Source organism: Streptomyces sp. NRRL WC-3742, from assembly GCF_000720635.1.
GTDB lineage: Bacteria > Actinomycetota > Actinomycetes > Streptomycetales > Streptomycetaceae > Kitasatospora.
Window position 1 is genome coordinate 1 of sequence record NZ_JOCF01000003.1, and the last position, 57,671, is coordinate 57,671.

40 protein-coding genes and 2 pseudogenes are annotated in these 57,671 nt (G+C 72.8%); 15 read left to right on the plus strand and 27 right to left on the minus strand.

The window, feature by feature from the left end; translation table 11 throughout:
- The 7 genes from IH61_RS0102510 to fabF form a co-directional block, all read right to left on the minus strand.
- The coding region (locus IH61_RS0102510) for a class I adenylate-forming enzyme family protein (RefSeq protein ID WP_031064189.1) at nt 1-1,407 on the minus strand (1,407 nt) is incomplete at its 3' end.
- Between the two features lie 52 nt (nt 1,408-1,459).
- Nucleotides 1,460-2,230 carry an enoyl-ACP reductase FabI gene (fabI, locus tag IH61_RS0102515; RefSeq protein ID WP_031064192.1) on the minus strand — a complete coding sequence of 257 codons (771 nt, stop codon included), beginning with the start codon at nt 2,228-2,230 and terminating at the stop codon, nt 1,460-1,462.
- A gap of 192 nt (nt 2,231-2,422) precedes the next feature.
- Nucleotides 2,423-2,512 carry a class III lanthipeptide gene (locus IH61_RS47595; RefSeq protein ID WP_199823255.1) on the minus strand — a complete coding sequence of 30 codons (90 nt, stop codon included), beginning with the start codon at nt 2,510-2,512 and terminating at the stop codon, nt 2,423-2,425.
- Between the two features lie 56 nt (nt 2,513-2,568).
- Nucleotides 2,569-2,661 (minus strand): class III lanthipeptide, encoded by a 93-nt coding sequence (locus tag IH61_RS45520; RefSeq protein WP_107057019.1) that lies wholly within the window; start codon nt 2,659-2,661, stop codon nt 2,569-2,571.
- Between the two features lie 59 nt (nt 2,662-2,720).
- Complete coding sequence (locus tag IH61_RS50130) at nt 2,721-2,807, minus strand: class III lanthipeptide (protein ID WP_199823261.1); 87 nt, start codon at nt 2,805-2,807, stop codon at nt 2,721-2,723.
- An 87-nt stretch (nt 2,808-2,894) separates the two neighbouring features.
- The gene (gene lanKC / locus IH61_RS0102535) at nt 2,895-5,450 is read right to left on the minus strand and encodes a class III lanthionine synthetase LanKC (RefSeq protein ID WP_031064194.1); all 2,556 of its coding nucleotides are present in this window, start codon (nt 5,448-5,450) and stop codon (nt 2,895-2,897) included.
- Nucleotides 5,447-6,715, minus strand: coding sequence for a beta-ketoacyl-ACP synthase II (gene fabF / locus IH61_RS0102540; protein ID WP_031064196.1), 1,269 nt, complete (start codon nt 6,713-6,715; stop codon nt 5,447-5,449). Before fabF ends, lanKC begins: the two co-directional genes overlap by 4 nt.
- Before the next feature lie 217 nt (nt 6,716-6,932).
- On the opposite strand from fabF, the gene IH61_RS0102545 reads away from it, so the two are divergent.
- From IH61_RS0102545 to IH61_RS0102555, 3 genes are all read left to right on the plus strand, one after another.
- Nucleotides 6,933-7,886, plus strand: a complete 954-nt coding sequence (locus IH61_RS0102545; protein ID WP_031064198.1) for a ribonucleotide-diphosphate reductase subunit beta — start codon at nt 6,933-6,935, stop codon at nt 7,884-7,886.
- A 29-nt stretch (nt 7,887-7,915) separates the two neighbouring features.
- Complete coding sequence (locus tag IH61_RS0102550; protein ID WP_031064200.1) at nt 7,916-8,164, plus strand: acyl carrier protein; 249 nt, start codon at nt 7,916-7,918, stop codon at nt 8,162-8,164.
- A gap of 65 nt (nt 8,165-8,229) precedes the next feature.
- A complete protein-coding gene (locus IH61_RS0102555) occupies nt 8,230-9,465 on the plus strand; it encodes a cytochrome P450 (protein WP_031064201.1) in 1,236 nt (411 codons plus the stop codon).
- A gap of 82 nt (nt 9,466-9,547) precedes the next feature.
- Here IH61_RS0102555 and IH61_RS47605 read toward each other — a convergent pair whose 3' ends face one another.
- From IH61_RS47605 to IH61_RS0102580, 6 genes are read right to left on the minus strand one after another with little or no spacing between them, the layout of a single operon-like run.
- Entirely contained in the window at nt 9,548-9,853 is a 306-nt protein-coding gene (locus IH61_RS47605) for a hypothetical protein (RefSeq protein ID WP_051836139.1), read from the minus strand.
- The gene (locus IH61_RS40245; protein ID WP_051836140.1) at nt 9,828-11,075 is read right to left on the minus strand and encodes an MFS transporter; all 1,248 of its coding nucleotides are present in this window, start codon (nt 11,073-11,075) and stop codon (nt 9,828-9,830) included. Before IH61_RS40245 ends, IH61_RS47605 begins: the two co-directional genes overlap by 26 nt.
- Nucleotides 11,072-12,001, minus strand: a complete 930-nt coding sequence (locus tag IH61_RS0102565; RefSeq protein ID WP_051836141.1) for an ACP S-malonyltransferase — start codon at nt 11,999-12,001, stop codon at nt 11,072-11,074. Before IH61_RS0102565 ends, IH61_RS40245 begins: the two co-directional genes overlap by 4 nt.
- Before the next feature lie 3 nt (nt 12,002-12,004).
- Complete coding sequence (locus IH61_RS0102570) at nt 12,005-13,747, minus strand: thiamine pyrophosphate-binding protein (protein ID WP_031064204.1); 1,743 nt, start codon at nt 13,745-13,747, stop codon at nt 12,005-12,007.
- Nucleotides 13,744-14,940, minus strand: coding sequence for an aldehyde dehydrogenase family protein (locus IH61_RS0102575; protein ID WP_031064206.1), 1,197 nt, complete (start codon nt 14,938-14,940; stop codon nt 13,744-13,746). The genes IH61_RS0102570 and IH61_RS0102575 overlap by 4 nt, the downstream gene beginning before the upstream one ends.
- Nucleotides 14,941-14,999: 59 nt before the next feature.
- On the minus strand, nt 15,000-16,259 hold the full coding sequence (locus IH61_RS0102580) for an MFS transporter (protein ID WP_158844552.1): 1,260 nt from the start codon (nt 16,257-16,259) through the stop codon (nt 15,000-15,002).
- Nucleotides 16,260-16,416: 157 nt separating this feature from the next.
- On the opposite strand from IH61_RS0102580, the gene IH61_RS0102585 reads away from it, so the two are divergent.
- Nucleotides 16,417-17,709, plus strand: coding sequence for a helix-turn-helix domain-containing protein (locus IH61_RS0102585; protein ID WP_051836142.1), 1,293 nt, complete (start codon nt 16,417-16,419; stop codon nt 17,707-17,709).
- Between the two features lie 257 nt (nt 17,710-17,966).
- Here the strand turns inward: IH61_RS0102585 and IH61_RS0102590 are convergent, their stop codons facing one another.
- Complete coding sequence (locus IH61_RS0102590; protein WP_158844555.1) at nt 17,967-18,656, minus strand: hypothetical protein; 690 nt, start codon at nt 18,654-18,656, stop codon at nt 17,967-17,969.
- Nucleotides 18,657-19,462: 806 nt separating this feature from the next.
- On the opposite strand from IH61_RS0102590, the gene IH61_RS0102595 reads away from it, so the two are divergent.
- The 5 genes from IH61_RS0102595 (at nt 19,463) to IH61_RS0102615 (ending at nt 25,967) form a co-directional block, all read left to right on the plus strand.
- Nucleotides 19,463-20,455 carry a LacI family DNA-binding transcriptional regulator gene (locus IH61_RS0102595; RefSeq protein WP_051836185.1) on the plus strand — a complete coding sequence of 331 codons (993 nt, stop codon included), beginning with the start codon at nt 19,463-19,465 and terminating at the stop codon, nt 20,453-20,455.
- A gap of 310 nt (nt 20,456-20,765) precedes the next feature.
- Nucleotides 20,766-22,499: a ribulokinase gene (locus IH61_RS0102600; RefSeq protein ID WP_051836143.1), complete on the plus strand. Its 1,734-nt coding sequence runs from the start codon at nt 20,766-20,768 to the stop codon at nt 22,497-22,499.
- Nucleotides 22,496-23,164 (plus strand): L-ribulose-5-phosphate 4-epimerase, encoded by a 669-nt coding sequence (locus IH61_RS0102605; protein WP_031064217.1) that lies wholly within the window; start codon nt 22,496-22,498, stop codon nt 23,162-23,164. Before IH61_RS0102600 ends, IH61_RS0102605 begins: the two co-directional genes overlap by 4 nt.
- Nucleotides 23,165-23,175: 11 nt before the next feature.
- Nucleotides 23,176-24,684 (plus strand): L-arabinose isomerase, encoded by a 1,509-nt coding sequence (araA, locus tag IH61_RS0102610; protein ID WP_031064220.1) that lies wholly within the window; start codon nt 23,176-23,178, stop codon nt 24,682-24,684.
- A gap of 227 nt (nt 24,685-24,911) precedes the next feature.
- Nucleotides 24,912-25,967, plus strand: a complete 1,056-nt coding sequence (locus tag IH61_RS0102615) for an aldose epimerase family protein (protein ID WP_051836186.1) — start codon at nt 24,912-24,914, stop codon at nt 25,965-25,967.
- A gap of 89 nt (nt 25,968-26,056) precedes the next feature.
- Here IH61_RS0102615 and IH61_RS0102620 read toward each other — a convergent pair whose 3' ends face one another.
- Together IH61_RS0102620 and IH61_RS0102625 are read right to left on the minus strand one after the other, a co-directional pair.
- Complete coding sequence (locus IH61_RS0102620; protein ID WP_031064227.1) at nt 26,057-28,174, minus strand: beta-galactosidase; 2,118 nt, start codon at nt 28,172-28,174, stop codon at nt 26,057-26,059.
- Between the two features lie 122 nt (nt 28,175-28,296).
- Nucleotides 28,297-28,479 (minus strand): annotated as a pseudogene (locus IH61_RS0102625) (xylose isomerase); the annotation flags it as partial.
- Nucleotides 28,480-28,748: 269 nt separating this feature from the next.
- Between IH61_RS0102625 and IH61_RS0102630 the strand changes: the two are divergent.
- Together IH61_RS0102630 and IH61_RS40250 are read left to right on the plus strand one after the other, a co-directional pair.
- Nucleotides 28,749-30,242: a sigma-70 family RNA polymerase sigma factor gene (locus IH61_RS0102630; protein WP_031064234.1), complete on the plus strand. Its 1,494-nt coding sequence runs from the start codon at nt 28,749-28,751 to the stop codon at nt 30,240-30,242.
- A 167-nt stretch (nt 30,243-30,409) separates the two neighbouring features.
- Nucleotides 30,410-32,807: pseudogene (locus IH61_RS40250) on the plus strand (non-reducing end alpha-L-arabinofuranosidase family hydrolase).
- Between the two features lie 89 nt (nt 32,808-32,896).
- On the opposite strand, the gene IH61_RS0102640 reads toward IH61_RS40250, so the two are convergent.
- The 9 genes from IH61_RS0102640 to IH61_RS0102680 all read right to left on the minus strand — a co-directional run bounded on the left by IH61_RS0102640 (nt 32,897) and on the right by IH61_RS0102680 (nt 47,186).
- Nucleotides 32,897-34,648, minus strand: coding sequence for a cellulase family glycosylhydrolase (locus IH61_RS0102640; protein WP_031064237.1), 1,752 nt, complete (start codon nt 34,646-34,648; stop codon nt 32,897-32,899).
- Between the two features lie 47 nt (nt 34,649-34,695).
- Nucleotides 34,696-36,207 carry a glycoside hydrolase family 43 protein gene (locus IH61_RS0102645; protein ID WP_031064240.1) on the minus strand — a complete coding sequence of 504 codons (1,512 nt, stop codon included), beginning with the start codon at nt 36,205-36,207 and terminating at the stop codon, nt 34,696-34,698.
- Between the two features lie 83 nt (nt 36,208-36,290).
- Nucleotides 36,291-38,030, minus strand: coding sequence for a cellulose binding domain-containing protein (locus IH61_RS0102650; RefSeq protein ID WP_199823256.1), 1,740 nt, complete (start codon nt 38,028-38,030; stop codon nt 36,291-36,293).
- A 217-nt stretch (nt 38,031-38,247) separates the two neighbouring features.
- Entirely contained in the window at nt 38,248-40,401 is a 2,154-nt protein-coding gene (locus tag IH61_RS0102655; protein ID WP_031064247.1) for a glycoside hydrolase family 36 protein, read from the minus strand.
- Between the two features lie 33 nt (nt 40,402-40,434).
- Nucleotides 40,435-42,420, minus strand: a complete 1,986-nt coding sequence (locus IH61_RS0102660; RefSeq protein WP_031064250.1) for a beta-galactosidase — start codon at nt 42,418-42,420, stop codon at nt 40,435-40,437.
- Nucleotides 42,421-42,447: 27 nt separating this feature from the next.
- Nucleotides 42,448-43,476: a LacI family DNA-binding transcriptional regulator gene (locus IH61_RS0102665; RefSeq protein WP_031064252.1), complete on the minus strand. Its 1,029-nt coding sequence runs from the start codon at nt 43,474-43,476 to the stop codon at nt 42,448-42,450.
- Nucleotides 43,477-43,588: 112 nt separating this feature from the next.
- Entirely contained in the window at nt 43,589-44,563 is a 975-nt protein-coding gene (locus IH61_RS0102670) for a carbohydrate ABC transporter permease (protein ID WP_037971449.1), read from the minus strand.
- Nucleotides 44,560-45,582, minus strand: coding sequence for an ABC transporter permease subunit (locus IH61_RS0102675; RefSeq protein ID WP_078910773.1), 1,023 nt, complete (start codon nt 45,580-45,582; stop codon nt 44,560-44,562). Before IH61_RS0102675 ends, IH61_RS0102670 begins: the two co-directional genes overlap by 4 nt.
- Nucleotides 45,504-47,186, minus strand: coding sequence for an ABC transporter substrate-binding protein (locus IH61_RS0102680; protein ID WP_031064258.1), 1,683 nt, complete (start codon nt 47,184-47,186; stop codon nt 45,504-45,506). The genes IH61_RS0102675 and IH61_RS0102680 overlap by 79 nt, the downstream gene beginning before the upstream one ends.
- Before the next feature lie 223 nt (nt 47,187-47,409).
- Here IH61_RS0102680 and IH61_RS0102685 point away from each other — a divergent pair, with 223 nt between their 5' ends.
- The 4 genes from IH61_RS0102685 to yicI all read left to right on the plus strand — a co-directional run bounded on the left by IH61_RS0102685 (nt 47,410) and on the right by yicI (nt 55,080).
- Nucleotides 47,410-50,265 (plus strand): glycoside hydrolase family 3 protein, encoded by a 2,856-nt coding sequence (locus IH61_RS0102685; protein ID WP_037971496.1) that lies wholly within the window; start codon nt 47,410-47,412, stop codon nt 50,263-50,265.
- A 78-nt stretch (nt 50,266-50,343) separates the two neighbouring features.
- The gene (locus tag IH61_RS0102690; RefSeq protein ID WP_031064265.1) at nt 50,344-51,327 is read left to right on the plus strand and encodes an acetylxylan esterase; all 984 of its coding nucleotides are present in this window, start codon (nt 50,344-50,346) and stop codon (nt 51,325-51,327) included.
- Between the two features lie 73 nt (nt 51,328-51,400).
- The gene (locus tag IH61_RS0102695; protein ID WP_031064269.1) at nt 51,401-52,801 is read left to right on the plus strand and encodes a GH1 family beta-glucosidase; all 1,401 of its coding nucleotides are present in this window, start codon (nt 51,401-51,403) and stop codon (nt 52,799-52,801) included.
- The gene (gene yicI, locus IH61_RS0102700) at nt 52,798-55,080 is read left to right on the plus strand and encodes an alpha-xylosidase (RefSeq protein WP_031064271.1); all 2,283 of its coding nucleotides are present in this window, start codon (nt 52,798-52,800) and stop codon (nt 55,078-55,080) included. Before IH61_RS0102695 ends, yicI begins: the two co-directional genes overlap by 4 nt.
- 99 nt (nt 55,081-55,179) lie before the next feature.
- On the opposite strand, the gene IH61_RS0102705 is transcribed toward yicI, so the two are convergent.
- Nucleotides 55,180-56,589, minus strand: coding sequence for a non-reducing end alpha-L-arabinofuranosidase family hydrolase (locus tag IH61_RS0102705; protein ID WP_031064274.1), 1,410 nt, complete (start codon nt 56,587-56,589; stop codon nt 55,180-55,182).
- A 191-nt stretch (nt 56,590-56,780) separates the two neighbouring features.
- Nucleotides 56,781-57,542: a helix-turn-helix domain-containing protein gene (locus IH61_RS0102710; RefSeq protein ID WP_051836147.1), complete on the minus strand. Its 762-nt coding sequence runs from the start codon at nt 57,540-57,542 to the stop codon at nt 56,781-56,783.
- Between the last annotated feature and the right edge of the window lie 129 nt (nt 57,543-57,671).

Consider the following 57,671-nt stretch of genomic DNA (forward strand, 5'->3'; position numbering starts at 1 on the left):
GGCGGGTGGGGCGCCGATGAGGGTGCGCAGGGCGTGGGGGTCGACCTTGCCGTTGGGGGTGAGGGGGAAGCGGTCGACGACGTGGACGGCGTTGGGCTGCTCGTAGTCGGCGAGGTGGGCGGTGAGGCGGCCGCGCCAGGCGGCGGGCGTGTCGCCGTCGGGGTCGGCGACGACGAAGTGGAGGCTGGCGCCGCGCCGGGGGTCGTCGACGGCCAGCACCTTGACGGGGCGTCCGCAGTTCTCGGCCTTGCGTTCCAGGTGCTCGGGATAGAGCGTGAACCCGAGCCGGTGCACGGCCCGGTTGCGCCCGGCGACGTGCAGGTTGCCCGACTCGTCGAGGCGGCCGAGGTCGCCGGTGGCGAACCAGGAGCCGGGGGCGACGGGGGTGAGGCTGCCGTCGGCGAGGAGGTAGCCCTCCATCAGGCCGGGGGAGCGGACCTCGATCTCGCCGAGCTCCCCGGGGACGGACCGCCGTCCGTCCGCGTGGGCGATGCGCAGGCCGAGGCCGGGCAGGGGGCGCCCGCAGCCGGCGGTGGAGTCCGGGGTGGCGAGGGCGACGTTGCCGAGTTCGGTGAGCCCGTAGCCGTCGAGCAGCGGGCCGCCCATGGTCTCGGCGAACGCCTGGGCCAGCAGCGGGGACAGCGGCGCGCCGCCGACGCCCCACAGCCGTACCGAGGCGAGGGCCGTGCGCAGCTCCGGGCGGTGGCGCACGATGCCCAGCAGCGCGTGGTAGGTCGAGGGGGAGGCGTCGACGGCGGTGGCCCGGGCCGCCGCGGTCTGGGTGACGGCCAGGTCGAGGCGCTGGTACGGGGTGACGAGCAGGGTGCAGCCGGCCAGCCACCACAGCAGGAGCACGGACAGCCCGTACTGGTGGGAGAACGGCAGCAGCGGGGAGAGGACGTCGTCCTCGCGGTAGCCCATGGCCTCGACGGTGCGGCGGGTGTTGTCCAGGACGGCGCGTCCGGACTTCACGATGCCCTTGGGACGGCCGGTGGTGCCGGAGGACCACAGCACGAGCGCGTCGTCGCGCCGGAGCCAGGTGTCCAGGTCGACCTCTCCCGCCACCGGCTCGCCGCCCAGGCCGTTGCGGTCGATCGCGCGCTCGGCGGGCAGGAACGGCACCGGGGTGCCGTCGCCCAACAGCCAGCGGACGCCGGCCTGTTCGGCGGCCGCGCGGCTGCCCTCGGCCGAGTCCCGGTGGTCGAGGGGGACGAGGGAGGCGTCCAGGTGCATCAGGGCGAGCAGCGCGATGACGTACTCGACGGAGTTGTCGCCCTGGACGAGGACGCGGTCCCCGGGGGCGACGCCGCGCTCGCGCAGGGCGAGGGCGGCGGCCAGGACGCGGCCGGTGAGCGCGTCTCCGGTGAGCCGGGTGGAGGCGTCGGCGAGGACGGGGGTGCGGGTCATGGACGGCTTCCTCCTGTGGGGGGACGGTTCGACGGGCCGCACTGCGGGCACGTCAGGCCCCGACCATGTGGTGGCCGCCGTCCACGTGCACGATCTCGCCGGTGGTGGCGGGGAACCAGTCGGACATCAGGGCCACGCAGGCACGGGCGACGGGCTCGGCGTCGGTCGCGTCCCAGCCGAGCGGCGCGGTCCTCGCCCAGTCGGCCTCGAACGCCTCGCCGCCCTCGCCGATGGCGCGGGCGGCGGTGGTGCGCAGCGGCCCGGCCGCGACGAGGTTGACCCGTACGGAGGCCGGGCCGAGGTCGCGGGCGAGGTAGCGGCCGGTGGCCTCCAGGGCGGCCTTGGCCACGCCCATCCAGTCGTAGCCGCTCCAGGTGCGCGAGGCGTCGAAGTCGAGGCCGACCATCGAGGCGCCGGGGCTCAGCAGGGGGCGGGTGGCGCGGGCGAGGGCCTGGAGGGAGTAGGCGGAGGTGTGGACGGCGGAGGCGACGTCGGCCCAGGGGGCGGTGAGGAAGCCACCGTCCAGGCAGCTGGCGGGGGCCCGGGCGACGGAGTGCAACAGTCCGTCGACGCGGTCGGTGTGGGCGGACAACTCCTCGGCGAGGGAGGCGAGTTGGCTCTCGTCGGTGACGTCGAGCGGGACCACCGGTGCGTCCTGCGGCAGCCGGCGGGCGATGCGGGCGACCAGCGTGGGGCGGCCGTAGGCGGTGAGGATCACCCGGGCGCCCTCGCGCTGGGCGAGGCGGGCGACCGCGAAGGCGATCGAGGCTTCGCTGAGGACACCGGTGACCACCACCGTCCGGCCGTCGAGCAGGCCGCTCATCGTTTCTCCCTCGGGTTCAGGTTCGGGGTGCGGGTTCGGCGCTGGGTCCCGTGCCGGGTCCTGTGCCGGGTTCTGCGGCTGGTTCCGTGCCGGGTTCCCTGCCGGGTTCCCTGCCGGGTTCTGTGCCAGGTCCGGGAACCGGGAGGCACCGGTGCACTTGCGTGCACCGGTGCCGGTTTCACAACTCACTACTCACTGGCAGTTGTTGCTGACGGTGCTGGTGGCCAGAGCGGTCTCCTCGGCCGGGGTCTCGAGACCCTGCAGGTCCAGGACGATGGACATGGTGTTTCCTCCCCTCCGGGGTGAAGTGGGGCGTGGACCAGTGCGGAGTTCAGCACTCACTGGCCACAGGCGTTGCTGACGGTGCTGGTGCCCAGAGCGGCCTCCTCGGCCGGGGTCTCCAGACCCTGAAGGTCGAGAACGATGGACATGCGAATCCCTCCTCTCCTGATCTCCGTAGGGGCGTGCAGCCGTACGAGCCGGGGCTCGTTCAGCAGCCGTTGCTGACGGTGCTGGCGACCAGGGCGGTCTCCTCGGCGGGGGTCTCGAGACCCTGCAGGTCCAGAACGATGGACATGGTGTTTCCTCCTTTCCGTGGTGTCGCAGGGGCGGGTGGTACCGGCCGCCGGGGCGGCCGGGGTTCAGGGGGCGGCGTGGCCTTCCGTCAGCTCGAGGCGAGGAAGGGCAGCACGTCGCGGCGGTGCCGGGTGGCGGCGGTGACGGCGAGCAGCATCCCGGCGTTGCCGGTGGCCAGGTCCATGGACAGGCGCCGCAACTGCTCGCCGGGGAAGGCGATCCGGCCCCGGTGGGCGAGGGCGTGCCAGTGGAGCCGGGCCAGGTGGCCGTCGATCGCGGTGCCGTGGCGTTCGCGGCCGAGGACGGCCAGCGTCAGGAGCAGGCCCGCCCGGCCGGCGAACAGGTGCGGTTCGACGGTGAAGTCGACCGTGGTGGCGCGGAGCAGGTCGGGCAGGGCCAGGGCGGTGCGCTCGTCGTCGCGGTGGGTGAGGAGCCGGTCGGCGGCCAGGGCGATGCCGGCGCTGCCGGTCTCCAGGTAGGGCAGGAGGCGGAAGCCGCCGTCCGCCTGGAGGGAGCCGTCGGGGGCGGTGCGGCACAGGTCGAGGTCGAGGTGCAGGGCGCGGGAGGCCAGGTCCAGGTGGTCGCGGCTGCCCGTGCGCTCGTACAGGTGGAGAAGGAACAGCGCGGGGCCGGACCAGCCGTGCAGGAGCCCGGCGCGGTGCCCGTGGCCGGGGCCGCCGGCGATGCCGGGCGCGGTGCCGGACCGGACGGCTGCGGCCACTTGGTCGGCCACCTCGTGCGCCCGCTCGAGCAGTCGGGGGCTGCCGGTGCGTTCGGCGAGGTCCAGCAGTCCGAGTCCGACGCCGGCCAGGCCGCCGTGGAGGGAGACGGTGCGCAGCCCGGCGACGGTGGGCCGGACGTCCTCGGCCAGGCGAAGGGCCTCCTCGGTGTGGCCGAAGGCGGCGAGGACGTGGGCGATGCCGTGTGCGCCGTCGTAGAAGCCGGGCCGGCGGGGCGGGGTGCGGCGCACCGCGTCCAGCAGCCACCGCTCGTGCTCGGCGTGGCGTCCGGCGCCGGCGCGTTCCAGGGCCCACAGGACGCCGGCCGCGCCGTGGGCGAAGTTGAGGCCGTCGGTGTGGAACTGGCGGACGTCGCCGGGGAAGAGACGGTCGGTCCGCTCGGGGGTGGCGGAGCCCAGGACGGCGTCGGCCATCGAGCGCAGGGCCGCGTCCCAGTCGACCCGGTCGCCGGTGAGGTCGGTGTCGGCCGCCTCGCGCAGTGCGGCGGGCCGGCGGTCGGGACCGGTGGGCGCGAGTCGGCGGCGCAGGGCGTCGAGGGCGCCGGGCCCGAGGTCGAACTGCTGCTCGGCGGCGTCGGCCAGGCGGGCGGCGCGGGGCGGGTCGAGCTCGAACAGCCCGGTGAGCGGGAGGAGCAGCCACAGGCGCAGGACGGCGAGGGCGTGGAGGTCGATGTCGGTGCCGCTGCGGTCCCCGGCGGTGAAGCCGGGGTGGCCGAGGCCGAGGCGGTGGGCCTGTTCCACGGGGGTGCTGAGCTCGAAGTCGATGAGGTGGACGCTGTTGTCCTCGTCGACCAGGATGTTGCCGGGGTGCAGGTCGCCGAAGACCAGGCCGCGGTCGTGGACGCCTGCCAGCAGCCGTTCGACCCGGTCGGCGAGCCGGCCGGCCCGCTCGGCGTAGGCGTGGCGGTCCTGGGGCGTCGAACCGGCCCTGACGAGTGGGTAGTTGGCGGCGAGCCAGGTCTGGAGCGGCTGGCCGGGCAGGTACTCGACGGCGAGGAACTCGTGCTCCCAGACCGTGACGTGCTCGTACAGCCGTGGGATGCCGGGCAGGCCGGCGAGGCGTTCCATGGCGTGGCGTTCGCGGGCGAGGCGGACGGTGGCGGTGTCGCCGCGGCCGTCGAGTCCGGCGTTGGGGCGGGCCTCCTTGAGGACGACCTGGCGCCCGTCGCCGTCCTTCGCCAGGTAGACGCCGCCCGCGTTGGAGAAGTGCAGGGCCCGTTCGACCCGGTAGGGGAAGGAGCCGCCGTCGTTGCGGGCGGCCATCGCCTCGGTGACGAAGCCGGGAGGGGTGACCCACTCGGGGACTTCGAAGACGGGGCGGCGCCGGTCGGGCACCAGGGTGCCGTCGGGGCGGGCGACGGCCAGGACGGGGGTGCCGTCCGGGCCGGGACAGTAGCGCGAGGCGAAGCCGCCGTAGCGCAGGTGCAGCGGGCCTTCGCCCCAGCGCAGGTCGGTGAGGATGTAGGGGCCGGGCTCCCCGTCGAGGAGTTTGCCGAGTTCCAGCAGGGTGGTGTGCAGCTGCTCCTCGTCGCCCGGGTAGATCGTGACGAGCTTGCCGCTGGCCGAGCGGGGGGCGTACTTGAGGCTGTGGGTGGCCAGCACCTTGTGACTGCGCAGGAACTTGTACGGCAGGCGGTACTCGGTGCAGTACTGCCGGGCGATGTCGACGACGTGCTCGGCGTTGGCGGGCAGCGCGGAGATGTGGATCTTCCAGCCCTGGTCGGGCATCCGGTGCCCGTCGGGGGTGTGGACGACCCAGACGTCCCGGTCGGTGCGCCGCCAGCCGGGCGCGGGCGGTTCGCCGGTGGCGGCGAAGTCGCTCTCGTCGGAGCCGTGTTGTCCGGCGAGGTCGTAGAAGACGGGGTCGGCCTGGCAGTACGCCTCGGCCGGCGGTCGGCTGATCATGCGTGGTCCTCCCAGCTGCGGACGACGAGGACCGCGTTGTGCCCGCCGAATCCGAAGGAGTTGCTCATGACCACCCGGGCGTCGATCTCGCGGGCGCGGTGCGGCACGTAGTCCAGCTCCCCGTCCTCGGGGTCGTCGCAGTTGAGGGTGGGCGGCACCAGGCCGGTGCGCAGGGTCTGCACGGCGGCGATCAGCTCGGCCGCCCCGGCGGCGCCGATCATGTGACCGGTCATCGACTTGAGGGAGCTGATCGGCACCCGGGGGGCGCGCTCGCCGAGCACCGTGCGGATCGCGGCGCTCTCGATCCGGTCGTTGAGCTCGGTGCCGGTGCCGTGGGCGGAGATGTGGTCCACCGCGTCCGGGCTCAGGCCGGCGTCGGCGAGGGCGGCGGTCATGGCGAGGGTGGCGGAGACGCCCTGCGGGTGCGGGTGGGTCGCGTGGTAGGTGTCGGTGCCGGCGCCGTAGCCGGCGAGTTCGGCGAGGACGGCGGCACCGCGGAGCCGGGCGTGCTCCTCGGCCTCCAGGACGACCACGCCGGCGCCGGCTCCCATGACGAATCCGTCGCGCGCCCGGTCGAAGGGGCGGCTGGCCAGTTCGGGGGAGTCGTCGCGGCGCGAGAGCGCACCGGAGTTGGCGGCGGCCGCCAGGTCGAGCGGGTTGATCGCGTCGTCGGCGCCGCCGGCGATGACCACGTCGGCGTAGCCGTGGCGGATCATCCGCATCGCCTCCCCGACGGAGGTGGCGCCGGTGGCGCAGGCGGTGACGGCGGTGGTGGAGGGCCCGTGGGCGCCGAAGCGCACCGCGATCTCCCCGGCCGCGCTGTCCAGCGAGCCGCCGGTGGCCAGGTAGGGGTTGATGCGCCGTCGGCCCTTGTGGTGCAGGGCCAGGATGGACGACTGCATCAGCCGGCCCGGCCCGTAGCCGGTCCCCATGGCCACCGCGGTGCGCTCGGGGCGCTCGCCGGCGTCCTTCAGGCCGGCCTGCGCCATCGCCTCCTGGGCGGCGGCGAGGGCGAACTGGGCGTAGGAGTCCAGGCGCCGGGCGACCCGGTTGGGCATGTGGGCCAGTGGGTCGAAGCCGGTCACCTGGCCGGCGAACCGGGTCGGCAGCAGGGCGGTGTCCAGCCCGGTGATGGCCTTCACCCCGTTGGTGCCGGCCGTCGCGGCGGCCCAGAACTCCTGGACGCTGTGCCCGATCGGCGAGATCACCCCGGTTCCGGTGATGACCACCCGGCGGGGCGCGGGATGTCTCCCGGTGTCCGCCATGCCGTACTCCTCCCCATGGAGAGCCTTCCGCAGCGGTGCTCCGCTGTCGTGACCAGAGCTTGCCCGATCTCGACAAGTGAGTCAAGAACCATGACTCAAGTCGAGGTTGCTTGACTCGAAGCCGGTCCGGTCGATCATTGACCGATGCTGATCGGGCCTGTTATTACTGGGAATCCGAGCAGTCATGAGTTTGACTCACATAGTCATGGGAGTAGAGATGAGTCGCTGGAGCACACTGCTGCTCGACGACGCGTCCCTCGGCGAGATGCCACAGCTGCCACTGGCCGACGTGGTGCGCCACGCCGACCTGGTCACCGCCCAGCAGCCGCAGCCGAGGGCCCTGTACGAGCGCTGGGAGAAGCAGCAGTGGTCGGCCCTGGCCATCGAACTCGAGCCCGACCGCGAGGACTTCGACCGGCGGCTGCCGAAGGCCCTGCGCACCGTCCTCGAGGAGTCCATCGCCACCTTCATCATCGGCGAGTACACCGGGCTCGACCTGCTCGCGCCCATCCTCACCGGCGCCCCCGAGGAGATCGACCACCTCTACCTGGGCACGCAGATCGCCGACGAGACCCGGCACACCCAGCTGATGCTGCGCCTGGGCGAGGAGGTCCTCGGATACGACCCGGACCCGGCCCGGATGCTCGTCCAGGCGTGGAACGCCGTCACGCCTCCGCACCGCGACCTCAGCCGGCTGGAGACCGAGGTCATCCGCGAGCTGCTCGAGCACCCCGGCGACTACCGCCGCTGGATCCGCGCGGTCGCCCTGTTCCACCTCGTCACCGAAGGCGTCCTCGCCCTCGTCGGCCAGCGCGCCATCGTCCGCTCGCTCCAGGGCACCCCGCTGCTCCAGGGCGTCAAGGCCGGCTTCACCGCGATGTGCCGCGACGAGTCACGCCACGTCAGCTACGGCCTGCACGCCCTGCGCGTCGGCGTCAAGGAGGGCTACGGCGACGACATCCGCGACATCATCGAACAGGCCGGCCCGATCGCGCTGCGCATCGGCGAGGGCGGCCAGGCCGAGGACTCCGTCGACAACGGCCCCAGCCTGCGCGACCTCGGCAGCGACAGCCTGCGCCGCCAACTGCGCCTGATCGGCATCGAGGACGCCTTCGCCGACCACGTCATCGGCCTCGCCCCCGTCACCGCCGCCCCCACTCCCACGTCCTGAGAAACCGTCCCAGAAGGAAGGCAGCACGCATGACCCGCGAAGAGATCGTCACCGCCCTGGCCGAGATCCTCAACGAGGTGGCCGACACCGACCCGGCCCTGGTCACCGAGGACAAGTCCTTCGTCGAGGACCTGGACGTCGACTCCCTCGCCATGGTCGAGGTGATCGTCGCCGCCGAGGAGCGCTTCGACATCCAGCTCCCCGAGGAGGAACTCAAGGAGCTCCGGCTGGTGTCCGACGTCGTCGTGCGCATCGAGAAGCAGCTCCAGCCCGCCTGATCCCCCCGTCGCGTCCGGCCGGCCAGTACACCCCCTGGCCGGCCGGACCCATTCCAGGAGCACCCATGACCGAAGCCACCGCGGTCCGCCGGGCCGTCCGCTCGCTGTTCGACCCCCGCGGCTGCCCCGACCCCTACCCGCACTACGCCGTGCTGCGCACGCACGCCCCGGCCCTGCGCCTCCCGGACGGCCGCATCCTGCTCAGCCGTCACGCCGAGTGCGACCGGGTGCTCCGCAACCCGGCCTTCCGGGTCGAGGACGAGCAGTGGATGGACGCCAACCTGCCCGGGGCCGGCGAACACCCGGCCGTCCACTCGCTGATGGCCGAGATGGTCAACTGCAACCCGCCGCACCACGAACGCCTGCGCCGGCTGGTCGGCACCGCGTTCAGCCCGCGCCGGATCGCCGAACTGCGCCCCGCCGTCACCGCCCTGGTCGACTCCCTCCTCGACCGGCTGGCGGCCGGAGCGGGCGCGGGCGCGGCGGTGGACTTCATGAGCGGCTTCGCGCTGCCGCTGCCGATCACCGTCATCGGCGAACTGCTCGGCCTGCCCGAGGCGGACCGGGCCTGGTTCGCGCCGCGCGTGGAGGCCGTCACCCGGGCCATCGAGCAGGACCTCACCGGGGAGGCCCTGAAAACCGCCGACCGCGCCGTCGAGGAACTCTGGGAACGCCTGGGCGACCTCGTCGAACAGCGCCGCCGGGACCCCCGCCCCGACCTCGTCTCCACCCTGATCGCCGCCCGCGAGGCCGACGGCGACCGCCTCAGCCGGCGCGAACTGCTCGCCAACCTCGTCCTGTTGTACTCGGCCGGCTACGAGACCACCAGCAACCTGCTCGGCAACGGCCTGGCCACCCTCCTCTCCCGGCCCGAGCTGCTGGCCCGGCTGCGCGCCGAGAGCGGGCGCATCGGCCCCTGGGTGGAGGAGATGCTCCGCCACACCCCGCCGATCACCCTCGCCTCCCGCTGGGCCGCCGAGGACACCGAACTCGCGGGCGTGCCCCTGCGGCGCGGCGCCGAGGTCCTGCTGCTGCTCGGCAGCGCCAACCGCGACGAGAGCCGCTACCCGGACCCGGACCGCTTCGACCCCGACCGCCCCGTCGCCGCCAACCTCGCCTTCGGCGCGGGCGCCCACTACTGCCTGGGCGCCGTGCTGGCCCGGATGGAGGCCGAGATCGCCTTCCCCGCGCTGCTGGCCCGCTTCCCCGACATCGCCCTCGCCCAACTGCCCGAGCGGCGCCAGGGGTTCGGCGCGCTGAACGGGTTCGCCGAACTGCCGCTGCTGCTGGGCACCCGGTGACCCGGCCCACCCGGAGCACGTCCGGCCCCACCGCTGCCCGCGCAGCGGTGGGGCCGGACGTGCACGTGAGGTAGCAGGTGCGTCAGACCTCGGACCCGGCCTTGGCCTTCTTCTTCCTGCGCGGGAAGAACGTGTAGGACCACGACCAGATGGTGTCGATGATCCAGATCGTCAGCCAGACCCGCCCGATCCACATCCACACGCCGCGCTGCTCGGGGTCGATCGGCCGGCCGGTCGCCCAGTGCACCAGCCACGAGCGCCCGACGGCCCACAACACCGCCTGGACGACGACGAAGGCGACCGTGTGGAACAGCCAGTCCCGCCGCTCCTTGCTCGCGTGCGCCTTCGCCTCGGCCTTCTCCTCAGCGCTCAGCTCGTCCCATGCCATGGCTCCACTCCCTCTCTTCCACGCGGCCGTCCCCTTCCGGCAGCCGCAACACTCGTACGGCGAACGGCGCCGCCGTGGCACAGGCGGCGGCCGCGCCGGCCGCCACCGCGCAGGCCCAGCCCCAGCCCCGCCACTCGTAGACCGCGCCCATGAGCACCGGCCCGGCCAGGACCCCGGCCAGCCGCGCGCTCTCGTACAGCCCCATCGCCCGGCCCACCCGCGCCCCGCCGGCGGCGGCCACCGTCGCCTGCTCCACCGGCAGCTGCGCCGAGAAGCAGGCCGCGGCCAGCGCCCACAGCACCGCGATCACCACCGGGCCGGAGGCCGCCCCCAGCGCGCCCGCGAACACGGCCGAGGCGACGAACGCGACGGTCATCGTGCGGGTGCGCCCCAGCCGGTCGGTCACCAGGTGCGCGTACTTCGGCACCAGGACGAACACCGCGAACCCGGGCGCGAACACCCAGGCGATCTGCACCGGCTGGAGGCCCAGGTCGCGCTGCAGGCGCAGCAGCAGGAGCATCCACAGGCCGGCCTCCGCCCCCGCCGTGACGGCGGTCGCCGACATCAGCGGCAGCAGCCGGCGCAGCGGCGCCGCCTCCCCGGAGGGGGAGACGGCCGCGACGTCACCGGCGTTCGCCGACCGGGGCCCGGATCGCGCACCGGCCACGAGCAGCACGCACGCGATGGCGCAGGCCGCGCTGCTCAGCCCGAACAGCAGCGGGTAGCCGCCGTCGTCCAGGGCCGAGAACGCGACCAGGTAGCCGATGAACGCCCCCTCGCCGGAGGCCGCCAGCAGGCTGCCGTACGCGGCGGAGCCGGCGTCGGAGAGGTGGCGGCCGGTCCAGGTGTCCAGCGAGACCCAGAACAGGGCCCCGCCCGCACCGCCCACCGCGGCCGCCGCGAACGCCAGGGGCAGTGACGGGGCCAGCGCGTACCCGGCGAAGGACACCGCGTACAGCCCGGCGCCCACCGCGGCGATGCGCCGCGGGTCCAGCCGGTCCGCGAGCTCGCCCGCCAGCGGACGCACCAGGAGCGACAGCGCCGCCTCCACGGCGATCAGCGCACCGATCGCCGTGGGCCCGGCCTTCAGCGCGGAGCCGGCCCACAGCGGCAGCAGGAAGTCCAGCACCTCGGCCGACGCCCCGGCCAGGGCGACGGCCGAGCGGACGGTGCGGCCGATCCGCTCGGCGATCTCGCCGGGGTCAGCGCTGTGAGCGCTCACGGAGCCACCACGGCGGTGTCGCGCGACCCTGCCAGGGCGAGCTTGGGGGAGACCACCCTGGTCCGGAACGTCGTGTTGGTGATCCGGGCGAACATGTTCCGCGGGCCGGGGATCCACACCTCCTCGGTGCCGGCGGCGCGCAGGCCGTCCACCACCGTGCGCCAGTGCACCGGGGTGGTCCAGCCGTCCAGGAGGTCGTGCTTGATCTCCTCCGGATCCGTCAGCAGCCGGCCGTCCACGTCCGACACCAGCGGTATCCGCGCCTCGTGCCACGGCACCGTGCCGTACACCTCCTCCAGCAGCCGCGCCCGCAGCGGCGCCACCGCCGAGCAGTGCTCGGCCCGGTTCATGGTGTAGAAGGGGAAGCCGCCCTCCTCCCGCACCCGCCGTTCGAAGCGCTCCAGCGCGGGCAGCGAGCCGGAGACGGCGTGCACCGCCTCGTCCAGCACCACCGAGAGCTCCAACCAGCCCTCCTCGTCCCGGGCCTGCGCGAGCAGCCGCTCGACCGTCTCGTACGGCAGCCGGTAGAAGAAGTGGCAGCCGAGGGGCTCGGCCAGGTTCTCGAAGTAGTCCCGCTCCACCACCACGCTGCGCCGGATCAGCTCCAGGCTCTCGGGGTAACTCAGCACCCCCGCCCGGACGGTGGCCATGAACGCCCCGAAGCTCTGCCCGCCGCACACGGAGGGCGCCACCCCGTACTCCCGCTCGGCCCACTCCGCCAGCGCGAGGGTGACGGCCATGAACCCGGCCTCGTACACCTCCCAGTCGTAGATCGCCGCGTCGCGGTACGCCTCGATGAGGCGGTAGCCCAGCACCTCGTCGGCCTGCGCGAAGTACCGCCGCGCCCGCTGGTCGCGGGCCACGAACTCGGCGACGGCGTCGTACCTGGTGGGGATGAGCCCTGGGAAGAACAGTGCCACGGACATGCGTCACCCCTGGTTCGTCTGCTGCTGGGCCGGTGCCGGGAAGTCTCCGTCCGGCTCGTCCACGCCCGGCGGGCGGTCGCTCAGGCTCACGGCCGCCTCGACGACGGCGCTGCGCCCGGCGGTGCACTCGGCCCAGGCGGAGGCGAGCGCCTCGCCGAGCTCCTCCGCGCGCTCGACGCGCCGGTACCACAGGCCGAGGTCGCGGGCCTGGCCCGCGGTGCCGGTGGCGCGGCCGGGGACGGCGAACTCGAAGCCGGGGTCGGGCCCGCAGACGCGGTCCAGGTTCGCCTGGAGCCAGCCGTACCCGCCGTTGTCGAGCACGACGTACAGCACCGGCGCCGGGACGCCGACCAGCGTGGGCAGTTCGCCGCGGAAGATGTTGAACGCGCCGTCGCCGGCCAGCGCCACCACCGGCCGCCCGGGCGCGGCCAGCGCCGCACCGAGCGCTGCGGCGGCGCCGAAGCCGAGCGGTGTCTGCTCGCTGGGGACGATCGAGCCGCCGGCCGAGCGGCAGGTCCAGTGCGGGTAGAAGTACGACCACATGTCCTGGAGGCCGTTCTCCTGCACCAGGATCCGGTCCTCCGGCACCGCCCGGTCGACCGCCTCCAGCACCTGCGCGACCGTCACCGCCCCTTCGGGGACGGCCAGTCGGGCCTCCTCGGCGCGCTTGGAGGCGGCCTCGAACAGCTCGGTGCGCGCCTCCCGCACCAGTTCCGCCCAGTCGCGGGCGCCGGGGCGGGCGGCCAGGGCCGCGGTCCAGCCGGCCACCGTACGGGCCACGTCGCCCAGGACGTTCAGACCGGGTGAGGCGGTGACCACCGAGTCCTCGCCCGCGACCACCTGGATCACCGGCAGGGCGCCGCGCTCGGGCCAGCCGAAGGTCGCGGTCTCCTCCAGCCGGCTGCCGAGCGCCACCACGAGGTCCGCCCGGTGCCACAGCCGGGCCACCGGCTCCTGCGCGTACAGGCCCGCGACCCCGCAGTACAGCGGGTGGTCCTCGGAGACGGTGCCGCGCCCGGAGGCGGTCACGAAGACCGGGGCGCCCAGCAGTTCGGCGAGGCGCTCGATCGCGCCGTCCCCGTTGCGGTGCCGCGCTCCGCCGCCCACCAGCAGCAGCGGCCGGCGAGCCGCCGCGATCCGCTCGGCGCTCGCGCGCAGCACGTCCTCGTCGGGGCCCAGCCGCTGCGGCCGGGAGTCGCGCCAGGCGGCGGGGCGGGGGACGGTCTGCGGGCCGACCTGCTCGGCGATCTCCAGGTAGACCGGGCCCGGGGTGCCGTTGACGGCCGCCGCCACCGCCCGCTCCAGGGCGGCGGGCAACTGCTCCGGGCGGTCGACCCGTTCGGCCCGCTTGACGAAGGGGCGGACCGCGCTCAGCTGGTCCAGCTCCTGGAAGGCCCCGGTGCCGAGGCTCTCCAGCGCGGTGCCGCCCGCCAGCAGGACGACCGGGGCGGCGGCGCTGCGGGCCTCCAGCAGCCCGGTCAGCGTGTTGGTCAGGGCCGGGCCCTTGCCGACCACGCACACGGCCGGCCCGCCCCGGGCCAGGGCGTGGCCGGTGGCCATGTACAGGGCGTTGCGCTGGTCCCGGCAGAGCACCACGGTGGTGTCGGTGTCCTTCAGCGCGGCGAGGAGGTCCATGTCGTCGCCGGGCAGGCCGAAGACGGTGTTCACCCCGAGGTGGGCGAGGTGGTCCGCGACGGCGAACCAGGCGCCGGGGTACGGGGGTCGGACGTCGGGGCGGTGGGTCACGGTCGGCCTTCCGGGAGGTGCTCGGCGACTGCCTTGGAGATCAGGATCGGTTCGACCCACTGATCGGAGCCGTCGGTGATGTAGTTCGCCTGCCGCCCGTAGCCGCCGAAGGGCGCGTTGCCGTCGTCGACGGCGAGCAGGGTGGTGTCGGTGGTCACGGTGGTCCGTCGGGCGAGGGCCCTGACGAGGTCGGGGGCGTGGCCGTAGACGGTGGAGCCCAGGGCCCGCTCGGTGAACATGCCGGTGGTCAGGACGGCGGCGAGGGACAGCTCGTCCCGGTAGGGCGTCAGGTTGAAGACGGGGGCGAAGAACTCCGGCACCTGGGTGCGCGGGGTGGCCGGCGGACCGAGGACCACGGCCGGGTCCACCCGGCGGTCGGCGAAGTCCACCGCGCCGCCGTGCACGATCCGCTCCCGGTGCCGGGCCAGGAACAGCGCCGCCTCCTCCAGCGCGCCCTCGTAGAACAGCGGGCCGTAGTCGGCGTCCGGCTCGGTGTACGGGCCGTGGCGCAGGCCCTTGAGCTCGGTGACCAGGGCGTCCAGGAACGGGGTCAGCAGGCTCTCGTGCACGCACAGCAGGTCCGGGCCCAGGCAGTCCTGGCCGGCGTTCAGCAGCCGGATCTCCACCACGTCGCGGGCGGCCCGGGCCAGGTCGGCGCCGGGGGCGACCACGAAGGGGTTGACGCCCGAGCCCAGGAACAGGAACAGCTGCCCGGGGGCGAGCTGGGAGCGGACCTGCTCGGCGTTGCGGTAGGCCCCGGTGAAGACGACCACGTCAGCGCGCAGGGCCTCCTCCTCCAGGAAGTCCCGCTGGCTGGTGGTGGCCAGTTCGACCGGCAGGCCGTGCACCGGCGCGAGCATCGCGTGCAGCCGCGCCATCTGGTCCTTGACCTGGCTGGACGGGCGGAACACCAGGCGGCGGGTGTAGAGCGAGGGGACGAGGAGGTAGAGCACGTAGGAGTAGAGGATCAGGTTGGACGGCATGAAGACCGCGGAGCGCGAGACCTCATGCGGGCGGTGGCGGGCCACCTCGGCGTCGGCGCCGTCCAGGGTGGCGAGGGCCGCTTCCACCTCGTAACCGGCGGCCCGATGAGTGGAAATCTCGCAGAGCAGTGCGCGTACTTGCTCGGCATGGTCGGCCAGGAAGTCGCGGACCTGGCGCAGCGCCGCCGACCGTGCGGAGACGGTGGTCATGCATCCCTCCTCAAACTGGGGTCCATGGTGAGTCAGAGTCAAGTAAGAGTCATCGATTGTCAAGGGGAGTCATGAAGCGGCGCCGGGCCTCCCAGCGTCCGGATCGACCGGGAGCGCCAGCAGGCCGCGACCACCAGCAGGTAGCAGCCGGCGATCGCCAGTACCGTCCCGCGCAGCCCCAGCCAGCCCAGGGCCAGGACCGCGGCCGACGCCCCCAGGGGCACGGCGGCCATCCCGACGGTGTCCACGGCCGAGGCCACCCGGCCGAACAGCGGTGCCGGAACGCCGTTCTGCAGGGCGCTCGCGCGGATCGGGCCCACCGGGGCGGCCACCGCGCCGAGCAGTCCGAGCAGGGCGCAGGAGGCGGCCAGTCCCGGCAGGGCGGCCAGGGAGGCGATCAGCAGTCCGACGGCCAGGCCGGAGCCCAGCAGTGCGGAGCGGTGGGCGATGCGGTGGCCGAGTGCGGCGTAGCCCACCGTGCCCGCGAGCATCCCGACGCCGAAGGAGGTGAGCAGCGCCCCGAAGGCGAGCGGGGTGCCCAGCTGCTGGAAGGCGTAGGTGACCAGGACGACTCCGGACAGGCCGCTGTCCAGGGCGTTGAACGCGGTGCCCGCGCCGGCCAGCGTGCGCAGCAGCCGGTGGCTCCACAAGGTCCGCAGGCCGGTGGTGAGTTCGGACAGGTAGGCGCGGGGGCCGGTGCTCCTTCCGGTGTCCGTACGGGTGGCTCCGGTGTCCGGGCGGGTGGTGTCCGGGCGGGGGATGCCGAACGCGATGGCGGCGCCCGCGAGCAGGCAGCCGGCCGCGTCCGCCGCCAGTACCCCGTCCGTGCCCACGAGGACGGCGAGCGCCCCGCCGAGCGGCACACCGAACAGCTGGGCGCCCTGGTGCACCCCGGCGAGCAGGGAGTTCGCCCGCTCCAGCGGCATGCCCGCCGTGCCGGCCAGGCCCGGGACCATCCCGCTGACCGCCGCCACTCCCGGCACCTCCAGGATCGTGGCCGCCGCCATCAGGCCGATCAGGAGGGGGAAGTCCAGCCGGTCGAGGTGGTGCAGGAGCGGCACCAGGGCCGCGGCCGCGCCACCGGACAGGTACGCGGTCACCGCCATCCGCCGGAATCCCCACCGGTCCACCAGGGGCCCCGCCAGTACTCCGGCCAGCCCGGAGGTGACCGCGCCCACCGCCAGCAGCACGCCGGTGCGTGCGGGGCTGCCGGTGGTCTGCAGGACGAACCAGGGCACGGCGGTGATCATCATCGCCTCGCCCAGGGAGCCGATCAGCACGGCCGCGAGCAAGGTGTGGATACCGCGACGTCGGATCAAGGGTGATGACATCTGAGTCATGGATAATTACATTACCTTGACTCAAGCTGGGAGAAGGCTGAAAAGCACGGATGACTGACTTGAGAATTCGGTAGACTCCGCAGTCACAGTTCTTTGCTGCCCATCCGATGGCGTCCCCTTCGAACACCAGCGAGCGATGACCTTGATCGTGAACCAGCCAGAATTCGGCAGGCGGGTGCGGGACATTCGCCGCGCGCGTGGTCTCTCCCAGGCGGACCTCTCCAGTGAGACCGTCTCCGCCAGCTACATCTCGCTGGTCGAGAGCGGACGCCGCAGCCCCAGCGCCCGCGCCGTCAAGGCCATCGCCGCCCAACTCGGCGTCCCCCTCGACGAGCTCACCGCCCCGGCCCCCCCGCCCGCCCCCACCCGGCTGCGCCTGGTGGGCCGTCTGGTGTCCGCCCGGGCGCACCAGCTCGCGGGCGACTGGGTGCGCGCCAGGGACGAACTCCAGCTCGCCCTGGCCCAGGCCGACGCGGACCCCGACGCCGTCGAGGCCCGCTGGGAGGTCCGTTGGGAGCTGGCGGCCTGCCACGCCCACCTCGAGGAGCGCGACGCCGCTCTGGCCGTTCTCGACCGGCTCCTGGACGACCCGCTCACGGACGCCGCCCCCCTGCTGCGTGCCAGGGTCCTCGACCAGTGCGCCCGCGCCCTGCGCCGCGCCGACCGCCCGGCCGAGGCCGCGCGCCGGGCCGAACAGGCCGTCGCCGCCCTCGCCGAGGCCGACGCGCCCGTCGCGGCGAGCACCGAGGTTCTCGCGAACCTCGTCATGGCCCACCTGGAGGCCGACGACGAGCAACGCGCCGAGGAACGCGCCGAGGAGCTCTCGTCCGCCCTGTCGGACCCCGGCGACGACCTGCCGGCGCACCCGCGCGTCAACGCCCTGTGGGCGCTCGCCGGTGTGCACTACCTGGCCGCCCGCCCGGACCGGGCCCTGGAACTCCTCGACCGCGCCGATGCCCTGCTCGGCTCGGACGACGAGATCCGGCTGCGCACCCGGCTCGTCCGTGCCCGCGCCCTGGCGGCGATCGCCGCCGGCCGGAGCGAGGACGCCTCCCTGCTGGTCGGTCAGCTGAGCGCGGTCGTGGCCCTGCTGGGCTCGCCGGCCGAACGCACCGTCCAGGCCGCGCTGGAGGCGCTCGCGGTACTGTCCCGCGGCGGCGAGGGCCCGACGGCCGAGGCGACCTCCGCCATCGCCCCCGACACCCCGGGCCTGGCGCCCGTGGAGCAGGCGTGGATCACGGTCGTGCGGGCCCGGGCCCACCGCGCCGCCGGGCGCGCCGCCGAGGCCGAGGCGGACTACCGGGCCGCCGCCGACCACTACGAGCGGACCGGCGCCTACCGGTCGGCGATGCGGGTCTGGCGGGAGCTCAGCGCGGACGGGAAGCCCGCCGGCCCCGAGGCGGTGCCGCTCGCGCTGTTCCTGCCCTGAGCCCGGTACGGCTGGGCGGGCGCGGTGGGCCGGGCGGACGCGATGGCCAGGGCGGACGCGGTGTATGGGCCCTGTCCGGGCGATCTTGCCGGGCGCGCGACGCCGGATCATCCCGCCTGGAACCACGGCCGAACCGCCCGAGTACGTCCAGTACGAGGACGGTCCGGCCGCACGCCCGGCCGCACGCCCGACGCCGCGCGCTGATCCGACAGGATCGCTCGGACGGGCCCTCGGGCGGCCGGGGGCGCGCCCGAGCCTCATGACCGGCCGTCCTCGATGTCGTCCCAGTGCCAGCTGCGCACGCCGTCGATCCGTTCCGAGGTCGCCGCGGCCGCCGCGATGCCCGGCCGCGCCGTGAGGTCCCGGACGTAGGCCACCGCGGGCGAGCCGGTGGGGGCCCAGTGCGACGCCGCCCGCGGCACCACCGGCAGCGCCACCTTGCCGTCGCGCCCGTCCGCCAGCACCTCCGTCTCGGACGCCGCCGCCAAGGGGCCGCCACCCAGGCGCAGGGCGGCCTCCTTGCGGGTCCAGAGCCGGGTCAGCCGTTCGCAGGCCAGCTTCCCGGGTGCCTCGGTCACCCAGGTGCTCTCCGTTGATGTGAGCGCTAACAAGTCAGCGCTGCTCCAGCAGTGCAGGATTTCCTGGAGACTCAGCGCCACGGTCATGTCCCTGGCCAGCGCCACGGTCAGCCGCCCGCTGTCGAAGCACACGGCCAGCCCCAGCGGCCAGCCGTCCAGCCGCGGCCGCCCCAGCGGATCCCGGCCGAGCGGCACGTCCTGCTGTGCGATTCCGAGCATCCGTCCGATCATCCGGCGCACCGCCCGCAGGGCCTCCGGCGACCCTCGGTCCACCGTCGTCCGCCCCGCCCACGCCACATGCAGCCACCGATGGGCCGGCGTACTGCCCGAGAGGACGTCGACGGCCACCACCCCGTTGTTCAGTCCCAAACCAATTCCCTGTTGATCGCTGCCCGATCGGGACCCAGGACCTCCGTACCCCCCATGGACACGTTGTCTGCTGCCGAAGCGGGGGTCCCGTTGTGTGGTTGGGATCCCTTCCGGTTCGGCCATAAGGGTACCTTACTGTTCATTGTCAACTGGCTCTGATCTTGAGTACACCCGCCGATCGGAGGGGGGTGGACCCCGCCAACCAGCGCCATACGAAGGTGAGATGGCGCCCCGTCAATCGGCGGGCGGACGGCGGGCGCGCTGAAGCCCCGTCGGGGCGGGGGCCGAGGGATCGAGGAGCCCGGAGAGTTCCGGTGTCGAGTCGAAGGGCGGGCTCAGGACCTCCTCGCCGCATGCCGGGCGAGCGGCCGGTCGGCCGTGACCGCCGGAACCGGGACGCAGCCGCGCGGGATCGGTCACGCGTGTGCCGGTGCGTTGAGTGAGCGATCACATGCCGGGCGTCAATCACCGTGCGTGGTGCCGCGTTCGCCGGGTCGTCGGCCGGGCGTCACTCGGGGGTGTGGCCCGGACGCGACGGGGGAAGGGCGTGGGGAGCAACGCGATCATGGTTACGGCTTCAACCTTTGACGGGGTCACGCATTGGCAGTCGGGGCACCTCCGGGAGCGTCAACATGCCGCAATGGCCAGGTGTCGAACGGCCGAAGGGCTGGTAGGAAGGGGAGCTGCCCGTTGCACCGAGGGTGACGAATTGGCCTGGACCTGGTCGCGTACTGTGGTCCACAATCTTGAGGAGGGGGACTGCAGTGGGAACCGACAGCACCGGGACGGAACAGCGCCAGCCCGTCATGGCGGACGTGGCGAAACTGGCGGGTGTGTCCCACCAAACGGTGTCCCGGGTGCTCAACGGCGCCCCGCACGTCAAGCCCGACACCCGGGACCGCGTCCTGGCGGCCATAAGGGAGCTCGACTACCGGCCCAACTCCGCGGCCCGCGCCCTGGTCACCCGCCGCTCGCAGGCGCTCGGTGTCGTCAGCTTCGACTCGACCCTCTACGGCCCGGCCTCGATGCTGGACGGCATCGAGCGGGCCGCGCGCAGCGCCGGGTACTTCGTGACCGTGACCAGCCTGCGCTCCCTGGACGGCCGTTCGGTCCAGGAGGCCGTCGACCGGCTGCGGGACCAGGGGGTGGAGGGCGTCGTGGTGATCGCGCCGCAGACCTCCGCCGTCAGCGCGGTGGCACGCCTCTCCAGTTCCGTGCCGCTGGTCGCGGTCGGGTCGGGCTCCCAGACGCGGGTGCCCATGGTGTCGGTGGGCAACCGCTACGGCGCCGGCGAGGCCACCGGGCACCTGATCGACCTCGGGCACCGGACCGTGCACCACGTGGCGGGCCCGGCCAACTGGCTGGAGAGCCAGGACCGGGAGTACGGCTGGCACGTCACGCTGCGGGCGGCCGGATGCCCGGTGCCGGAGGTGGAGCGCGGCGACTGGAGCGCCCGCTCGGGCTACCAGGCGGGGCTGCGGCTCGCCCGGCTGCGCGATGTCACCGCCGTCTTCTGCGCCAACGACCACATGGCCCTCGGCCTGCTGCGGGCCCTCCACGAGGCCGGCCGGGCAGTCCCGGAGGAGATCAGCGTGATCGGCTTCGACGACATTCCGGAGGCCGCGTACTTCACCCCGCCGCTGACCACGGTGCGGCAGGACTTCGGCGAACTCGGCAGACGGGCCCTGGAACTGCTCGTCGCCGAGCTGGAGGGCGGTGCGCACTCCTCCCCGGCCCAGGTGGAGATCAGCCCGGAGCTGGTGCTTCGGCGCAGCGTGGGCCCGGTCCTGGGCCGCTGAGCCGATTCGGCGCGCGGTCCCCGGGCGCCGGTTCCGCAGGCGGACCGATGATGCCTGCCCTCTCCCTTGACACGTCCTTTGTTAGCGCTAACAATCTCCGTGAGCGTTAACAGAAACGCTCCCCCCACCCCGCCGGCCGGGCCACCGCATCCCGCTTCCGTGAGCCCGGCCGACGGTTCCGCGTTCCGCCGCCTCATGAGGGAGAGGCGGCGGAATGAAGCCTGTCGCCGGTGCGGACCGCCCTGCCCCGGCTGAGGACCGTACCGGCGACAGACGTTCGACGCAGACCCCTCCCACGAAGGATGAGCACGTGACCGTGACCCCTCCCGCCCACGACACCGACCGGTACGTCGTCGGCGTCGACTTCGGCACCCTCTCCGGCCGCGCAGTGGTCGTCCGGGTCAGGGACGGCGAGGAAGTGGGCACCGCCGTCCACGAGTACCCGCACGCCGTGATCGAGAGCGAACTGCCCGGCACCGGCCGACAGCTCCCGCCCGACTGGGCGCTCCAGCACCCGGCGGACTGGCGCGAGGTGCTGCGCACCGCCGTCCCGGCCGCCCTCGTCGCCGCCGGTGTCGACCCCGCCCAGGTCATCGGCATCGCCACCGACTTCACCGCCTGCACCGTCCTGCCCGTGCTCGCGGACGGCACCCCGCTCTCCGAGACGGACACCTGGGCCGCCCGCCCGCACGCCTGGCCCAAGCTCTGGAAGCACCACTCCGCGCAGCCCCAGGCGGACCGGATCAACGCCCTGGCCCACGCCCGCGGCGAGAAGTGGATCTCCCGCTACGGCGGGAAGATCTCCGCCGAGTGGCAGTACGCCAAGGCGCTCCAGGTGCTGGAGGAGGACCCGGCCGTCTACGCCGCCTGCGAGCGCTGGATCGAGGCCGCCGACTGGATCGTCTGGCAGCTCACCGGCGCCGAGAGCCGCAACACCTGCACCGCCGGGTACAAGGGCATCCACCAGGACGGCAGTTACCCGAGCGAGGACTACCTCGCCGCGCTCCACCCGGAGTTCGCCGACTTCGCCCGCACCCGCCTGGAGCACCCGCTCTCCCCGCTCGGCAGCAAGGTCGGCACCCTCACCGCGCAGGCCGCGCAGTGGACGGGCCTGCCCGAGGGCATCGCGGTCGCCGCCGGAAACGTCGACGCGCACGTGGCCGCACCCGCCGCCCGGGCCGTCGAGGACGGCCAGCTCCTCGCCATCATGGGCACGTCCACCTGTCACGTCGTCAACGGCGCCACGCTCGCCGACGTCCCCGGCATCTGCGGCGTGGTCGAGAACGGCATCGTCACCGGTTCCTACGGCTACGAGGCCGGCCAGAGCGCCGTCGGCGACATCTTCGCCTGGTGGCTGCGCCAGGGCGTGCCGGCCGAGTACCTGGCCGAGGCCGAGGCGAACGGCGAGGACCTGCACCGGCTGCTCACCCGCAAGGTCGCCGACCAACCCGTGGGCGCCCACGGCCTGGTGGCCCTCGACTGGATGAACGGCAACCGTTCCACCCTGGTCGACCACCACCTGTCCGGCGTGATCGTCGGGCTCACCCTCTCCACCCGCCCCGAGGAGATCTACCGCGCCCTGCTGGAGGCCACCGCCTTCGGCACCCGCGTCATCGTCGAGGCCCTGGAGCAGGGCGGGGTCCCCGTCACCGAGTTCATCGTCACCGGCGGCCTCAAGAAGAACGCCCTGCTGATGCAGATCTACGCCGACGTGCTGCGCCGCCCGGTCTCGGTGGCCGAGTCCGAGCAGGGCCCGGCGCTCGGCTCGGCGATCCACGCCGCCGTCGCCGCCGGAGCCCACCCGGACGTACGGACCGCGGCCGCCGCCATGGGCCGGGTGCACCAGGGGGCCTACCAGCCCGACGGGGCGAACGCCGACACCTACGACCGGCTCTTCGCCGAGTACCGCGCCCTGCACGACCACTTCGGCCTCGGCGCCGACAAGCTCCTGCACCGTCTGCGCGACATCCGCAACACCGCGCTCACCACCCTTTCCACTCCTACCGCCCCGGCCACCCCCACGACGTCGAGCGAGGTTCTGTGAACGCGACCATCGACCTCATCCGCCGCCAGGTCAGCGACCTCCACGGGGAACTGGTCCGCTACAACCTGGTGGTCTGGACCGCAGGCAACGTCTCCGCCCGCGTCCCCGGCGAGGACCTCCTGGTCATCAAGCCCAGCGGCGTCTCCTACGACGAACTGTCGCCCGGGAACATGATCGTGTGCGATCTCGACGGCAACGTCGTCGAGGGCGAGCACGCGCCCTCCTCCGACACGGCCGCGCACGCCTACGTCTACCGCAACATGCCCGAGGTCGGCGGCGTGGTGCACACCCACTCCACCTACGCCTGCGCCTGGGCGGCCCGCGGCGAGGCCGTCCCCTGCGTGCTCACCGCGATGGCCGACGAGTTCGGCGCCGAGATCCCCGTCGGCCCGTTCGCCCTGATCGGCGACGACTCGATCGGCCGCGGCATCGTGGACACCCTCAAGGGCCACCGCTCGCCTGCCGTCCTGATGCAGAACCACGGTGTCTTCACCGTCGGCAAGGACGCCAAGGCGGCGGTCAAGGCGGCCGTGATGTGCGAGGACGTGGCCCGCACCGTCCACCTCTCCCGCCAGCTCGGCGAACCGCTGCCGATCGCGCAGGCGGACATCGACAGTCTCAACTTCCGTTACCAGAACGTCTACGGCCAGCCCCAGGGCCGGTGAGGAGCCACCCCATGACCAAGCCACTCGAAGGCCGCGAGGTCTGGTTCCTGACCGGCAGCCAGGGCCTGTACGGCGAGGAGACCCTGCGCCAGGTCGCCGAGCAGTCCCGACGGATCGCCGAGGCCCTGAACCGCGACGCCGCCGTCCCGGTGGAGGTCGTCTGGAAGCCCGTCCTCACGGACGCGAGCGCCATCCGCCGGATCTGCCTGGAGGCGAACTCCGCGGACGACTGCATCGGCCTGATCGCCTGGATGCACACCTTCTCCCCGGCCAAGATGTGGATCGCGGGCCTCGACGCCCTGCAGAAGCCGCTGCTGCACCTGCACACCCAGGCCAACGTCGAACTGCCCTGGGCCTCCATCGACATGGACTTCATGAACCTGAACCAGGCCGCCCACGGCGACCGCGAGTTCGGCTACATCCAGTCCCGCCTCGGCGTCGCCCGCAAGACCGTCGCCGGACACGTCAGCGACCCGGCCGTGTCCGCCCGGATCGCCACCTGGGCCCGCGCCGCCGCGGGCCGCGCCGAACTGCGCAGCCTCAAGCTCGCCCGCTTCGGCGACAACATGCGCGACGTCGCCGTCACCGAGGGCGACAAGGTCGAGGCCCAGCGCCGCTTCGGCGTCTCCGTCAACACCTACGGCGTCAACGACCTGGTCGCCGCGGTGGACGCGACCGAGGACGGCGAGGTCAGCGCACTGGTCAAGGAGTACGAGGAGGTCTACCGCCTCGCCCCCGAACTGCGGGCCGGCGGCGAGCGCCACGAGTCGCTGCGCTACGCGGCGCGCATCGAGCTCGGCCTGCGCGGCTTCCTCGAGCAGGGCGGCTTCAAGGCGTTCACCTCCAACTTCGAGGACCTCGGCGGGCTCCGCCAGCTGCCCGGCCTCGCCGTGCAGCGGCTGATGGCCGACGGCTACGGGTTCGGCGGCGAGGGCGACTGGAAGACCGCCACCCTGCTGCGCACCCTCAAGGTGGTCTCGGGCGGACTGGCCGGGGGCACCTCCTTCATGGAGGACTACACCTACCACCTGGAGTTCGGCCGCGAGCTGATCCTCGGCGCGCACATGCTGGAGGTCTGCCCGAGCATCGCCGCCGGCACCCCCTCCTGCGAGATCCACCCGCTGTCCATCGGCGGGCGGGAGGACCCGGTGCGTCTGGTCTTCGACGCCGCGCCCGGCCCGGCCGTCGTGGTCGGCCTCGCGGACCTCGGCGACCGCTTCCGGCTGGTCGCCAACGAGGTGGACCTGGTCACGGCGCCGGCGGACCTGCCCAACCTGCCCGTCGCCCGGGCCGTCTGGAAGCCGCGCCCGGACTTCCACACCTCCACCGAGGCGTGGCTGACGGCCGGAGGGCCGCATCACACCGTGCTCTCCGCCGCGGTCGGCACCGAGGAACTCGACGACCTCGCCGAGATGCTGGCGGTGGAGCTCCTGGTGATCGACGACGACACCAGGATCCGCCAGTTCACCAAGGAACTGCGCTGGAACCAGGCTTACCACCGGCTGGCCCAGGGGCTGTGAGTTCCGTGTCCGGAATCGACGACGCCCGCCGGCCCGGCGGGCGTCGCGCCGTTTCAGGGCCGGCCGCAGCGCCGACCGCGAAGCCGGCTGCGGAGCCGTCGTCCGCGCCGTCGTCCGCGCCCTTGTCAACGCCCCTCGAGGTGGCCCTTGCCGCACCCCTCTTCCTGGAACCGTCGATCGGAGAGCAGCCCGTGTCCGCAGAGGTCCTCGTTTCCCCCGGCGACCTGATGGCGGCCCAGGAGAACGCCGCAGCCCTGCCGGACGGCCGGCGCGTCACCCGCTGGACGTTCGGCTCCCGCAACGGGGTGACGGCCGAGGTGCTCAGCCTGGGCGCCCGCCTCCAGGCCGTGACCGTGCCGGACCGCGACGGGCAGCGGGCCAATGTCGTCCTCGCCGGGGCCAGCCTCGAGGACCTCCTCGGTGAGGCGTCGTACTTCGGGGCGACCGTCGGCCGCTACGCCAACCGGATCGCGGGCGGCGTGCTCCCCCTCGACGGCGAGACGCACCAGTTGGCCACCCAGCCCGGCGGACACCTCCTGCACGGTGGCCCGGACGGCTTCGCCACCCGGCTCTGGGACGGCGTCCCGGTCCGGGCGGACGGGCGGGTCGGCGTCAGGTTCCGTCTGCGCAGCCCCGCCGGGGACCAGGGGTTCCCGGGAACCGTCACCGCCGCGGTGACGTACCTGCTCGACGCCCACGGTGAGCTCTCGATCACCTACCAGGCGGCCACGGACGCCCCGACGGTCGTCAACCTCACCAACCACGCGTACTTCAACCTGGCCGGCGAGGGCAGCGGATCGGTGCTCGACCACCAGTTGCGCGTCGAGGCCGCCGGCTACCTCCCGGTGGACCGGGAGCTGATACCGCTCGGCCCGGTCGAGCCCGTCGACGGCACGCCCTTCGACCTCCGCCGGGCCCGCAGGATCGGGGCCTGCATCACCGGGGCGGCACACCCCCAGCTGCGGGCGGCCGGATTCGGCTTCGACCACAACTGGGTGCTCGACGGCTCCGGACTCCGGCGGGCCGCGGTGCTGAGCCACCCGGCGAGCGGCCGCCAGGTCGAGTGCCTCACCACGGAGCCGGGGCTCCAGGTCTACACCGGGAACCACTTCGACGGCGCGGTGACCGGCCCCTCCGGCCACGGGTACACCACGTACGCGGGTGTCGCGCTGGAGACCCAGCACTTCCCGAACTCGCCCAACCGGCCCGACTACCCCTCCACCGTGCTCCGGCCGGGGGAGAGGTACCGGTCGAGGACGGTGTACCGCTTCTCGGCGGAGTAGCGGCCGCCGGGAGAGGGCGGGAGGGGTGGCGGGCCCGGCGGGGCACCGCCACCCCTCCTCCTCCTTCTCTCCGCCCCCTTCTCGCCTCCTCAGCCCGCCACGAAGACCCGTACGTCCCAGGCGCCGAGGGTGACCGCCCCGCCGGCCGGCACCGAGGCGCCGCCCAGTACGTCGGTCAGGGCCATCGGGGCCTGGGCCCGGGCGGGCTGCCAGCTCCAGTTGTGCACCACGTGGACGCGGCGCCCGTCCGGGGACGTTCCGGTGCTCGCGGTGACGGACGCGGGCAGGTCGCGCCAGCCGGCGGCGGGCGCGGGGACCAGCCAGGCGGCCAGCGCCCGGGCCAGGTCGCGGCCGGGCACCGTGCCGACGCAGGTGACCCGGCCCGCTCCGTGGGCCCGGGTGGTGACGGCGGGCCAGCGGCCGAAGTGCGGGTGGTCGTACCCGGCCAGCACCGTGGCGTCGGTGGCGTTGAGGCCCTCCACCCAGCGCGTCGCGGTGGCGCCCGGCGGAAGCTCCAGCGGGCTGCCGGGCACGGCGCGCAGCGGGAGGTCCGAGGGCAGGTTGCTGAACTCGTCGTACCACGCGCCCGCGGCGGCCGTCAGGCGCGGCGGCGCGGTCTCGTGGCGGGCCCGGGCCTCGTGGTCGGCGTAGCCGGTGCGCGGGCCGAGGACCAGGTGGCCGCCGGCCTCGGCGTAGGCGGCGAGCCAGTCCAGCAGGGAGTCCTCGGCGAGGTAGAGCCCGGGCACGACCAGCACCGGGTGGCGCCGCGCGGCCTCCTCGGGCGCCGGGCCCTCCCGCCCTCCCCGGGCGTCGTGCAGCTGACGGGCGTGCAGGACGCGCACCTGGCGGCCGGACTCGAAGGCGCCGCGGTAGAAGGGGTCGAAGATCCGGTGGTAGGAGCCGGCGTCGGGGCTGCCGTCGGGCTTCGAGAGCGGCGGGTACTTCTGCATCAGCCACTTGCTGGGCATCGAGTAGACGATCGCGATGTCGGCATCGGGTTCGATCCCGGCGACCAGCGGCCCGGCCGTCTCGAACTCGCCGCCCAGACGGGCGAGTTCGGCGTACACCCGGCCGGGCCTGCCGCTGTGCGGGAGGATGCCGCCCCAGTACGTCTCGGTGCCGAAGTGCAGGGTGTGCCAGTGCCAGTACTCGATCATCCGGGCGCCGCGCGAGACGAGGGCCCAGGCGGCCTGGCGCCACTGCCCGTCGAAGGCCGGGAGGTTCTCCGAAGTGCCGCTGATCGCCTGGGCGTTGGTCTCGGTGACCAGGAACGGTTCCTGCCGGGAGGAGTAGATCCGGTCGGCGCTGCGGTACAGCGCCCACACGCCGCTGGTCTTCCACCACTGCTCCTGCTCCTCCGGCGAGGGGTCGGGCAGTGCGAGGGCGTCCTGCATGTCGTAGTAGGGGTTGGCGGCGGTGACGTCCAGGGCGTCGGTGATCTCGTCGTCCTCCATCGCCGGGTGCTCGTAGGCGAGGCAGGTGGTGACGAACTGGCCGGGCCGGGCGTACTCGCGGGTGATCGCGGCCTGCCAGGCGACGAACTCGGTGGTCTGTCGCGCCTGGAACGCCCGCCACGCGACGTCGTACTGCGGCTGCTGGTTGTCGTCGGGCGTCCAGAGGTCGGCCCAGGTGGAGAGGCGGTGCGACCAGTAGACCAGGCCCCACTCCCGGTTGAGGGTCTCCACGTCGCCGTAGGTGTGGCGCAGGTGGTCGACGAAGCGCTGGAAGACGCCGTGGTTGTGGGGAAGGCGCAGGCCCGGCTCGTTGTCCACCTGGAAGCCGATGACGGCCGGGTGCGAGGCGTGGCGGTCGAGGATCGCCCGGGTGACGCGCTCGGCGTGGTGGCGGAAGGCGGGGTGGGAGAAGTCGGCCTCCTGGCGGGCGCCCCAGCCCATCGGCCGGCCCGTCCCCCGGTCGCTGACGATCTCCGGGTACTGGCGGGCCAGCCACGGGGGCACGGCGTAGGTGGGCGTGCCGAGCACGACGGAGATGCCGCGCTCGTGGGCGCCGTCGAGGACGGGGGACAGCCATTCGAGGTCGAACTCGCCGTTCTCCGGCTCCCAGGTGGACCAGACGGACTCGCCGACCCGGATGACGGTGAACCTCGCCTCGGCCATCAGGTCGAGGTCTTCCTTGAGCCGCTCGTACGGCTGGTACTCGTGGTAGTAGGCGGCGCCGAACAGCACGCGCGGGGGCAGCAGGGCCATGGGTGAACCTCGGAACGTGAGGGGGCCCCGGCTGCCGGGGGCGGCAGCCGGGGCGGAGAGCAGGGGTGATCAGGCGGTGATCAGTGCCTTCCGGCCTTGCCGTTGCGGGGTCGGTCAGCGGGCGCCGCGGAGGCCCAGACGCCGTCGAAGTCCTCGGTGCGCGGCGGCTTGAAGTCGAAGTGCTTCGGGCCGTCGTAGCCGGCCGACTCCAGCAGGTCGACCGGCCAGAACGCCTGGCGCAGGTCGCCGGCGCCGAAGCGGAAGTCCTGGTCGTACTTGATGCCGGACTGGCCGTTGACATGGAGCGGCTCCGGATTCCTCGCCGAAGGGTCGTTTGTCAGGGCTCTCAACAAATTAGTATGCCGGAACGCGAGACGGAACCCCACCGGAGGAAACGCATGCCCGAGCTGCGCGTCGTGATCGGCGGTCCGCCGCATCATGGCGGACCCGACCCTGCTGCCGGCGGTCTGATCCGGGCTGATCGACAGGGCGTTGGCCCCACACCTCCGCCGACGCTAGGGTGTGGCGCTCGTACTCGAAGGACCGCTCCCCTGAGGGAGATGGGAAGGGACCCATGGACGCGGATCACGCAGGGCTGGTGGTCGCGGCGCAGGCCGGTGACGAGCGGGCGCGCGAGGAGCTGATCGCCGCGTACCTGCCGCTGCTCTACAACATCGTCGGGCGCGCGCTGAGCGGGCACGCGGACGTCGACGACGTCGTCCAGGAGACCCTGCTGCGCGTGGTGCGCGACCTGCCCGCGCTGCGCTCGCCGGAGAGCTTCCGCTCCTGGCTGGTGTCGATCGCGCTGCGTCAGATCAGCACACACCGGCACCGGCTGGGCGTCTTCGCCGACCGGACCGTGGTCATCGACGAGGCGTACCGCATACCCGACGGCCGCGCCGAACCCCAGGACACGGCGATCCTGCGGCTGCACGTGTCGGACGAACGCCGCCAGGTCGTCGAAGCCGGCCGCTGGCTCGACCCGGACCACCGGGTGCTGCTGTCGCTGTGGTGGCAGGAGGGCGCCGGATCGCTGAGCCGCGACGACCTCGCCGCCGCGACGGGGCTCACGGCCGCCCACGTCGGCGTGCGCCTGCAACGCATGCGCGAGCAGCTGGACCTGAGCCGGACGATCGTCTCCGCGCTGAACACCGACCCGCGCTGCCCGGGACTGGACGAGGCCGTGGCCGGCTGGGACGGCCTGCCCGCGTCCGTGTGGCGCAAGCGGATCGCCCGGCACACCCGCGACTGCCCGGCCTGCGCGCCGGCGACGACCGAACGGATCCCGGCCGAACTGCTGCTCCTGCGCGTCGCGCCCCTGGCCGTCCCCGTCGGGCTCCTCGCCGCGCTGGTGGCCAAGGGCCTGCTGCCGGGCACCGCCCTGAGTGGCGCCGGGGCGGCTTCCGTCGCGGCGGGGGGAGGAAGCCTGCACGGCTCGCTGGCGGCCAAGCTCTCCGCCGTGACCGCCCATCCGCTGCTGTCCCTCGCCGCCGGCGCGGTGCTGGTCACCGGTGCGACCGCCACCTACGCGGTCTGGCCCGAACCGGCGCCCCGGGCACCCGCCGTCACGGCAGCCCCCACCGCGCCGCCCCGGGTGAGTCCGTCCGCGGCCGCGTCCCCCGCCCCGGCCGTGGTTCCGCCGGGCCCGCAGTCGCTGGAGTCCGTGGAGGATCCCGCCCTGTACCTCACGTACGCCGACGACTTCGCGACGCTCGGCCGGGTCGACGCGTCCACCAGCGCGCAGACGCGGCAGCGGGCCACCTTCACGGTCGTCGGCGGCCTGGCCGATGCGCGGTGCGTCACCTTCCGTGCAGCGGACGGCCGTTACCTGCGCCACCGCGATCTGCGGCTCCGGCTGAGCGCGGACGACGGCAGCGAACTCTTCCGCGAGGACGCGACCTTCTGCCCGCAGCCCGGGTCGGTCGCCGGGTCGGTGACCCTGCACGCGCACAACTACCCCGGATCGGCCCTGCACCACCGCGACGGCGGCGTCTGGCTCGACGGTGACAACGGGACCCGGGCCTTCGCCGACCAGGCGTCCTTCCTCGTGCGCGGGGCGTGGGCCTGACGGGCCCGACCGTGCAGCGGGGCCCGGCGTAACGCTTTTCTCCTGCGAGGTACCTCACGGAGGCGATCCTCCGGTTTTCCGTTACGGCGCCGCGCGCTCGGGAGCCTCCCATACAGGTGCTCCTCCCGCCGCCCGCCCCGACGGGCCGGCGGGGGAGGCGCCCCTCGATGAGGCGAATCCCCGAAGAAAGGCGCTCCCATGACGCGACACACCCACGAACCCCCGCCCCGGGTGCGGACGATCGCAGTCTCCGGGCCGGTCCGCGGCCTCCGGGGCGAGTCGTGAAGGGCCTGCACCGGCTCAGCCGGCGCCGCCGCGTGGTGGCGATAGGAACGACGGCCGCCGCGCTGGTGGCCGGTGTCGTGGCACTCCTGCCCGACCTCGCCGACGCCGCCCTGGGCACGCAGGCGACGCCCTCCGGCCGGTACTTCGGCACCGCCGTGGCCGCCGGCCGGCTCGGCGACTCGACGTACTCCGGCATCCTCGACCGGGAGTTCAACACGGTCACCCCGGAGAACGAGATGAAGTGGGACGCCGTCGAGCCGTCCCGCGGCAGGTTCACCTTCGGTCCGGCCGACGCGATCGTCGACCACGCCTCCGCGCACAACCAGCGCATGCGCGGCCACACCCTCGTCTGGCACTCCCAACTGCCCGACTGGGTCAAGTCGATCGGCGACGCGAACACCCTGCGCGGCGTGATGGACAACCACATCACCCAGGAGATGTCCCACTACAAGGGCAAGATCTACGCCTGGGACGTGGTCAACGAGGCGTTCGCCGACGGCGGCAGCGGCCGCCACCGCGAGTCCGTGTTCCAGAACGTGCTCGGCGACGGCTTCATCGAGGAGGCGTTCCGCACCGCCCGGACCGTCGACCCCTCGGCCAAGCTCTGCTACAACGACTACAACATCGAGAACTGGTCGGACGCCAAGACCCAGGGCGTCTTCAGCATGGTCAAGGACTTCAAGTCCCGTGGCGTGCCCATCGACTGCGTCGGCTTCCAGAGCCACTTCGGCGCCGGCGGGGCGCCGTCGAGCTTCCGGACCACCCTGGCCAACTTCGCCGCACTCGGCGTCGACGTGCAGCTCACCGAGCTCGACATCGCCCAGGCGCCCGCCAACGCGTACGCCGACGCCGTCAACGCCTGCCTGTCCGTCGCCCGGTGCACCGGCATCAGCGTCTGGGGCATCCGCGACAGCGACTCCTGGCGCGGCGGGGAGAACCCCCTGCTGTTCGACCGCGACGGCAAGGCCAAGCCCGCCTACACCGCCGTCATGAACGCCCTCAAGGCCGCCTCCGGCACCGGAACGGGCGGGGCCGGCGGAAGCGGCGGCACCGGGGAGATCAAGGGCGCCGCCTCCGGGCGCTGCCTCGACATCAACGGCTTCTCCACCGCCAACGACACCCAGGCGCAGCTCTGGCAGTGCAACGGCGGGAGCAACCAGCGCTGGACGTACACCTCCGGCAAGCAGCTGACGGTCTACGGCAAGAAGTGCCTTGCGCCCAGGGGCAAGGGCGCCGCCAACGGCACGGCCGTGGTCATCGGGGACTGCGACAGCAGCGCCGACCAGCAGTGGAACCTCGACGCCGACGGCTCGATCTCCGACGTCCGGTCCGGGCTCTGCCTCGACGCCGTCGGCGCGGGCACCGCCAACGGCACCAAGATCCAGCTGTACACCTGCTGGTCCGGCGGCAGCAACCAGAAGTGGACGGGCCTGACCGGGCCCTCGACCCCGCCGAGCGGCGACTGCGCCCTGCCCTCGACGTACCGCTGGTCCTCCTCGGGTGCGCTGGCCGAGCCCGCGCAGGGGTGGGCCTCGCTGAAGGACTTCACCACCGTCACGTACAAGGGCAAGCACCTGGTGTACGCGTCGAACGTGACCGGGTCCGGGTACGGCTCGATGGCGTTCGCCCCGTTCACCAACTGGTCGGACATGGCCTCGGCCCCCCAGACCGGCATGAACGAGAAGACGGTGGCGCCCACGCTGTTCTACTTCGCGCCCAAGAACATCTGGGTGCTGTCCTACCAGTGGGGCGCGTCGCCCTTCGTCTACCGCACCTCGAACGACCCGACCAACCCCAACGGCTGGTCGGCCCCGCAGCCGCTGTTCACCGGCAGCATCCCGAACTCCGGCACCGGCCCGATCGACCAGACCCTGATCGGCGACGACCAGAACATGTACCTGTTCTTCCGACTCGGTGAAGAACCTCTTCGAGGCCCCGCAGGTCTACAAGGTCCAGGGCCGCAACCAGTACCTCATGATCGTCGAGGCCCGCGGCGCCACGGAGCAGCGCTACTTCCGCTCCTTCACCGCCACCAGCCTCAACGGCTCCTGGACCCCGCAGGCCGCCACCGAGAGCAACCCCTTCGCCGGAAAGGCCAACAGCGGCGCCGCCTGGACCAACGACATCAGCCACGGCGACCTCGTCCGCGACAACCCCGACCAGACCATGACCGTCGACCCCTGCCACCTGCAGTTCCTCTACCAGGGCAAGTCCCCGACGGCCACCGACCCCTACGACCGGCTGCCGTACCGCCCGGGTCTGCTGACCCTCCAGCACTGACAGCACGGGAGGGCCCCGGCCGTCCGTCGGCCGGGGCCCTTCCATGCGTCGTCAGCGCTCCTGGTGGGGCGGCAGACGGGGCGGAGTTGTCAGGAGGCGGTGCCGGTGACCGTGTTGCCGGTCCTGGTCACGGTGTAGGTGACGGTGTCGCCGGTCCAGAAGCGGAAGGTGAACGTCGCCGGGACGCCGTCCTTGAGGGACTTGACGTAGTCGGGCTTGAGGGTGGTGGTGTTGGCGCCGTAGTCGGCACGGAGGTTGTCGAACGACTGGTAGGCGGTCCAGGACGCGGGACCGGCGGCGGTGCCGTCGGCGTAGGTGGACTGGACGTTGGCCATCAGGGAGCCGTTGAACCGGGTGGGGATGGTGAGGCCGTCGAGCGTTCCGGTGGCGCCGGCCATGGTCGGCTTGTCGTACGAGCGCACGAAGAGCTTCCACGGGACGCCGTCGGTGTAGCGGACCTCGAGGGTGGCGTTGGTCCCGGCGGCGCGGTCCCCGGCGAGCCGGGTGAGGGCGTCGGCGGTCAGGGTGAGCTTGTCGCCGTCGAGGGTGTAGTCGAGGTAGGGGATCAGCGGGCGGTCGCCCTGCCAGAGCCCGGTGAACCAGAGGCCGTTGCGGTTCAGGGTGACGGTCTGCGCGGCGATGGGGCCGGACTTCGGCAGGAAGACGTTGTCGGTGGAGGCGGTGCCCGAGCGGGTCCGCCAGGAGGTCTGGATCAGGTCCTTCATCTCGGGGACCATCCACTGCATGGTGCCGCGGTTCAGGAAGTCGTTGGCGGCGTCCCAGACGGCGGAGGTCATGCCGTTGCGCCGCGCCTCGTAGTTGACGTGCTCGAAGTACTTGAGCATCTCGCCGCGCTCGACCACGCCGGAGTAGGGCGAGGTGAGCAGGCCGTACTCGCCGAGGTAGACGGGGATGCCCTTGGCGACGAAGGTGTCGTGCACCCGGGCGAAGCCCTCGGTCAGGTCCGACTGGGCCTTCGCGTCGTAGGTCGGGTCGTTCGCGATGTTCACGCTGAACGGGTACCAGCTGTAATAGTGCACGGTGGCGACCAGGTTGCGGTCCTTCAGCGAACTCATCGTGGTGGACAGGTCGTCCAGCCAGTGCTGGGCGTTGTTGGTCTCCTCGGAGGGCAGGACGAGCAGACGGTCCTTGTTCCTGCCGCCGGAGTTGCGCACGATGCTGTGGAACGAGGCGTTGAGCTCGCGCAGGTACTGGGTCTTCTGGGCGTCGGTGGCGTTGTCGAACTGCGGTTCGTTGATGCTCTCCATGAGCAGCGTGCGCGGCTCGTCCTTGAAGGTCGTGGCGATCTGCTGCCAGGTGGAGTTGAACCGGGCCACGATGTTGTCGTGGTCGGTGGACATGTACTTGATCCACTGCCACGAGTCGTGGTGGACGTTGATCTCGACGTAGAGGCCGTCCGCCAGGGCGAAGTCGACCACCTGCTTGACCCGGTTCATCCACACCGGGTCGATGGTGTACGGGGCGGTGTCGGACTGGTGCGGGTACCAGGTGACGGGGATGCGGACGCTGCGGAAGCCCTGGGCCTTGAGACCGTCGAAGGTGGCCTTGGTGGTGAGCGGGTTGCCCCAGGAGGTCTCGTCGGGGATCGCGTCGAGGGTGTTGCCGAGGTTCCAGCTGGGCTGCATCTGCGCGACGGCGGCCATCGGGTCCTGCGGGACCCTGGCCCCGGCGGCCTCGGCCGCCGAGGGGGCCCGGTCGGCGGGCGCGGCGACGGCCGTGCCGCCGCAGAGGGCGCCGGTGGTGATCAGGGCCACCACGAGGCCGGCGGTGCGGTGGAGGCGGCGGGGGAGCGGACGGGGGGTCTGCTGTGCGTCGTTCACGGGTTGTCCCTTCGGGTGAACGGGGTGGGGGAGCCCCTGACGGGCGGTCAGGGGAGCGGGAGGGGCTCGTAGTCGAACCGGTCGAAGTGGACGGTGCCGGCCGCGGCGTACATGCCGATGACCCGGCCGGTGAAGCCGCCGGCCACTTCGGTGGAGAGGTAGCGGCCGTCGAGGCCCGCGAGCACGGTGAAGCTGCCGTCGGGCTCCTCGACGCCGAGGACGACGTCGTCGGGGCCGGTGCGCGGGCCGCGCGTCGGCCGCGGGACGATGTCGACGCCGAGCACCACGGCTCCGGCGGCGACCGTACGGGCGGCGACCTCGTTGCGGAGCGAGCCGATCCGGGCGAAGACCTTCACCTCGCCGTCGGCCGCCTCGATCTCGTAGTGGTGCTCCTCGTCCATGCGGACGGCGAGGCCGCCGCGTCCCTCGGTGGGATCGATCAGGGTGCGGGCGCGGCAGCCGAGGTGCTGCTGGCGCCGGCCGACGAACACCACGTCGTTCTCGTCGAGTGAGGCGCCGGCGGCGTGCAGGGTGAGCCAGCCGGACCGTTCCTTCGTGGTGCACAGCTGCTCGGTGCGCCGGCGTACGGAGATCCACTGGGGGTGCAACTCGGCCTGGTCGAACTCGTCCCGGGCCGGTACGGCGGGCACGGGGTGCAACGGCCAGGCCGGGGTGGGCAGTTCGGGGGTGAGCGGGCCGACCACCGGCCAGCCGTCCACCCACTCGACCGGGGCGAGGAAGGTCTCCCGGCCGAGCACGTACCAGGCGGGGGTGCCGCCGCGCGGCCGGACGGCGAGCAGCACCATCCACCAGGAGCCGTCGGGCGCCTGGACGAGGTCGGCGTGCCCGGTGTTCTGGATGGGGCTGTCGAGGCCGCGGTGGGTCAGCACCGGGTTGGCCGGGCACGGCTCGAACGGGCCGGAGGGCGAGGTGCCGCGGGCGATGGAGACGGCGTGGCCGCGCTCGGTGCCGCCCTCGGCGATCATCAGGTACCAGTACTCGCCGATCCGGTACAGGTGCGGGGCCTCGGGGGCCGTGGCGCCGGGCGCGCCGGACCAGATCCGCTGCGGCTCGCCGAGGGTCTCGCCGGTGGCCGGGTCGAGGCGGACCTGGGAGACGCCGGCGACGGTGCACCAGCAGGTGCCGTCCTCGTCCCAGGCGAGGTCCGGGTCGATGCCGTGGACGCCGGGCAGCCGGACCGGGTCGGACCAGGGGCCGGCCGGGTCGGTCGCGGTGAAGAGCAGGTTGCCGTCGCCGCTGACGTTGGTGACGATCAGCCAGAAGCGGCCGTCGTGGTGGCGCAGCGTCGGGGCGTAGATCCCGCCGGAGGACGGGGACTCGCGCGGCAGGTTCAGCTGGCTCGGGCGGTCCAGGGCGTTGCCGAGCTGCGCCCAGTTCACCAGGTCACGGCTGTGGAAGACCGGGATGCCGGGGAAGTACTCGAAGCTGGAGCAGGCGAGGTAGTAGTCGTCGCCCACGCGGCAGATGCTGGGGTCGGGGTGGAAGCCGGGGATCACCGGGTTGGGGACGGTGCCGGCGGGCTCGGGCTGGACTGACACGTGGTCGGTTCCTCTCGGGTCTTCATGGGTCGGGGGTGGTGCCCCGGGCCCCGGGGAGTCCGGGGCACCACCGGTTCGGCGGTTCAGCCGATCGCGCAGGAGGCGCCGTTGAACCGGAAGGCGGAAGGGTTGGCGTCGCTGCTGGACCAGGTGGCCCGGAAGCCCCACTGGACGCTGCCGCCCTGCGGGACGGAGGCGTTGTAGGACACGTTCCGGGCGGTGACGTTCGGGCCGCTCTGCGAGACCGAGGCGTTCCAGGTGTTGGTGATGCCGTCGTCACCGGGGAAGGTGAAGCCGAGGGACCAGCCGTTGACCTGGCCGAGGCCGTTGTTGACGACGGTCAGGTTGGCGACGGTGACGCCCGACCACTGGCTCTTGGCGTAGACGACCCGGCAGGGCGCGTCGACCGGGTGCATCTGGACGACCGTGATGCCGTAGGCGGGCACGGTCTGGGTGGTCGGGCTGCCGGACCGGGCGGTGCCGATCCCGTGGGCGTTCTTGAGGTAGGAGTGGACGGTCGGGGTGGCGGAGGAGGGGGTGAACCCGCTGTACGAGAGGTTCACCGTGGCGTCGTTGTTCGGGTCCTTGTTGATCAGCATGACGTCCACGTCGCCGTCGGCGCGGCGGACGGCGTGCGCGGTGAGCAGCGAGGACGAGCTGGCTGCCTTGACCAGGGTGTCCCCGGGCGTGCCCAGTCTGCTGATCATCTGGATGCCGTAGTAGGCGGGGAAGGGCGTGTTGACGGCCGGCTCGCAGGAGGCGCCGGCGGAGACCATGCCGCCGTCGTTGTAGTCGGTGGCGCCCTCGACGGTGGTCACCTTGGTGCAGTCGGTGCCGTTGCGCAGGTCCCACCAGTCGACGTTGAACGCGCCGTTCTCCAGCCAGGTCAGGTAGTTGTCCGGCGCGAACAGTCCGTTGGGGGACGTGTCCAGGTACGCCTGCGCGTTCGCCTCGGTCACCGCGATGCCGACGTTGGGGGCGTTGGACCCGGCGTACTGGTTGATCAGCGAACGCACGGTGCCGGCGATGTTCGGGTTCTGGGCCTGCGGCTTGGTGAGCAGGTCGGCGGGGCTGGTGCTGGTGGGGTAGGCGTGCACGATGGCGAAGTCGATCTTCGTCCCGGCGATCGACAGGACGGTGCGGTTCCAGTCCTGGGTGTCGCCCGGGCCGACGATGCCGTCCGGCCAGTAGCCGGGGGTGGCCAGCACGGCGCCGATCCTGATGCTCGGGTCGGCCGCCTTCATCGCCGAGACGTACTGGAGCACGTTGTTCGCGTAGGTCGTGGCGCTCTTGCTGCTGTGGGTGTCGTACTCCCAGGTGGCGCCGTACTCGCCGTTGCCGTAGACCTCGTTGCCGATCTCCCAGTACTTGATGCCGTAGCCCTTGGTGACGTTGGCGTACTGGACCCAGTCGGCGGCCTCCTGCGGAGTGCCGGAGCCGTAGTTGGCGGTGATGATCGGCTGCGCTCCGGCGGCGCGCACGGTGCCCATGAAGGCGTCGAAGCCGGTGTTCGGGGCGACGTACTGGCCGTTCTCGGCGGTGCCGGTCCTCCAGTGGTAGACGTCGGAGTGGCTGCCGCCGGGGTAGCGGACGGTGTTGATGCCGGCCGTGCTGAGCAGGCCGGAGGTGGCGCCGGAGTTCATGTTGGCGTCGTAGACCGGGATGTTGACGCCGACGCCGGTGGCGGGGATGTCGGCGAGGTTCAGGGCGGCGTCGACCGACACCGACACGGGGTTCGCCGTGACGGCGGGCGGTGCGGCGGCGGCGGCGCGCGGCGCGACCGCGGCGAGCGCGCCGGTGGCCGCGAGCGCCAGGGCCGCCAAGGCGGCTATGGCGCGATCATGACACGTGCGGGCTGACGATTTCATTGCGTCCTTCCAGGGTGGTGGGGGTGCGTGGTGTTCGAGTGGGGGAAACGAACTCCCGCTGTCTGGACGGCAGGGCCCGGCGCGGCTGCGTGGTGTCGGGCCCCGGACGCGAAGCGTGTTCCGTACGGGCTGCGGGACCGCGGCGGGGCGCGCGCGGTCGACGGCGGCATCGTCAACTCCCTTCGGGCGAGGTGATCGTGAGGCGGAGCAGGACGGCGGAGGGGGCCGCCGGGAGGGTCAGGGTGAGGCGGGCGGTGTCCGGCTGCCAGACGGCGGCGGCCGGGCTGGAGGCCGGGTAGAGGACCTCGGTGCGGACGTCGGCGCCGAGCAGGTGGGGCAGGGCGAGGTCCCTGACGGGCTCATCGCCCCAGCGTCGCCAGGCGGTGAGGTAGGTGGTGCCCGGCCCGTCCGACCGGGTGTGCAGCGCCAGGGCGAGCCACGGGTCCTCCCAGCCCGGGAGCCCGAGCGGCCAGGCGGGCACCGCCTGCGGCAGGTCGGCGCGGATCGCCTTGTGGACGGCCACCGCCTCGTGGACCAGCTCCCGGGAGTGCGGGGGGAGTTCCGCGAGCCGGCCGGAGAGGTGGATGCGGCCGAGCAGCGCGCCGGCCATGGTGAGGGCGACCTCGTCGGGGGTGTCCTCGGGCAGCGGGTAGGCCCAGACGGCGCCCTGCTCCGGGGTGACGGCGGTGGGGGCCGCCGCCGCGATCGGTGCGTAGCGCAGCAGGTCCTGCTGGTCGCTGGTGGACTGCAACTGGAGCCGGGACAGCAGGGCGTGGTCCATCCGCATGCCGCCGGAGGCGCAGTTCTCGAGCACCAGATCCGGGTGCCGGTCCAGGATGCCGTCGAGCCAGGCCAGTTGGGCCCGGTTGTGGCCGAGCAGACCGGCCGCCGGGGCCTCCCCGGGGCCGCTGCTGGTGCCGGAGCCCGGGTCGGTGTTGTGGTCGAGCTTGAGGTAGCCGACGCCCCAGTCGCCGACCAGGCGGTCCACCACGGCGTCCAGGTGGGCGCGGACGGCCGGGTGGCGAAGGTCCAGGTGGTACCGGCCGCCGCCCTCCTCGACGCGCCGCCCGTCACGGCGGAAGAACGCCTCCGGCGGCAGGGAGTCGGCCAGCGGGCTGGACACCCCGACCGCCTCCGGCTCCAGCCACAGGCCGGGGACCATGCCGCGCTCCCGGATGCGGTCCAGGACCTCGTGGATGCCCTTCGGCCCGGGGAAGCGGGAGGCCGACGGCTCCCAGGCCCCGACGGAGCTCCACCAGTTGCCCCCGTCGTCGTACCAGCCGGCGTCGATGACGAAGTACTCGGCGCCGGCCTCGGCGGCGGCGTCGACCAGCGGCAGCAGCTTCGCCGTGGTCGGGTCGCCCATCAGGCAGTTCATGTAATCGTTGAAGATCACCGGCAGCCGCTCGTGGTCGGCGTGCGGGCGCCGGGTGGCCCGGCGGTAGCGGGTGAGGGCGGCGAAGGCGCCGTCCGGGCCGTCCTCCGCGGCGAGCGCGAGCGCCACGGGGACGGTGCGGAACTCGGCGCCGGGCTCCAGCGGGTGCCGCCAGCCGTGGTCGGCGTCCTCGGGGCCGTACAGCGCCACGTACGCCGTGTCGTCGCGGACGCCGCACTCCCAGCGCCAGCCGCCGCCGTTGTGCTCGATCTGCCACAGCCAGGTGCGGCCGGACGTACGGTCCGTCAGCGCGCCCATCGGCAGGTGCCCGCAGCTGGACCACACGCCCCGACCGGCCAGGACCTCGGTGCTGCGACCGGAGGTTGTGTGGAACCGGCCGCTGCGCTCGGGCGAGGAGGCCCGCAGCGGCCGGCGCTGCCAGCGGCACTCGGCGAACCACTCGTTCTCCGCCCACAGCACGTCGGCGGCGTCCAGGGCCGCGGCGCCGTCCTCGGTGAGGCAGCCCGCCACCAGGGAGGAGACCGACTCCAGGTGCAGCGTGTGGGGTCCGTCGTTGCGCAGCAGCACCTCGCTGCGCAGCACCGGCAGGCCGTCCGGGGACCGGTAGCGCGCCACGGCGGTCAGGCCGGTCCGCGGCTCGTGGAGTTCGAGGTCGAGCACGTGCCAGTCGCCCTCCCGGCTCGCGCGGTGTGAACGGTGACGCAGCCGCGAGCCGAGGACGGTGTTGACGAGGTGCCGGCCGGACCAGTACCGGCCGAGGCCGGCGGTCGTCACCTCCACCGGCGGCAGGGGTGCGCCGGGGCGCGGGGCCGCGCCCTTCTCGCCCGGCGCGCCGAGGTGCACCAAGCGGGCGGCGCCCTGCTCGTCCAGGGCGATCTCCAGCTCCAGGGCGTCGTGGCCCCAGCGGATCGTCTCGTGCGGGTCGGTCATGATGCTTCCTCGGAGGGGAGACGCGGCGGGGTGTCAGCGTGCGCGCAGGACCGCGCAGCCGTCGGGCGGCAGTTCGCCGAGGGTCGTACCGGTGAGCAGGTCGTGGCCCGGCTGCGGCAGCGGTACGGCCTCGGGCCGGTGGTTGAGCAGCAGGTGCCAGGCGCGACCGTCCGGGGCGTGGCGGGTGACGGCCTCGACGCCCGGGGGCAGGCCCGGCAGGTCGGGGGCGGTCCCGGCCTCCGTGAGGAGCCGCTCCACCAGGGCGGCGTAGGCGGCGTCGTCGAGGCGGGTGGAGAGGTACCAGCCGTGGCCGGCGCCGAAGCCGTGCCGGGTGAGTGCGGGGCTGTCGGCGAGCATCCCGTGGGTGTACGCGGCGAGCGCCTCGGCTCCCTCGGTGCGCAGGGACTCGCTCCAGGACGTGGCCGTCGAGCCGTCGGAGAGCGTGACCCGCTCGTCCTGCCGCAGCGGCCGGCACTCCTCGACCCGGATGCCGAGGGCCTCGCGCAGCGGAGCGGCCGGGTAGCCGCCGAGCCGGGCGTGGTGGCGCTCGTCGACCACGCCGCTGAAGTGCTGGACCAGCAGGGTTCCGCCGTCGGCGACGTAGCGGCCGAGATTGTGAGCGTTCACATCGGAGAGCAGAAAGAGCGCCGGGGCGACGACCAGCCGGTAGCGGCTCAGATCCTGCCCGGGGTGGGCGAAGTCGACGGTCACCCCGGCGTCCCACAGCGCCCGGTGGGCGCGGCGCAGCGCGCCGGCGTAGTCGAGCTCGGACGAGGGGAGGCCCTCGGCCGCCATGGCCCACCAGGCGTCGGAGTCGTGCAGCACGGCGACCTCGGCGCGGACGGTGGAGCCGGCGAGTTCGCCGAGCCGGGCGACGGCCTCCCCGGTGGCCGTGACCTCGCGGAAGGTGCGGCTGTCCGGCCCGGCGTGCGGGATCATCGCCGAGTGCCACTGCTCGGCGCCGGCCCGGGACTGGCGCCACTGGAAGAACAGGGCGCCCTCGGAGCCGCGGGCGATGTGGGTGAGGGAGTGGCGCAGGATGTCCCCGGGCTCCTTGGCGAGGATGCGGCCGCGCTCGTAGACGGTGTTGGTGCCCGACTCCATCAGCAGCCAGGGGGCGCCGCCGGCGAACGAGCGGGCCCGGTCGGCGTCGAAGGCGGCGTGGGCGGCGGCGTCGACGCCGGGTGCGGTGGGGTAGTGGTCGACGGAGACCAGGTCGACCTCGCGGCCGAAGGCCCACAGGTCGAGGTTCTGGTAGCCGGGCAGCATGAGGTTGGTCGTCACCGGGCGGTCGCTGCGGGCGCGGATCTCGTCGCGCTGATCGCGGAAGGCGGCGAGCGTCTCGTCGGACCAGAAGCGGCTGAAGTCCAGCGCCTGGCCCGGGTTGCGGTGCCACTGGGTGGCGCGGGGCGGCAGGATCTGCTCCCACGCGGTGTACCGCTGGCTCCAGAAGGCGGTGCCCCAGGCGTCGTTGAGGGCGTCGAGCGATCCGTGGCGGGCGCGCAGCCACACCCGGAAGGCGGCGGCGGTGTGGTCGCAGAGGCAGAGGGTGACGTACTCGTTGTGCACGTGCCACAGGGCGAGCGCGGGGTGGTCGCCGTAGCGTTCGGCGAGGGCGGCGGCGATGCGGCGGGCAGCCCGGCGGTAGGCCGGGGCGGTGAGGCAGTAGGTGTCCCGGCTGCCGTGGGTCAGGCGGGCGCCGTCGGGGCGCACGGGCAGGGCGTCCGGGTGGGCCAGGGAGAACCAGGGCGGCGGGGAGGCCGTGGGCGTGGCCAGGTCGACGGCGACGCCGGCCGCGTGGAGGCGGTCGAGGTGGGCGTCGAGCCACTCGAAGTCGTAGCGGCCCTCCTCGGGCTCCATCAGGGCCCAGGAGAAGACGCCGACGGTGGCGAGGTTGACGCGCGCGCGGCGCATCAGCTCGTCGTCCTCCTTCCAGACCTGGGCGTCCCACTGCTCGGGGTTGTAGTCCCCGCCGTAGGCGAGGCCGCCGAGGCGGTCCGTGAGCCGTTGCAGGTCCATTCGGTAGCCGTCCTTCCATGGGTGGTGTCAACTGCGGTGCGGGGCAGGGGCGGTGCTCTCGCGGACCACCAGCTCCGGGGGCATCAGCAGGAGCCGGTCCTGCGGTACGTCGCCCGCGGCGGTCGCGGCGATCCTCGCCATGACCTGCTCGACGGCGACCTGACCGAGGTCCTTCTTGGGGCTGGTGACGGAGGTGAGCCGGGGGGAGTGCTGCTCGGCCATCGGGTCGGGGCAGATGGCGATGACGGAGGCGTCCTCCGGGACGGTCCGTCCGCTGGCGCGCAGCAGGCTGAGCAGCGGGCCTATCGCGGCCTCGTTCTGCACCACGAAGCCCGTGGTGTCGGGGCGGTCCGCCAGGATGCGGGCCAGGGTGCCGGCGGTGCTCTCGTAGGTGCCCTCGCAGGGGCGGTGCAGGAAGCGCAGGCCGCGCCGCTCGGCGCGGGCGCGGAAGCCGGTCAGCGTGCGCTCGGCGTAGCCCGCGTGGCGCCGGTAGACGCCGCTGCTGTAGCCGAGGAAGGCGATGTCGCGGTGGCCGAGGTCGGCCAGGTGGTCGGCGCACAGGGCGCCGGCGGTGGCGAAGTCGTGGTCGACGCAGGAGAGTCCGGTGGGGTCGTCGGGCAGGCCGATGAGGGCGGCGGGGATGTCCTCGGCGCGCAGGACGGGGATGCGGTCGTCGTCGAGCCGGACGTCCATCAGGATGACGCCGTCGGCGAGTCCGGTGGCGGCGACCCGGCGGACCCCTTCGGGCCCTTCGTCGTTGGTGAGGAGCAGGACGTCGTAGCCGTGTTCGCGGGCCGCGACGGTGACGGCGATGGCGATCTCCATCATGGTGGGAACGTGCACCTCGGGGTGCAGCGGCACCACCAGGGCGATGATGTGCGAGCGCTTGCCGGCCAGGGCCCGGGCACCCGCGTGCGGGTGGTAGCCGAGGTCGGTGATGGCCCTCTCGATGCGGGTCCTGGTCTCGTCGGAGATCGGGCGCTTGCCGCTGAGGGCGTAGCTGACCGTGCTGGACGAGACGCCGGCGTGCCTGGCCACATCGGCGAGTGTCACCATCGTTGTGCTTCCTTCGTGTCGGTTCCGGTGGGAGCGGTCCCGGTCGTGCGACGGGGAGGTCCGCGGGGGACCGCTCCCGGTCCATGGGCCCGTGGGGCCCGGAGCGGACGGCTCAGCCCTTGATCGCGCCGGTGAGGACACCGGTACGCAGGTGCTTCTGCACGAACGGGTACACGATCACCAGTGGTACCAGGGTGAGGACCACGACCGCCATCTGCAGGGACAGCGGTGCGGTCTGGGTGTGGCTGCTCCCGAAGCCCGAGTTGAGGGAGCCGGGAAGGCCGTTGGCCCGGTTGACGTAGGTGAGCAGCACGTACTGCAGCGGCCACTTCTGACTGTCCGTCGGCATGTAGAGCATGACGTTGAAGAAGGAGTTCCAGTACCCGACGGCGTAGAACAGCGCGGTGACGGCGGTGACGGCACGCGAGGTGGGCAGGACGACGGACCACAGGATGCGCCAGTCCCCGGCGCCGTCCACCCGGGCCGCGTCGATCAGCTCGGAGGAGGTCTCCTGGTAGAAGGCGCGCAGCACCAGGATGTTGAAGACGGAGACCGCGCCCGGCAGGATCAGCGCCCACCACTGGCCGTATCCGCCGAGGCCGGTCACGACCAGGAAGCTCGGGATCAGGCCGCCGCCGATGAACATCGTGACGATCAGCAGCAGCAGGACGAAGCGGTGTCCGAGGGAGCGCGGCCGGGAGAGGCCGTAGGCGCACAGGACGGAGACGGTCATGGACAAGGCGGTGCCGGCCACGGTGATGCCCAGGCTCACCCCCAGCGCGGTGACGATCGTCGGGTCGCTGAGCATCTGGCGGTACGTCTCGGTGGTCAGGCCGTCCGGCCAGATCACCAGCCCGCCGGCCCGGTTGATGGCGCCGGGAGTGGAGAAGCTGGTCAGGACGATGATCCAGAGCGGGACCAGGATCACGGCGAGCGTCCCGCCGAGCGTGAGTCCCTTGGCCGCCTGGCCGACGGCCGTCGGCGGTTCCTCCCAGGGCGGGCGGGCGGAGCGGGCCCGGCGGCGGGCGGCTGCTGTCGCGGTGCGGCGCTTCTCGCTCCGGGAGCTGATGGTCAGTGCGTTCGTCATTTGCGATACAGCCCGTCCTCGCCGAAGGCGTGCGCCAGCCGGTTGGCACCCCAGATGAGCACCAGGGAGACCACGCTCTTGAAGAGCCCGGCCGCCGCGCCGTAGCTGTAGCCGCCGGTGGCGATGCCGTAGTAGAAGGAGAAGGTGTCCAGGACGTCGGCGGCCTCGTGGCCGACCGCGTCCCGCTGGACCAGGAACTGCTCGAAGCCGACGGACAGCGCGTTGCCGAGGCGCAGGACCAGCATCAGCACGATCACCCCGCGCAGTCCCGGCAGCGTGATGTGCCACATCCGCCGCAGCCGGCCGGCTCCGTCCGCCGCCGCGGCCTCGTACAGCTCGCTGTTGATCGCGCTCAGCGCGGCGAGGAAGACGATGATCCCCCAGCCCGCCTCCTTCCAGATCGCCTGGGAGGTGACCAGCAGCGCGAAGGTGTCCGGGTTGGTCATGATGTCCCAGACGCCCAGGTCGTGCTGGCGCAGGAACTGGTTGAGCACGCCGGCGCCGCCCAGCATCTGCTGGAAGATCGTGACCGCCAGCACCCACGAGAAGAAGTGCGGCAGGTAGACCACGGACTGGAAGAAGTTGCGCACCCGCTCGCTCATCACCGAGTTGAGCAGGAGGGCCAGGGCGATCGGGACCGGGAAGAAGAGGACCAGCTGGACGAAGCTCAGGTACAGCGTGTTCTTCATCGAGGCCCAGAACCCCGGGTCGCCGAACAACTGCTGGAACTGGTCGAAGCCGACCCATTCGCTGTGCCAGACCCCGACCAGCGGGTCGTACTCCTGGAAGGCGGTGACGATGCCGAATAGCGGGACGTAGTTGAACACCAGGAGCAGGGCGACCGCGGGCACCGTCATCAGCAGGAGCGACTTGTCGCGCCGCAGCCTGATCCGCCAGTTGAGCCGGGCGGGGCGGTCCGGGCGCTTCGGCGCGGCGGTGCTCACTGGCCGGTGCCGTACTTGTTGAGGACGTTGTCGGTCATCCACTGCTTGAGCCGCTCCCCGGGGCCGGAGCGCCAGCTGGAGACGGCGTCCTGCACATCGGAGACCTTCTTCTTGCCGTGGTAGCAGTCCTTGAGCGTGTCGTTGACGTTCGGCGCCGCCAAGGCGGTGGCGATCGCCGGCGGCATGCTGAAGTTCATGCCCCAGAAGGGCGCCTTGGTGATGTACTTGACGTTGGCGGCGGACCAGGCCGAGTAGTCCCTGGTGACCTGCTCGCCGCCCGGGTTGCTGATCACGGAGGGGGCGGCGGCCAGGAACGCGTAGGTCGTCGTCTGGACGTCCTTCTTCCCCTCCTCGGTGAAGGTCGGCACGCCGCTCACCCGGGTGTGGTGGACGCCCTCGACCCCGTAGGTGAGCAGGGTGTACTCGGCCGTGCCGTAGGGGGCGGCGAGGTAGTTCGCGACGGCGAGCAGCTCCTCGATCTGCGCGGGCTTCAGCTTGGCGTTGAGGTAGCTGAGCATGCTGGCGCTGGCGCCCATGTAGGCCACCGGTGTGCCCTTGCCGTCGGCGGTGACGGAGTTGAACGCGCCGCGCCGGTAGTTCGGGTCCGCCGCGATGCCGGACTGGTGGTCGGACAGGTTCCAGGCGCCCAGTCCGCCGCCTCCGATGAGGGTCTTGCCGCTGTAGAAGCGGGTGGCCCCGTTGGCGACGTCACCGGCGAGCGTGTCCGGGTGCATGTAGCCCGAGTTGGCCAGGCGGTAGTGCCAGTCGACGGCCTCCAGGAACTCCTGGGTCTCGAACATGTGGACCAGCTTGCCGTTGTCGATCCGCCAGCCCATGGGGACGTTCCAGGTGAACTGGAAGTAGGTCCACACGTCGTCGAAGGCCCACACGCCCCGTTTGGCGTCGGTCAGTTCCTTGCCGAGGTTCATCATGTCGTCGGCGGACCTGATCTGGTCGGCCGTGATCCCCCGGGCTTCGAGGACGTCCCGGCGGTAGAAGGTGGCACCGGGCATGCCGAAGCTGCTGGAGAAGCAGGGAATCCCGTAGAGCTTGTCGCCCCAGACCCCCATCTGCCAGGCACCGGTGGGCAGGGCGGCCAGGTTGGGGTACTTCTTGATGTTGTCGCCGGACAGGTAGGGGGTCAGGTCCGCGAGCTGGGAGCCGGTCAGCCCGCCGGTGTTGAAGTTGGCGTTCCACCAGGAGGGCAGGCTGATCCAGTCCGGCAGCTTCTCGGCGGCGGTCATCGTCGGGACGATGGTGTTGTAGTTGATCCCGTCCGCCGGCTTCATGGTCAGCTCGACCCCGAGCGCCTTGCTCATCGCCTCGTAGAAGGAGTTGCCGACCGGCGGGGCCGTGCCCCACAGCGGGGTGACCGCCGTGTAGCTGCCGCCCTTGCCGGGAACGCCGGAGACGCTGGTCGGCGGGGAGGCCGGGTAGGAGAGGTAGGCCGGATCGGTCGCGACGTCGCTCGAGCCCTGCACGGGGGCGATGTCCGGCTTGACCGCGTTGGGGTTCGGCACGTAGGTCGGCAGGGCGGCCTTCAGGCCCTCCTTGCTGTTCGCCCCGCCCTTCTTGGTCGATCCGCCGCCGCAGGCGGACAGCAGGGGTGCCATCGCGGCGGCCCCCGCGACCGTGGCGGCGGTGGTCAGAAAGCTCCTGCGGTTCAATCCGGATCTCATGGTGGCGTAGCCCCTCTCCGTCGAAGCGCGGTCTGAGCGTCGAAGCGCTTGGATGTTTCGGCGACACTAACGACGCGTTACGGGTTGGGCAAGAGTCTGAACAAAGGCAAAATCGTTTGCTTCCTGGGGAGTTGACACGACCGATGGAGCGTGTCAGCGTCGAAGCGCTTCGATCAACGATCTCCGAGCCGAGCCCGCCCGAGGGGTGTTCCACGTGAGTTCCGTGCCCGATTCCGCTGCCGGCCTGCCCGGTTTCCGCAATCCCACGCTTCCCCTGCGGGAGCGCGTCGACGACCTGCTGAACCGGCTCACCATCGACGAACGGCTGGCGATGCTGCACCAGTACTCGCCGGCCGTCCCCCGCCTGGGCGTCGGCGCCTTCCGTACCGGCAGCGAGGGTCTCCACGGCGTCTCCTGGCTCGGGGAGGCGACCGTCTTCCCGCAGGCCGTCGGCCTCGGCGCCAGCTGGGACGAGGAGTTGGTGCGCGAGGTCGGGGAGGCGGTCTCGACCGAGCTGCGGGCCTTCCACTACCACCGCCCGACGGCGGTCGGCTCCGACCGCGGGCCCAACTCCCTCCAGGCGTGGGCCCCCGTGCTCAACCTGCTGCGCGACCCCCGGTGGGGGCGCAACGAGGAGGGGTACTCCGAGGACCCGGTGCACACCGCCCGGGTCGGCGAGGCGTACTGCCGCGGCCTCTCCGGCGACCACCCCACGTACCTGCGCGCCGCCCCGGTGCTCAAGCACTTCCTCGCCTACAACAACGAGGACGACCGCTGCACCACCTCCTCCGCACTGCGCCCGCGCGTGCTCCAGGAGTACGACCTCGCCGCGTTCCGCCCCGTCGTCGCCTCCGGCGCCGCGACCGGCGCGATGGCCGCCTACAACCTGGTCAACGGCCGCCCCTGCCACGTCAGTCCGCTGATCGAGGCGGAGCTGCGCCGCTGGGCCCGCCCGACCGGCCACGAGCTGTTCGTGGTCAGCGACGCCGAGGCCCCGTCCAACCTCGTCGACCCGGAGCACTACTTCGACGACCACGCCGAGTCCCACGCGGCCGCGCTCAAGGCCGGCATCGACAGCTTCACCGACCACGGCGAGGACACGGAGACCGTGATCGGCCGGCTGCGCGAGGCGCTGGAACGCGGCCTGATCGACGAGGCCGACGTGGACCGAGCGATCCGCCGCCAGCTCGAAGTGCGCTTCCGCGTCGGCGAGTTCGACCCCGAGCTGGACCCGTACGCCGGCACCGGCCCCGAGGTGATCGACAGCCCCGAGCACCGCGCCCTGGCCCGCAGGGCCGCGACCGAGTCGGCCGTCCTGCTCAAGAACGAGGGCCTGCTGCCGATCGACCCGGCCCGTACGGCCCGGATCGCCGTCATCGGCCCGCTCGCCGACACCCTCTACGAGGACTGGTACAGCGGCACCATGCCGTACCAGGTCAGCGTCGCGGTCGGCCTGGCCGCGGCCCTCGGCGCCCACGGCGGCGAGGTCGTCCACGTGGAGGGCTCCGACCGGATCACCCTGCGCTCGCGGACCACGGGCGAACTGCTCGGCAAGTCCGCCTTCGACGTGACCGACTGGGGCGGCGGCGCCTGCACCCTGCGCGCCGCCGACACCGGTTGCTACCTGAGCCTCCAGGACGACGACACCCTGGCCCCCGGCCAGGACGTCATCAAGAGCTGGTTCGTGAAGGAGACCTTCCTGATCGAACCGGCCGGCCCCGACACCGTGGTGCTGCGCAACGTGTTCACCGGACGCTACGCCACCGTGGACCCGACCGACGGCCGGGTCGGCGTCACCGCCGGGACGGCGCAGGAGGCCGAGCACTGGCAGCGCGAGGTGGTGCGCGACGGCGCCGCCGAAGCCCGGGAGGCCGCCGCGACCGCCGACGTCGCCGTCGTCGTCCTCGGCAACCACCCGATGGTCAACGGCCGCGAGACGGAGGACCGCGCGGACATCGCCCTGCCCGAGGGGCAGGAGAAGCTGCTGCGCGCCGTCGCGGCCGTCCGCCCGGACACCGCCCTGGTCGTGATGAGCAGCTACCCCTACGCCCTCGACTGGGCCGACGAGCACCTGCCCGCCGTGGTGTGGACCTCCCACGGCGGGCAGGAAACAGGTCACGCGCTGGCCGCCGTGCTGCTCGGCGAGGCCGAGCCCGCCGGCCGGCTGGCGCAGACCTGGTACCGGGGGGACGACCCGCTGCCCGCCCCGCTCGACTACGACGTCATCAAGGCCGGCTGGACGTACCAGTACCACCGCTCCACCCCGCTCTACCCCTTCGGCCACGGGCTCTCGTACACCGACTTCGCCCACCGCGACCTGCGCCTGTCGCAGCCCGCGATCGACCCGGACGGCTCGGTCGAGCTCGCCGTGACCCTGGAGAACACCGGAGCGCGGCCCGGCAGCGAGGTGGTCCAGGTCTACGTCCGCGCCCTGGAGGCCCGGTACGAGGCGCCCCACCTGCGCCTGGCCGACTTCCGCAAGGTCCGGCTGGAGCCGGGGGAGAGCCGTGAGCTGGCCTTCCGGCTGCCGGCCGAGCGGCTCGCCCACTGGTCCGTCGCCACCGGCGAGTTCACCGTCGACCCCGGCGGCTACGAGGTGATCGTCGCCCGCAGCGCCGACCACGCCGTGCTCACCGCCCCGCTGACCGTGACCGGGGAGCCCGCCGGCCCCCGAGCGGGCACCGGGCACCGGATCCTGGCCGTCGACTTCGACGACTACGAGGGCGCCGCCATCGTCGACGCCACCCGCGCCGACGGCGACGCCGTCACGCCCGCCGACCCCGCGCGGCCCGCGACGCTCCACTTCCGCGAGGTCGACCTCGCCGGCGCCGCCGCGATCGAGGTCGAGACCGCCCGCGAGGGCGACGGCGAGGGCGACGGCGAGAGCGGGGCGCGGCTCGAAGTCAGGGCGGACGGCCGGGTGCTGGCCGAGATCGACGTGCCCGTGACCGGGGACCGCTACGCCTGGACGAGCACCACCGCCGAGCTCACCGCAGCGCTCCAGGGCGTCCACGACCTGAGCCTGACCCTGCACGGCGACTTCCGGCTCACCGCCTTCCGCCTCGGCGCGGCCGGCTGACGTCTGCACCGCACAGACCGGCGGCCCGTTCGTGGGGACGGGCCGCCCCTCCCCGTCTCTTCGACCGATGGAATCCCGATGCCGCTCACAGACTTCGGTCAGGCCGAACTCGACGCCTACAAACCAGAGTTGACAACTCCACCGGACTTCGACGAGTTCTGGCGGCGCACCCTCGCCGAGGCCCGCTCGCACGGCGGGGCGGTCAAGGCCGAACGCGTCACCGAGAAGTACGGCCTGCGCACCGTGGAGGTCGACGACGTGCGCTTCCCCGGCTGGAACGGCGAGCCGGTGGCCGCCTGGCTGCTGCGCCCGCGCGGCGCGGCGGGACCGCTGCCGGTCGTCGTCACCTTCATCGGCTACAGCGGCGGCCGCGGACTGCCCACCGAGCACCTGTTCTGGTCCGCCGCCGGCTACGCCCAGCTCGTCGTGGACAGCCGCGGCCAGGGCCACGACACCCCCGACCGGACCGTGGGCGACGGCACCCAGTGGGCCGAGGGCTTCATGACCCGCGGAATCGACTCCCCGGAGAACCACTACTACCGGCGGCTGATGACCGACTGCGTACGCGCCGTCGACGCCGTCGCGGAGCTGCCCGGCCTCGACGCCGACCGGATCATCGTGACCGGCGGCAGCCAGGGCGGCGGCCTGTCCCTCGCCGTCGCCGGCCTCACCGGGGACCGGGTGGCCGCGGTGATGCCGGACGTCCCGTTCCTGTGCCACTACCGCGAGGGCGCGCAGACCTCCCAGGACGGGCCGTACCAGGAGCTCGTCAACTACCTGCGCTGGCACAGCCGGGAGCGGGCGCAGCCGACCTTCGCCACCCTCGCCTACTTCGACGGCGTCCACTTCGCCCAACGGGCCACCGCCCCGGCCCTGTTCAGCGTCGGCCTGATGGACCCGGTCTGCCCGCCCCGGACGGTCTACGCCGCCTTCAACCACTACGCGGGCGAGGACCGCGCCATGACGGTGTGGCCCTTCGCCGACCACGCGGGCGGCTGCGGCTCCACCCCGCCCGTCCAGCTGTCCTGGCTGCGCGAGCGCGGGCTCGCACCGCGGCCGTGACGGCCGTGCCCGACCACCGAGAGACCACCGAGACCGGTGGGACAACCTGTGACAGACCAGTGAGGAGCGCCGCATGAGTGACCCGGGGTTCCCCCAACTGCCCCCCGGCTTCCGGTTCGGCGCCGCCACCGCCGCCTACCAGATCGAGGGCGCCCACGACGAGGACGGCCGGGGCCCGTCCATCTGGGACACCTTCAGCCACACCCCGGGCCGCACCCACGGCGGCGCCACCGGGGACACCGCCTGCGACCACTACCACCGCCACCCGCAGGACGTGGCCCTGCTCCGGGAGCTGGGCGTGGACGGCTACCGGTTCTCCCTCGCCTGGCCGCGCCTGCTGCCGCAGGGCACCGGAGCCGTCAACCAGAAGGGCCTGGACTTCTACGACCGGCTGATCGACGAACTGCTCGACGCCGGCATCGAACCCGCCGCGACCCTCTACCACTGGGACCTGCCGCAGGCCCTGGAGGACCGGGGCGGCTGGCGGGTGCGGGAGACGGCGGAGGCGTTCGCCGAGTTCGCGGCCGTCGCCGGGGACCGCTACGGGGACCGGGTCGAGCGGTGGATCACCCTCAACGAGCCCTTCTGCTCCGCCTTCGTCGGCTACGCCGAGGGCCGCCACGCCCCCGGCGCCCGGGAGGGCCGCGGCGCGCTCGCGGCCGCCCACCACCTGCTCGTCGGCCACGGCCTGGCCGTACGGGAGCTGCGCACCGCCGGCGCCCACGAAGTCGGCATCACGCTCAACCTCGACCGCCTGCACCCCGCCTCCGGCCGCCCCGAGGACCTCGCCGCCCTGCGCCGGGCCGAGGTCCTGCACAACGAGGTCTGGACGGAACCACTGTTCGCCGGGCGCTACCCCGAGCACGAGGCCGAGACCTGGGCGGGCCTGGCCGACGGCGACTGGCGGCGGCCCGAGGACCTCCAACTCATCGGCGCCCCGCTGGACTTCGTCGGCATCAACTTCTACCGGCCGATCACCGTCGAAGCCGCCCCGCACCGCGAGCCCGACCCCGAACGGCGCACCGCCACGGACATCGGCGTCGCCGAACCGGACCCGTACGGCACCCGGCTGACCACCATGGGCTGGCCCGTCGTCCCGTCCGCGTTCACCGAGCTGCTGTGCAACCTCGACGCCCGCTACCCGCAGCTCCCGCCGATCTGGATCACCGAGAACGGCTCCGCCGAGGCCGACAGCGTCACCCCCGACGGCCGGGTCCACGACCCGGAGCGGATCGACTACCTGGCCCGCCACCTCGCCGCCGTCGCCGACGCCGTCGCCGCCGGGGTCGACGTGCGCGGCTACTACGTCTGGTCGCTGCTGGACAACTTCGAGTGGGCCCGCGGCTACGACCAGCGCTTCGGCCTCGTCCACGTCGACTACGACACCCTGACCCGCACCCCCAAGGACAGCTACCACTGGTACCGGGGCCTGATCACCGCGCACCGCGCGCGGACGGAGGAAACCGCCCGATGAAGTTCACCGACGGCTACTGGCTGATGCGCCCGGGCGTCACCGCGCGCTACGCCACCGAGGTCGCCGACGTCCGCACCGGCGAGGACCGGCTGACCCTCTACGCGCCCGTCAAGCACGTGCGCGGCCGCGGCGACATGCTCAACAGCCCGCTGCTGACCGTCGAGTGCTGGTCTCCCGCCGAGGGCGTGATCGGGGTGCGCGCGACCCACCACGCCGGTTCGGTGCAACGGGGTCCGGAGTTCGCGCTGCCCGGCTCCGCACCGGGCGGCGGCAAGGTGCGCCGGGACGGCGACGTGGTGGAACTGAGCTCCGGCGAACTGACGCTGCGGGTGGACACGGCCGGGCCCTGGCGGCTGGAGTTCACCGCCGGCGGCCGGGTGCTGACCACGGTCGGCGAGCGCGGTACCGGCTTCGTCACCGACGCGGACGGCCGCCACCACATGCTCGGGCAGCTCTCCCTCGGCGTCGGCGAACTGGTCTACGGACTGGGGGAGCGCTTCACCCCGTTCACCCGCAACGGCCAGGTCGTGGACGTCTGGCAGGCCGACGGCGGCACCAGCAGCGAACAGGCGTACAAGAACGTCCCGTTCCACCTGACCAACCGGGGCTACGGGGTGTTCGTCAACCACCCCGGCAAGGTCAGCTACGAGATCGGCTCCGAGGCCGTCGGCCAGGTGCAGTTCAGCGTCGAGGACCAGTCGATCGAGTACTTCGTCGTCCACGGCCCCACCCCCAAGGAGATCCTCGAGCGCTACACCGCCCTGACCGGCCGCCCCGCGCTGCCCCCGGCCTGGGCGCTGGGCCTGTGGCTGACCACCTCCTTCACCACCGACTACGACGAGGCCACCGTCAACCGCTTCGTCGGCGGCATGGCCGAACGCGGCATCCCGCTGAGCGTGTTCCACTTCGACTGCTTCTGGATGCGCGGGTACCAGTGGAGCGACTTCCGCTGGGACCAGGACACCTTCCCCGACCCGGCCGGCATGCTCGCCAGGCTCAAGGAACAGGGGCTGCGCGTCAGCCTGTGGATCAACCCGTACATCGCGCAGAAGTCGGAGCTGTTCGCCGAGGGCGTGCGCGAGGGCCACCTGGTGCGCCGCCCGGACGGCAGCGTCTGGCAGTGGGACCTCTGGCAGCCCGGCATGGCCCTGGTCGACTTCACGAACCCGGCCGCCCGCGACTGGTACACCGGCAAACTGCGCGCCCTGCTGGACGTCGGCGTGGACTGCTTCAAGACCGACTTCGGCGAGCGCATCCCCACCGACGTCCTCTGGCACGACGGCTCCGACCCCGAGCGGATGCACAACTACTACACCCACCTGTACAACCAGGCGGTGTTCGAGCTGCTCCGCGAGGTGCGCGGGGAGGGCGAGGCGCTGCTGTTCGCCCGCTCCGCCACCGCGGGCGGTCAGCAGTACCCGGTGCACTGGGGCGGCGACTGCGAATCGCACTTCAACGCCATGGCGGAGTCGCTGCGCGGCGGACTGTCGCTGGGCCTGTCCGGTTTCGGCTTCTGGAGCCACGACATCGGCGGCTTCGAGGGCACCCCGACCCCGGCGGTCTTCAAGCGCTGGGCGCAGTTCGGCCTGCTCTCCTCGCACAGCCGGCTGCACGGCAGCAAGTCCTACCGGGTGCCGTGGGAGTTCGGCGAGGAGGCCGTCGAGGTCACCCGCGAGTTCACCCTGCTCAAGCACCGGCTGGCGCCCTACCTCCAGCGCGCCGCCCAGCAGGCGCACGCCACCGGTGTCCCGGTGATGCGCGCGATGGTGCTGGAGTTCCCGGACGACCCGGCCGCGGCCGCGCTCGACCGGCAGTACCTGCTCGGCGACGACCTGCTCGTCGCCCCGGTGTTCACCGAGGACGGCACGGTCGAGTACTACGTGCCCGAGGGGATCTGGACCAACGTCCTGACCGGCGACCAGGTCACCGGCCCGCGGTGGACGCGCGAACAGCACGGCTTCCACACCCTGCCGCTGCTCGCCCGCCCCGACTCCGTCATCCCGCTCGGCGCGGACGACCAGCGCCCGGTCTCCGCCTGGGCCGAGGGTGTGGAACTGCGCGTCCACGCCTTCGCCGACGGCGCCGAGCGCACCGTCGTCGTCCCCCGCAGCGAGGGCGCCGGCGAGACGGCCCGCTTCCACGTGCGCCGCACCGGCGACCGCCTGCGGGTGACCACCGACAGCCCGTACCCCTGGCAGCTGCGGATCGGCGGCCCGGACGGCGCCCTGCACGTCAGCCCGGCCGGCACCCGCGAGGCCGAACTGCCCTACCCGGCCTGACCGCACCGAAGGCGGGGCTCCGGCTCGGAGCCCCGCCTTCGGCACCCGTGCCCGTTACTCAGGACCGCGCCACGTCGCGATCACCGCGGGTCGGGCGGGTCAGCGTTGCAGGGTGAGGAGGCCCGGCCGGTACGGCAGTTGCAGGTACGGGCTGCCGTCGCTCCTGGGGTCCCTGCCCTGGTAGAGGAACTGCAGGTGGCAGGCGTCGACGGTCATGGTCTGGTCGGGGTTGTCGCGGACGAGGTCGCCGTGGCTGATGTCGTTGGTCCAGGTGGCGCCGCTGTTGGCCTTGCCGGCGAAGGGGTTGCTCTCGGTGGCGGCCTGCGGAGTCCACGGACCGTCGAGGCCGGAGGCCGTGAACGAACGGAAGTAGCGCCCGTTCGTCCCCCTCGCCTCCACGAACATGAGGTACTGGTTCTGGCCCTGGACCTTGTAGACCTGCGGCGCCTCGAACAGGTTGGCCTCCGTGTCGCTCATGACCGTGGTGAAGGAGCCGAAGGTGCCCGGGAAGTTCCCGATCGGCATGCTCGCCCGGTAGATGCTGCCGTTGTCGCCGGCGAAGAACAGGTACATGTTCTGGTCGTCGGCGATCAGGGTCGGGTCGATCGGGCCGCCGGTCGGGAGGCTGCCGGTGAACAGGTTCTGTGGCGCGGACCAGCCGTTGGGGTTGGTGGGGTCGCTGGACGTGCGGTAGGTGAAGGACCAGGAGGTACCCCATCCCAGGGACGCCAGCACCCAGATGTTCCTGGGCGCGAAGTAGAACAGCTGGGGTGCCACCGCGGACTGGGGCAGGCCGGCCTGGGCGGTCGAGGCCATGTCCGACCAGTTCGTGAAGGGAGCGAACGCCATCGTCTTCCATGACGAGCCGTCAGAGGTGGTGGCGTAGACGAGGTGCTTGCCGTTGTACGTCGTGGTGGTGAAGTCCTTCAGCGCGACCCACCCGTTCGCGGGCTGCGCCAGCGGACCCGTCGACGTCCAGTGGTACGTCGACGGAAGAGCGCACGAGGTCGTGGAGAGGCCGGTCCACTTCTGGTTGGCGGCGCCGGTGCAGTTCCAGAGCTGCACGGCCGTGCCGTTGGCGGTCCCGCCGCCCGAGACGTCCAGGCACAGTCCGGACTCCACGCCGACGATCGTGCCGTCGGCGTTCACCCGCCACTGCTGGTTCGCGCCGCCGGTGCAGGCCCAGATCGCCACCCGGGTCCCGGCCGAGGTGGCGTGGCCCGGGACGTCCAGGCACTTGTCGCCGTACACGGTCAGCTGATTGTTGTCCGTCGACGTCCACTGCTGGTTGGCCCCGCCCCAGCAGTCGTAGATCTGGAGGTTCGTGCCGTCGGTCCGGGCGGCGCCCGGTACGTCGAGACACCGGCCGGAACCCGTGCCGCGCACGGCGCCGGTGGCGGCGGCCTGAGCCGGGCCGATGGTGAGCATCGCTGCCAGTGCGGCCAGGACGGCGACGGCGGAGGTGAGCACCGCGAACGGATGTGTGCGGTGGGGAGTTGATCTGTCCATGGGGGTCTCGTCATCCTTGAGCAAGCGGCTCGGGTGGTGGGGGAGGACGGGCGATTGTTAGCGCTAACAAATTGCTGCCGGAGGGAACCGGCGGGAGTGAGCGCTGATCCCCCGTTTATAGACCTGGATCCTCGACCGTGTCCAGGGATGTGCGAGCGCGGTGGGCACTCGCCGTCGGGTCCGGACGCCGGTCAGCGCCCGCGGCCGTGCCGGAATGCCGCCGGGGTGGTTCCGCACGCGTCCGTGAAGGCGCGGTAGAAACGGCTGACCGAGCCGAAGCCGGCGGCCGTGGCGACCTGGCTCGCGGGAAGGTCGGTGGTCACCAGCAATCGGCGTGCTTCGGCGAGCCGGTACAGCTTCACGTAGTCGCCGATCGTGGTGCGTACGACCTTGCGGAACTGGGCCATGGCGTAGGTCGGGTGGACGTTCGCCGCCGCTGCGACCTCGGCGACGGTGATGGGCTCGCGGAAGTGGTGCGCGATGTGGCGCGCCATGGCCACAGCCTGACGCAGGGCCGGATCGTCACCGGCGTAACCGTGTACCGGATCGCCGACCGTGGCGCGCGCCAGTCGTCGGACGCGTGCCTGTATCTCCAGCATCGCGATGTGGTGCAGCTCGTCGTCGCCGGCGGCCAGATCCGCGGCCCACTGGGTGAACTTCGCCGGGTCACTCGCGTCGGCACGGGCGGTGGGGGCGATCACCGGCACGCCCGAGAGCACCCGGGCGAGGAGCGACTGCGGCAGCCCCCAGGCCAGGAACCGGTCGAGGGGTACGTGCAGCCAGTGGACGCGCGTCGCCCGGCTCGCCACCAACTGGTGCGGGATGGCGGCCCAGAACATGACGAGGCCGCCTTCCGCGACTTCGAGGAGTTCGCCGCCGTAGAGGTAGATCATCGACCCGCCGTCGGCCACGAAGTTGATTTCCAGGTCGTCGTGCCGGTGTGCCGTCGGCATCGGCGTCGGGCGCCCGGACCAGCCTCGGAGGGACGACGGCTCGTCGACCAGGGTGCCCTGAGGATCCAGGAGTTTCTCAGTTCGAAACGGTGCAGACATCGCGGGAAACCGGGTCCTATCGTCATGGAG

What these genes read in the sequence shown, in the direction of transcription:
- IH61_RS0102555 (WP_031064201.1), top strand. Translation starts at nt 8,230, where the DNA reads ATGACCGAAGCCACCGCGGTCCGCCGGGCCGTCCGCTCGCTGTTCGAC.
- yicI (WP_031064271.1), top strand. Translation starts at nt 52,798, where the DNA reads ATGAAGTTCACCGACGGCTACTGGCTGATGCGCCCGGGCGTCACCGCG.
- IH61_RS0102615 (WP_051836186.1), top strand. Translation starts at nt 24,912, where the DNA reads ATGGCGGCCCAGGAGAACGCCGCAGCCCTGCCGGACGGCCGGCGCGTC.
- IH61_RS47605 (WP_051836139.1), bottom strand. Translation starts at nt 9,853, where the DNA reads ATGGCATGGGACGAGCTGAGCGCTGAGGAGAAGGCCGAGGCGAAGGCG.
- IH61_RS50130 (WP_199823261.1), bottom strand. Translation starts at nt 2,807, where the DNA reads ATGTCCATCGTTCTGGACCTGCAGGGTCTCGAGACCCCCGCCGAGGAG.
- IH61_RS0102595 (WP_051836185.1), top strand. Translation starts at nt 19,463, where the DNA reads ATGGCGGACGTGGCGAAACTGGCGGGTGTGTCCCACCAAACGGTGTCC.
- IH61_RS0102655 (WP_031064247.1), bottom strand. Translation starts at nt 40,401, where the DNA reads ATGACCGACCCGCACGAGACGATCCGCTGGGGCCACGACGCCCTGGAG.
- IH61_RS0102670 (WP_037971449.1), bottom strand. Translation starts at nt 44,563, where the DNA reads ATGACGAACGCACTGACCATCAGCTCCCGGAGCGAGAAGCGCCGCACC.
- IH61_RS0102705 (WP_031064274.1), bottom strand. Translation starts at nt 56,589, where the DNA reads ATGGACAGATCAACTCCCCACCGCACACATCCGTTCGCGGTGCTCACC.
- IH61_RS0102545 (WP_031064198.1), top strand. Translation starts at nt 6,933, where the DNA reads ATGAGTCGCTGGAGCACACTGCTGCTCGACGACGCGTCCCTCGGCGAG.
- IH61_RS0102695 (WP_031064269.1), top strand. Translation starts at nt 51,401, where the DNA reads ATGAGTGACCCGGGGTTCCCCCAACTGCCCCCCGGCTTCCGGTTCGGC.
- IH61_RS0102665 (WP_031064252.1), bottom strand. Translation starts at nt 43,476, where the DNA reads ATGGTGACACTCGCCGATGTGGCCAGGCACGCCGGCGTCTCGTCCAGC.
- IH61_RS0102550 (WP_031064200.1), top strand. Translation starts at nt 7,916, where the DNA reads ATGACCCGCGAAGAGATCGTCACCGCCCTGGCCGAGATCCTCAACGAG.
- IH61_RS0102630 (WP_031064234.1), top strand. Translation starts at nt 28,749, where the DNA reads ATGGACGCGGATCACGCAGGGCTGGTGGTCGCGGCGCAGGCCGGTGAC.
- IH61_RS0102680 (WP_031064258.1), bottom strand. Translation starts at nt 47,186, where the DNA reads ATGAGATCCGGATTGAACCGCAGGAGCTTTCTGACCACCGCCGCCACG.
- IH61_RS47595 (WP_199823255.1), bottom strand. Translation starts at nt 2,512, where the DNA reads ATGTCCATCGTCCTGGACCTGCAGGGTCTCGAGACCCCGGCCGAGGAG.
- IH61_RS0102575 (WP_031064206.1), bottom strand. Translation starts at nt 14,940, where the DNA reads ATGACCACCGTCTCCGCACGGTCGGCGGCGCTGCGCCAGGTCCGCGAC.
- IH61_RS0102620 (WP_031064227.1), bottom strand. Translation starts at nt 28,174, where the DNA reads ATGGCCCTGCTGCCCCCGCGCGTGCTGTTCGGCGCCGCCTACTACCAC.
- IH61_RS0102710 (WP_051836147.1), bottom strand. Translation starts at nt 57,542, where the DNA reads ATGCCGACGGCACACCGGCACGACGACCTGGAAATCAACTTCGTGGCC.
- fabI (WP_031064192.1), bottom strand. Translation starts at nt 2,230, where the DNA reads ATGAGCGGCCTGCTCGACGGCCGGACGGTGGTGGTCACCGGTGTCCTC.
- IH61_RS0102585 (WP_051836142.1), top strand. Translation starts at nt 16,417, where the DNA reads ATGACCTTGATCGTGAACCAGCCAGAATTCGGCAGGCGGGTGCGGGAC.
- IH61_RS0102660 (WP_031064250.1), bottom strand. Translation starts at nt 42,420, where the DNA reads ATGGACCTGCAACGGCTCACGGACCGCCTCGGCGGCCTCGCCTACGGC.
- fabF (WP_031064196.1), bottom strand. Translation starts at nt 6,715, where the DNA reads ATGGCGGACACCGGGAGACATCCCGCGCCCCGCCGGGTGGTCATCACC.
- IH61_RS0102690 (WP_031064265.1), top strand. Translation starts at nt 50,344, where the DNA reads ATGCCGCTCACAGACTTCGGTCAGGCCGAACTCGACGCCTACAAACCA.
- IH61_RS45520 (WP_107057019.1), bottom strand. Translation starts at nt 2,661, where the DNA reads ATGTCCATCGTTCTCGACCTTCAGGGTCTGGAGACCCCGGCCGAGGAG.
- lanKC (WP_031064194.1), bottom strand. Translation starts at nt 5,450, where the DNA reads ATGATCAGCCGACCGCCGGCCGAGGCGTACTGCCAGGCCGACCCCGTC.
- araA (WP_031064220.1), top strand. Translation starts at nt 23,176, where the DNA reads ATGACCAAGCCACTCGAAGGCCGCGAGGTCTGGTTCCTGACCGGCAGC.
- IH61_RS0102565 (WP_051836141.1), bottom strand. Translation starts at nt 12,001, where the DNA reads ATGTCCGTGGCACTGTTCTTCCCAGGGCTCATCCCCACCAGGTACGAC.